Origin of the sequence: Phreatobacter sp. AB_2022a (assembly GCF_026847585.1) — a bacterium.
GTDB lineage: Bacteria > Pseudomonadota > Alphaproteobacteria > Rhizobiales > Phreatobacteraceae > Phreatobacter.
Genome location: NZ_JAPSET010000048.1, coordinates 1 through 44,932, shown reverse-complemented (window position 1 = coordinate 44,932; position 44,932 = coordinate 1). Strand labels below are relative to the sequence as shown.

Annotated in this window: 43 protein-coding genes and 4 pseudogenes; 24 read left to right on the top strand and 23 right to left on the bottom strand. The window is 63.7% G+C overall.

The window, feature by feature from the left end; all coding sequences use genetic code 11:
* Nucleotides 1–27: 27 nt before the first annotated feature.
* Nucleotides 28–570, bottom strand: a complete 543-nt coding sequence (locus OZ671_RS26230; RefSeq protein ID WP_328286401.1) for an AAA family ATPase — start codon at nucleotides 568–570, stop codon at nucleotides 28–30.
* Nucleotides 571–814: 244 nt separating this feature from the next.
* On the opposite strand from OZ671_RS26230, the gene OZ671_RS26225 reads away from it, so the two are divergent.
* From OZ671_RS26225 to OZ671_RS26210, 4 genes are all read left to right on the top strand, one after another.
* Nucleotides 815–1,351, top strand: a complete 537-nt coding sequence (locus tag OZ671_RS26225; RefSeq protein WP_268863443.1) for a MarR family winged helix-turn-helix transcriptional regulator — start codon at nucleotides 815–817, stop codon at nucleotides 1,349–1,351.
* A 15-nt stretch (nucleotides 1,352–1,366) separates the two neighbouring features.
* Nucleotides 1,367–2,344 carry a Bug family tripartite tricarboxylate transporter substrate binding protein gene (locus OZ671_RS26220; RefSeq protein ID WP_268863442.1) on the top strand — a complete coding sequence of 326 codons (978 nt, stop codon included), beginning with the start codon at nucleotides 1,367–1,369 and terminating at the stop codon, nucleotides 2,342–2,344.
* A gap of 67 nt (nucleotides 2,345–2,411) precedes the next feature.
* Nucleotides 2,412–2,705 carry a hypothetical protein gene (locus OZ671_RS26215; protein ID WP_268863441.1) on the top strand — a complete coding sequence of 98 codons (294 nt, stop codon included), beginning with the start codon at nucleotides 2,412–2,414 and terminating at the stop codon, nucleotides 2,703–2,705.
* Nucleotides 2,706–2,735: 30 nt separating this feature from the next.
* Entirely contained in the window at nucleotides 2,736–3,029 is a 294-nt protein-coding gene (locus OZ671_RS26210; protein ID WP_268863440.1) for a hypothetical protein, read from the top strand.
* A gap of 40 nt (nucleotides 3,030–3,069) precedes the next feature.
* On the opposite strand, the gene OZ671_RS26205 is transcribed toward OZ671_RS26210, so the two are convergent.
* Nucleotides 3,070–4,011, bottom strand: a complete 942-nt coding sequence (locus tag OZ671_RS26205) for a LysR family transcriptional regulator (RefSeq protein ID WP_268863439.1) — start codon at nucleotides 4,009–4,011, stop codon at nucleotides 3,070–3,072.
* A gap of 125 nt (nucleotides 4,012–4,136) precedes the next feature.
* On the opposite strand from OZ671_RS26205, the gene OZ671_RS26200 reads away from it, so the two are divergent.
* The 3 genes from OZ671_RS26200 to OZ671_RS26190 all read left to right on the top strand — a co-directional run bounded on the left by OZ671_RS26200 (nucleotide 4,137) and on the right by OZ671_RS26190 (nucleotide 6,171).
* Nucleotides 4,137–5,084, top strand: a complete 948-nt coding sequence (locus OZ671_RS26200; protein ID WP_268863438.1) for a Bug family tripartite tricarboxylate transporter substrate binding protein — start codon at nucleotides 4,137–4,139, stop codon at nucleotides 5,082–5,084.
* Nucleotides 5,085–5,157: 73 nt separating this feature from the next.
* Nucleotides 5,158–5,820, top strand: coding sequence for a class I SAM-dependent methyltransferase (locus OZ671_RS26195; protein ID WP_268863437.1), 663 nt, complete (start codon nucleotides 5,158–5,160; stop codon nucleotides 5,818–5,820).
* 57 nt (nucleotides 5,821–5,877) lie between these two features.
* Nucleotides 5,878–6,171, top strand: a complete 294-nt coding sequence (locus tag OZ671_RS26190) for a hypothetical protein (protein ID WP_268863436.1) — start codon at nucleotides 5,878–5,880, stop codon at nucleotides 6,169–6,171.
* Between the two features lie 214 nt (nucleotides 6,172–6,385).
* Here the strand turns inward: OZ671_RS26190 and OZ671_RS26185 are convergent.
* The 3 genes and pseudogenes from OZ671_RS26185 to OZ671_RS26175 form a co-directional block, all read right to left on the bottom strand.
* A pseudogene (locus OZ671_RS26185) lies at nucleotides 6,386–6,602 on the bottom strand (damage-inducible protein); the annotation flags it as partial.
* Between the two features lie 120 nt (nucleotides 6,603–6,722).
* Nucleotides 6,723–9,032 carry a relaxase/mobilization nuclease domain-containing protein gene (locus OZ671_RS26180; RefSeq protein ID WP_268863435.1) on the bottom strand — a complete coding sequence of 770 codons (2,310 nt, stop codon included), beginning with the start codon at nucleotides 9,030–9,032 and terminating at the stop codon, nucleotides 6,723–6,725.
* A complete protein-coding gene (locus tag OZ671_RS26175) occupies nucleotides 9,029–9,391 on the bottom strand; it encodes a hypothetical protein (protein ID WP_268863434.1) in 363 nt (120 codons plus the stop codon). The genes OZ671_RS26180 and OZ671_RS26175 overlap by 4 nt, the downstream gene beginning before the upstream one ends.
* Nucleotides 9,392–9,706: 315 nt before the next feature.
* Between OZ671_RS26175 and OZ671_RS26170 the strand changes: the two genes are divergently transcribed.
* The 3 genes from OZ671_RS26170 to OZ671_RS26160 all read left to right on the top strand — a co-directional run bounded on the left by OZ671_RS26170 (nucleotide 9,707) and on the right by OZ671_RS26160 (nucleotide 11,590).
* Nucleotides 9,707–10,435 carry a ParA family protein gene (locus tag OZ671_RS26170; protein ID WP_268863433.1) on the top strand — a complete coding sequence of 243 codons (729 nt, stop codon included), beginning with the start codon at nucleotides 9,707–9,709 and terminating at the stop codon, nucleotides 10,433–10,435.
* A complete protein-coding gene (locus tag OZ671_RS26165) occupies nucleotides 10,422–10,769 on the top strand; it encodes a hypothetical protein (RefSeq protein ID WP_268863432.1) in 348 nt (115 codons plus the stop codon). The genes OZ671_RS26170 and OZ671_RS26165 overlap by 14 nt, the downstream gene beginning before the upstream one ends.
* Before the next feature lie 536 nt (nucleotides 10,770–11,305).
* The gene (locus tag OZ671_RS26160) at nucleotides 11,306–11,590 is read left to right on the top strand and encodes a WGR domain-containing protein (protein ID WP_268863431.1); all 285 of its coding nucleotides are present in this window, start codon (nucleotides 11,306–11,308) and stop codon (nucleotides 11,588–11,590) included.
* Nucleotides 11,591–11,668: 78 nt separating this feature from the next.
* On the opposite strand, the gene OZ671_RS26155 is transcribed toward OZ671_RS26160, so the two are convergent.
* The 3 genes and pseudogenes from OZ671_RS26155 to OZ671_RS26145 form a co-directional block, all read right to left on the bottom strand.
* Nucleotides 11,669–11,980 (bottom strand): DUF736 domain-containing protein, encoded by a 312-nt coding sequence (locus OZ671_RS26155; RefSeq protein WP_268863430.1) that lies wholly within the window; start codon nucleotides 11,978–11,980, stop codon nucleotides 11,669–11,671.
* A 341-nt stretch (nucleotides 11,981–12,321) separates the two neighbouring features.
* Nucleotides 12,322–13,293: pseudogene (locus OZ671_RS26150) on the bottom strand (helicase-related protein); the annotation flags it as partial.
* Nucleotides 13,294–13,494: 201 nt separating this feature from the next.
* On the bottom strand, nucleotides 13,495–13,788 hold the full coding sequence (locus OZ671_RS26145; RefSeq protein WP_268863447.1) for a putative quinol monooxygenase: 294 nt from the start codon (nucleotides 13,786–13,788) through the stop codon (nucleotides 13,495–13,497).
* A gap of 234 nt (nucleotides 13,789–14,022) precedes the next feature.
* Here OZ671_RS26145 and OZ671_RS26140 point away from each other — a divergent pair, with 234 nt between their 5' ends.
* Together OZ671_RS26140 and OZ671_RS26135 are read left to right on the top strand one after the other, a co-directional pair.
* On the top strand, nucleotides 14,023–15,003 hold the full coding sequence (locus OZ671_RS26140; protein ID WP_268863429.1) for a GlxA family transcriptional regulator: 981 nt from the start codon (nucleotides 14,023–14,025) through the stop codon (nucleotides 15,001–15,003).
* A gap of 65 nt (nucleotides 15,004–15,068) precedes the next feature.
* A pseudogene (locus tag OZ671_RS26135) lies at nucleotides 15,069–15,517 on the top strand (helix-turn-helix domain-containing protein); the annotation flags it as partial.
* On the opposite strand, the pseudogene OZ671_RS26130 reads toward OZ671_RS26135, so the two are convergent.
* Nucleotides 15,514–15,872, bottom strand: a pseudogene (locus OZ671_RS26130) (DDE-type integrase/transposase/recombinase); the annotation flags it as partial. The pseudogenes OZ671_RS26135 and OZ671_RS26130 sit on opposite strands and share 4 nt — an antisense overlap.
* A gap of 427 nt (nucleotides 15,873–16,299) precedes the next feature.
* Here OZ671_RS26130 and OZ671_RS26125 point away from each other — a divergent pair.
* Together OZ671_RS26125 and OZ671_RS26120 are read left to right on the top strand one after the other, a co-directional pair.
* On the top strand, nucleotides 16,300–16,497 hold the full coding sequence (locus tag OZ671_RS26125) for a hypothetical protein (protein WP_268863428.1): 198 nt from the start codon (nucleotides 16,300–16,302) through the stop codon (nucleotides 16,495–16,497).
* Between the two features lie 419 nt (nucleotides 16,498–16,916).
* Nucleotides 16,917–17,303: a hypothetical protein gene (locus OZ671_RS26120; protein WP_268863427.1), complete on the top strand. Its 387-nt coding sequence runs from the start codon at nucleotides 16,917–16,919 to the stop codon at nucleotides 17,301–17,303.
* 455 nt (nucleotides 17,304–17,758) lie between these two features.
* Here OZ671_RS26120 and OZ671_RS26115 read toward each other — a convergent pair whose 3' ends face one another.
* Nucleotides 17,759–18,061: a PilZ domain-containing protein gene (locus tag OZ671_RS26115; RefSeq protein ID WP_268863426.1), complete on the bottom strand. Its 303-nt coding sequence runs from the start codon at nucleotides 18,059–18,061 to the stop codon at nucleotides 17,759–17,761.
* Nucleotides 18,062–18,493: 432 nt separating this feature from the next.
* On the opposite strand from OZ671_RS26115, the gene OZ671_RS26110 reads away from it, so the two are divergent.
* Nucleotides 18,494–18,769 (top strand): WGR domain-containing protein, encoded by a 276-nt coding sequence (locus OZ671_RS26110; protein WP_268863425.1) that lies wholly within the window; start codon nucleotides 18,494–18,496, stop codon nucleotides 18,767–18,769.
* Nucleotides 18,770–18,846: 77 nt separating this feature from the next.
* Here OZ671_RS26110 and OZ671_RS26105 read toward each other — a convergent pair whose 3' ends face one another.
* The 8 genes from OZ671_RS26105 to OZ671_RS26065 all read right to left on the bottom strand — a co-directional run bounded on the left by OZ671_RS26105 (nucleotide 18,847) and on the right by OZ671_RS26065 (nucleotide 27,133).
* A complete protein-coding gene (locus OZ671_RS26105) occupies nucleotides 18,847–19,158 on the bottom strand; it encodes a DUF736 domain-containing protein (RefSeq protein WP_268863424.1) in 312 nt (103 codons plus the stop codon).
* A 677-nt stretch (nucleotides 19,159–19,835) separates the two neighbouring features.
* The gene (locus OZ671_RS26100) at nucleotides 19,836–20,000 is read right to left on the bottom strand and encodes a hypothetical protein (protein ID WP_268863423.1); all 165 of its coding nucleotides are present in this window, start codon (nucleotides 19,998–20,000) and stop codon (nucleotides 19,836–19,838) included.
* A 234-nt stretch (nucleotides 20,001–20,234) separates the two neighbouring features.
* The gene (locus OZ671_RS26095) at nucleotides 20,235–21,176 is read right to left on the bottom strand and encodes a hypothetical protein (RefSeq protein WP_268863422.1); all 942 of its coding nucleotides are present in this window, start codon (nucleotides 21,174–21,176) and stop codon (nucleotides 20,235–20,237) included.
* Nucleotides 21,176–22,102 carry an ArdC family protein gene (locus OZ671_RS26090; RefSeq protein ID WP_268863421.1) on the bottom strand — a complete coding sequence of 309 codons (927 nt, stop codon included), beginning with the start codon at nucleotides 22,100–22,102 and terminating at the stop codon, nucleotides 21,176–21,178. Before OZ671_RS26090 ends, OZ671_RS26095 begins: the two co-directional genes overlap by 1 nt.
* Before the next feature lie 360 nt (nucleotides 22,103–22,462).
* Nucleotides 22,463–23,050 carry a hypothetical protein gene (locus OZ671_RS26085; RefSeq protein WP_268863420.1) on the bottom strand — a complete coding sequence of 196 codons (588 nt, stop codon included), beginning with the start codon at nucleotides 23,048–23,050 and terminating at the stop codon, nucleotides 22,463–22,465.
* 956 nt (nucleotides 23,051–24,006) lie between these two features.
* The gene (locus OZ671_RS26075) at nucleotides 24,007–24,906 is read right to left on the bottom strand and encodes a DUF7007 domain-containing protein (protein WP_268863419.1); all 900 of its coding nucleotides are present in this window, start codon (nucleotides 24,904–24,906) and stop codon (nucleotides 24,007–24,009) included.
* Nucleotides 24,903–25,376: a hypothetical protein gene (locus OZ671_RS26070; RefSeq protein WP_268863418.1), complete on the bottom strand. Its 474-nt coding sequence runs from the start codon at nucleotides 25,374–25,376 to the stop codon at nucleotides 24,903–24,905. Before OZ671_RS26070 ends, OZ671_RS26075 begins: the two co-directional genes overlap by 4 nt.
* A gap of 98 nt (nucleotides 25,377–25,474) precedes the next feature.
* Nucleotides 25,475–27,133, bottom strand: a complete 1,659-nt coding sequence (locus tag OZ671_RS26065) for a ParB N-terminal domain-containing protein (RefSeq protein WP_268863417.1) — start codon at nucleotides 27,131–27,133, stop codon at nucleotides 25,475–25,477.
* A 506-nt stretch (nucleotides 27,134–27,639) separates the two neighbouring features.
* On the opposite strand from OZ671_RS26065, the gene OZ671_RS26060 reads away from it, so the two are divergent.
* Nucleotides 27,640–28,731, top strand: a complete 1,092-nt coding sequence (locus OZ671_RS26060; protein WP_268863416.1) for a heme-binding protein — start codon at nucleotides 27,640–27,642, stop codon at nucleotides 28,729–28,731.
* Nucleotides 28,732–28,907: 176 nt separating this feature from the next.
* Here OZ671_RS26060 and OZ671_RS26055 read toward each other — a convergent pair whose 3' ends face one another.
* The 5 genes from OZ671_RS26055 to OZ671_RS26035 all read right to left on the bottom strand — a co-directional run bounded on the left by OZ671_RS26055 (nucleotide 28,908) and on the right by OZ671_RS26035 (nucleotide 36,643).
* Nucleotides 28,908–33,983, bottom strand: a complete 5,076-nt coding sequence (locus OZ671_RS26055; protein WP_268863446.1) for an Eco57I restriction-modification methylase domain-containing protein — start codon at nucleotides 33,981–33,983, stop codon at nucleotides 28,908–28,910.
* 108 nt (nucleotides 33,984–34,091) lie between these two features.
* A complete protein-coding gene (locus tag OZ671_RS26050; protein WP_268863415.1) occupies nucleotides 34,092–34,490 on the bottom strand; it encodes a DUF3085 domain-containing protein in 399 nt (132 codons plus the stop codon).
* 8 nt (nucleotides 34,491–34,498) lie between these two features.
* Nucleotides 34,499–35,101 (bottom strand): DUF1419 domain-containing protein, encoded by a 603-nt coding sequence (locus tag OZ671_RS26045; protein ID WP_268863445.1) that lies wholly within the window; start codon nucleotides 35,099–35,101, stop codon nucleotides 34,499–34,501.
* A 236-nt stretch (nucleotides 35,102–35,337) separates the two neighbouring features.
* On the bottom strand, nucleotides 35,338–36,243 hold the full coding sequence (locus tag OZ671_RS26040; RefSeq protein ID WP_268863414.1) for a DUF3991 and TOPRIM domain-containing protein: 906 nt from the start codon (nucleotides 36,241–36,243) through the stop codon (nucleotides 35,338–35,340).
* A 220-nt stretch (nucleotides 36,244–36,463) separates the two neighbouring features.
* A complete protein-coding gene (locus OZ671_RS26035; protein WP_268863413.1) occupies nucleotides 36,464–36,643 on the bottom strand; it encodes a hypothetical protein in 180 nt (59 codons plus the stop codon).
* A gap of 460 nt (nucleotides 36,644–37,103) precedes the next feature.
* Here OZ671_RS26035 and OZ671_RS26030 point away from each other — a divergent pair, with 460 nt between their 5' ends.
* From OZ671_RS26030 to OZ671_RS25995, 8 genes are all read left to right on the top strand, one after another.
* Complete coding sequence (locus OZ671_RS26030) at nucleotides 37,104–37,490, top strand: HEPN domain-containing protein (RefSeq protein ID WP_268863412.1); 387 nt, start codon at nucleotides 37,104–37,106, stop codon at nucleotides 37,488–37,490.
* Nucleotides 37,487–38,788: a ParA family protein gene (locus tag OZ671_RS26025; RefSeq protein WP_268863411.1), complete on the top strand. Its 1,302-nt coding sequence runs from the start codon at nucleotides 37,487–37,489 to the stop codon at nucleotides 38,786–38,788. Before OZ671_RS26030 ends, OZ671_RS26025 begins: the two co-directional genes overlap by 4 nt.
* A gap of 119 nt (nucleotides 38,789–38,907) precedes the next feature.
* The gene (locus OZ671_RS26020; RefSeq protein WP_268863410.1) at nucleotides 38,908–40,248 is read left to right on the top strand and encodes a hypothetical protein; all 1,341 of its coding nucleotides are present in this window, start codon (nucleotides 38,908–38,910) and stop codon (nucleotides 40,246–40,248) included.
* Nucleotides 40,249–40,765: 517 nt separating this feature from the next.
* Nucleotides 40,766–42,391, top strand: coding sequence for a PIN domain-containing protein (locus OZ671_RS26015; RefSeq protein WP_268863409.1), 1,626 nt, complete (start codon nucleotides 40,766–40,768; stop codon nucleotides 42,389–42,391).
* Between the two features lie 103 nt (nucleotides 42,392–42,494).
* Nucleotides 42,495–42,800: a DNA methyltransferase gene (locus OZ671_RS26010; protein ID WP_268863444.1), complete on the top strand. Its 306-nt coding sequence runs from the start codon at nucleotides 42,495–42,497 to the stop codon at nucleotides 42,798–42,800.
* A complete protein-coding gene (gene tnpB, locus OZ671_RS26005) occupies nucleotides 42,713–42,991 on the top strand; it encodes an IS66 family insertion sequence element accessory protein TnpB (protein ID WP_268863408.1) in 279 nt (92 codons plus the stop codon). The genes OZ671_RS26010 and tnpB overlap by 88 nt, the downstream gene beginning before the upstream one ends.
* 83 nt (nucleotides 42,992–43,074) lie before the next feature.
* Complete coding sequence (gene tnpC, locus OZ671_RS26000) at nucleotides 43,075–44,655, top strand: IS66 family transposase (RefSeq protein WP_268863407.1); 1,581 nt, start codon at nucleotides 43,075–43,077, stop codon at nucleotides 44,653–44,655.
* 2 nt (nucleotides 44,656–44,657) lie between these two features.
* Complete coding sequence (locus OZ671_RS25995; RefSeq protein WP_268863406.1) at nucleotides 44,658–44,909, top strand: hypothetical protein; 252 nt, start codon at nucleotides 44,658–44,660, stop codon at nucleotides 44,907–44,909.
* Nucleotides 44,910–44,932: the final 23 nt, after the last annotated feature.

Here is a 44,932-nt window from a genome sequence, read left to right as displayed (position 1 = left end):
ATGGGCCAGAACGAACTTCAATCCGGATTAAATCGCGGGGGCAACGTCAGAGATTACCGCGAGAATCTTTGCGACACTCTCTTCAACAGACAAACTGGCCGTGTCGAGACGAAGATGCGGACGATCCCATGTTTCGTATCTTCGTGTTGCAACCTGCTCCCAAGTAGGGAGCCTCAAGCCCTCGACCATGGAACGACGAGTTTCCACGCGATGCCGATGCTCCGTTTCATCGGAGCAGACGACTTCAACCTCAAGGAATCCGACGCCGGCCTGTTCCGCAACCTCCCTATATGCCGTGCGCGTTATCTCGATGGGATTGACCGAGTCGGCTATCACGAAATGGCCTAAGCGAAGATTGTCGGCGGCGACACGATAAATTGCCATGTAGCCAGCCGGTCCGATTTCGGCGTCGGGAGACAAGATGCCGGAAGAACGTATCGCTTGTTCAATGGAGTCTATCCGCAAATAGAAGGCATTGATTTTGTCGGCCAAACTTTGAGCAATGGCGCCTTTTTTCCAGAACCTGGCAGTCCCCCAAATATGATAAGCATGAGTTTTCCTTCTACGCACTGTCGCAAAAATCCCGAAACACGCGACAGTCGCACAATCAGAAATTATGCGACATTATCCGTATGGCGGCGGACGCAACGCTGATCATCTCTGCATCTGCTCCTGGCCTTGCCGAATACAGGGCGGCAAAGCGACCCGGTCATGTCACGCTACCGGCAGGGGCGCCGGCTGATTCCAGCCGGAGGCTCGATCATGATTGACAGCCCGCAATAGTCAGCTAAACTGATCGTCAGAAAGGTGAGTATTGGCCAAGAAAGCGCACACAGCTGATGGACTTGCATCTTCATCAGACGCTCCGGCGCAGGAGATTCCGCCGAAGCACCGGAAGGTCGGCCACCTCTCGCGTCGCTTGGCCCAAGTCTATCTGGGCCTCATTGAGGAGGTTCTGCGTGACCACGATCTCGATCCGGCCTTCTACAGCGTCCTCGCCGAGTTAGCCGAAGCGCCCGATATCGATCAGAAGCGCCTTGGTGAGGCACTGGGCATAGACCGGACGACCATCGGGGAGATCGTCGATGTGCTCGAGAGCGACCGGCTCATCGAACGGCGGGTGAGCCCCGAGGACCGGCGAGCTCGAAAACTGCGCCTCACCGAGGAAGGCGAGGCACTACGGCTGACGATCCGCCCCGCGATGCTCAGGGCGCAGGAGCAGCTCGTCCAACCACTGTCGTTCGAGGAGCGTCCGCTGTTCGTCGACATGCTGTACCGCGTCGTCTCCGCGAACCTTGCCCATGAGGCTAGGAGCGGTTGGGGGCGACGAAAGCGACGCAAACCACGATAGATTTTGGAGACCGACATGTTGATCACCAGGCGCCTTGCTCTTCCGCTCCTCATGTCGGTCGCTCATCCACCTCTCTCTTTCGCGTCGGAGACGGCATGGCCTCGTCATGCCGTGAAGCTCCTGACGCCATCCCAGCCCGGCGGTTCGCCGGATGTCATCGCCCGCGTTTTCGGCGAAGCGCTTGCGGGGCTTTGGGGGCAGAGCGTCATAACCGAAAACAGGCCGGGCGCCGATGGCAGTCTCGCCGTCAACGGTTTGCGAGAGGCCGCCTCGCTCGAAACCAGCCATGCGCTTCTCGTCGCGCCAACGACGGTTCTGACCGTCATTCCCGTCCTGCGCGAGCGCGTGCCGTATGATCCGGTCGGCGACGCCCAACCAGTCTCGACTGCCGCCGCCGATTTTCTTGCCATCGCAGTGCCAAGCACTCTGCCCGTGCATTCCCTCGACGAGCTGATGCGCAGCGTGCAAGCGAACCCCGGTCAGATGAATTGGTTCGCTGCTCCTGGCGGGCCGTTCATGGTGTTCACCGACTGGATGCGGCGCCGGAAAATCGATATGGCCTTCGTTTCCTATCGTGGCGCGCCGGACGCACTTCGCGACCTCGCGGAAAGCCGAATCCAGGTCATCATGGCGCCCCTGGCGCCGCTCCTTCCACTAGTCGCAGGCGGCAAGGTGCGGCTCATCGCCGTCAGCAATCCCGACCGGGCGCCGCGCGCGCCAGACATCCCGACCGTACAGGAGGCGGGGCATTCCGAACTGACATTGGAAGGAACGATAGCGTTTTTCGCCCCGCGCAACGTTTCCATAGAGCAACGCCGCAAGATCGCTTCGGACATCGCCTCCGTCGGAGCAAAGCCGGAGATCGCGAACCGCCTCGCCGGCGCCGGGCAGGTAGTCAAGACAAGCAGCCCGGAGGCCCTCAACGCCTACATGCAGGAGCAGGCCGAGCGGTGGCGGCGGCTCGCGCGAGACCTCGGCATCCGGCCGACCTGAACATTGTCCGCGCGTTCTGAGGGCGTCTCTCTCCGGGAGACCGCTTAATTTCTAAGGAATCCTCACCATGCGAAAGTTGCACCATTTCACAGTCGCGGCCGCCTGTTCGCTCATAGCCTCAATCTCGATCGTCCATGCTTCGGAAGGCAATGTGTCGGCTCAAGCCTGCGCCGCGCGGGACTTGAAGGTGGTGACGCTGATCGAACAGCGCGGCGAAGCGCACAGCCTGCCGGCAGAAGAACTGGCCGATGCCTTCTTCAAAACCATGGATGCACGGCGCGCCTGCAATGACGGACGCTTTGAGGAAGCTCTGGCGATCTATTCCCGCGTCATCGCCCGGTTGAACGCCGCCGCTCCCTGACTGATCGAGACAGGTCGGGAGTTCAGAACCATGACCGGTGCAGAAATCGCGATAGCCGCCTTCGCGGTATCGAATGTGGTTCGGGTCTTTGCCTATTTGCCACAGATCGTGCGGATCGCTCGAGATCTCGGTGATGCACGGGCGGTCTCATGCGCGACCTGGAGCCTTTTTGCGGTCTCACACCTAGCTACGGTGGCCTATGCGCTCGCGGTAGTTGGAGATTTGACTATGGCGGCCATCTTCACCCTCAATATGTTCGCATGTCTTGCGATCCTCGGATTGACGATCCTGAAACGATATCGAAGGCGCGAGCGATCGCATTGAGCCGCTGCTTGAACCGGCACCACGACGGGGCGGCCGGCCTTTATGTGTAGGGCGGCTTTTCCACCAGGATTTCGCGGACGGTAGCCGCGAATTGCTGAGCCATCGGGCTCAACGTCCGGTGCTTGAGGGAGATGAGCGCCGCCGGAACAGACCAGAGCGGCAAGGTGATCGGTAGAACTGCGAGTGACGGGCGAGGAGGTCCGTAGTGCAGCAACGAGCTGGGCATGACCGTGATGAAGCGGCCCTCGGGAAGCAGGCTTGTGCGAAGATTGATCGAATTGGTCACCATGCGCACCTTCGGCGGACTGCATCCGAGGGCAGCAAAGGCTTCATAGACAGGTACGCCGGGCTTCCATTCCTGGGTCGATAGAATCCATGGTTCGTCCACTAGATCGGCAAGCGAAGGGGGCGGCCGTGAAGCTAAAGGGTTGGATTGTCCCACCACCACCAGAAGCCTCTCGTGGAACAATGGTTCGACGTCCAGATCATCCACGATTTCGTCATCCCAAACCCGTCCAAGTACCAGTTCGCAGCGCCTTTCGCGCAGGGCTTGGACAAGCATGCCGGAATCCCCGAGCACGGTTTCCAGAGCCAGGTTGGGCCGGCGCAACGACAGGCGGTTAAGCACGGCGGCGCCGAAACCCGCCGCCATAACCTCCGCAAATCCGAGACGGAGTTTGCCCGCCGTCGGATCGGCAAGGGCGACAAGGTCCTCCATCCCCTGACGCAGTTCGTCGAAGATTGCGACGCTACGCTTCAGCAACGCCTCGCCATAGATCGTCGGCTCGACGCCCTGGGGGCTGCGGTCGAACAGCGGCACGCCGAGCATCGCTTCCATTTCAGTGATCGTCCGCGAGACGACCGGGCGGGAAATCGCCAGCACGTCGGCGGCCCGGCTCATATTGCCCTGGGCCGCGACGACGGCGAAGACATGCAGGTCGCGCGGCTTGAGACGACGTCCAGTTCGATCGTCCCAACGCATCGGCGCTCCGTATCGAAAAGGGTACATCGATGTTCGAAACGAGAACTTTATGGTGACACCTCGTTTCGTCAAGCTGTTCTCATGTTCCTCATGGGATCAAGGCGATGACTGCAAGAAGACGATTCATGGCATCTCTTGTTGTGATGGGGCTGGGATGTGCAGCGGCTGGTGTGGCGCATGGGCAGGCGGCGAATGTTCCTACAACCACCCTGATCACCCCGACGTCCGCCGGCGGAGCCGCCGATACGCTCTGCCGCATCGTCGCCGAAAAGCTTGGGCCGCTCCTCGGCCAGACCATCATCGTCGAAAGCCGCATGGGCGCTGGAGGGACGATCGCTACCGGCTCAATCAGTCGCGCGGCGCCGGATGGCCGGACGCTGTTCTGCGCGCCAGAATATATCTTCATCAGCCACCTTCTCAGTCCGGGAGCGGTCGATCCTCTGAGCCTGGAGCCGGTCAGCGTGCTTGCGACTTTTCCGACGGTCATCGTCAGTCGCGCGTCATTGCCGGTCGCGACTTTTCCCGAACTGATCGAATATGCCTACGCTAATCCCGGCCGCCTGAACTTCGCCTCGCAAGGCAACGGCTCAATGGCGCATCTCATCCTGGAGGCAATGAAGATGCGCGCCGGCGTCGAGATCACCCATGTGCCTTATCGCGGCGGGATGCAGGCGATCACCGACATGCTGGCCGGCAATATGGACCTTTACGCCGTCCCGCTGCCAGCTTCGCTGGAGCACATCCGGATGGGCAAGATCAAGCTGATCGCGCCAGTCGCCCGCGAACGACTCCCCGAATTCCCGGAAGTGGCCGCGACCGCCGAGTTGCTGCCCGGTTTCGAGGCCGCAACCTTCCTCTCCATTGCGGCTCCTCCCGCGACGCCGAAGCCCATCGTCGAGTCGATCGCAGCGGGGATTCGCACCGTCCTTCAGATGCCGGAAGTCCGAGAGCGCTTCGGAAGACTACAGGCCCGGCCGCACGCAACTTCGCCGGCAGAGATGCGCCGCCTCGTCGGAGACTATGTCAACGCCTGGCAGCCAGTGATCGCCAAGGCGCGGATCACCAGCAACTGAAGGCCTCTACGGGACTTCGCTCAGATCATACGGCGCTCTTCTGACGACGCCGATGGTGGGATTGGAGATCAGGATGGCTACCACATTCATGACGCTCAACGAGCGCTCCCAGAATTATCTGCTTGCACATCAGCCGTCCGAGCACGCGATGCTGAAGCGCCTGCGTGAAGTGACGGCTGCCCATCTCGAAGCGAGAATGCAGATTTCACCCGAGCAGGGGCATCTGCTTGCCCTGCTGGTCAGGCTCATCGGCGCGCGGCGCGTGCTGGAGGTCGGCACATTCACCGGGTATAGCGCCCTGGCGATGGCGCTCGCCCTGCCGGCAGATGGGCGCTTGGTCGCCTGCGATATCAGTGAGGACTGGACAGCGCTCGGGCAACCGTTCTGGCAGGCCGCTGGCGTCGCCGACAAGATCGAGCTCAAGCTCGGAGCCGCCGCCGACACGCTCGCCGCCATGGTGTGCTCTGGCATGAAAGACAGCTTCGAGCTTGCCTTCATCGACGCCGACAAGACGGGCTATACGGAGTATTACCGCCTCGCGCTGCGTCTCGTCCGGCCAGGTGGCCTGATCGTGCTCGACAATATGCTCCGGCGTGGTCGCGTGGCCGACCCTGGCAATAATGAGCCGGACACGGTTGCGCTGCGCGCGCTGAACAGCGCGATCCGGGATGACGAGCGCGTCGACCGGGTCCTCCTGCCGATCGCTCACGGCATGACCATTGTCCGCCGCCGCTGACGCGGGCTTCAAAGATTCTCCGCGCCACCTTGCCCCAATTCTGAAGGAATCTCGGTCATGGGAAAGCTGCACCGTTTTACGAGCACGGCCATCTGCGCGGTCATAATCGCAATACCAATCGAGCGCGTAGCGGCGAGCGGAGCGATCCCTCAAGCCTGCGCATCGAGCGATCTCGCAGCCTGGACCCTCATCGAGCGACACGGAGAGGCACAGAGCCTTCCGCCACAAGAGATCGCCGATGCCTTCTTCAGGGTGATGGATGCCCGACGTGCCTGCAAGGACGGACGGACCGAGGAGAGCCTGACGATCTACGCGCGCGTCATCGCACGGCTGAATGGCACCAATCCTTAAAGCCATAGATTACGGAGGCTAGCACCATGACCGGTGTAGAACTCGCGATAGCTGCCTTCACTGCTGCAAACGCCGTCAGGGCTCTTGCCTATCTGCCTCAGATCGCACGGATCGCCCAGGATAAGGGTGACGCAGGCGCAGTCTCATGCGCGACCTGGTCCCTCTTTGCAATCTCTCACCTTGCCACAATAGTCTATGCGCTGTGTTTGCTTAGCCAGCGCCGGATTGCGGTGCCGATCGTCCCATCCCCTCCGCCGCGAACTGAAGTCGGCTGGACGCAGTCATGGACAGCCACGCTGCTTCCGCGACGACGGCTCCTAGCCCACCGTGGTGCAGTCTTCTTCAAAGCAGGCCAGTAGCGACTGTTCGTCACCGGCCTCGACCTCGATCAGGCAATCGGGATGCAGCCCGGCCTGTGCCAGCGCAGGTGCGACAGATCTTGGCGGTTTGCCCGGCTCTCCAAGCCGCATTCCCGTTCATTCTGGGGCGTCCCGGGACGTCGCGCATCTTACCAAGGCTGCGCCACGCTTGGCTCGCACGGACCAGGCAGCCTATTGCCGCTGGCCACGCGGTTTCTGCGTCTCAGCCTTCTCTGCCGCCAAAGGCTTTGTGTTGATGCGATCGGCTTGATCGTGAGCCAGATCTTCCAGGCGCTCTCCCTTGACCAGGTTCGGGTCAATCCGCTCGGCGGGATGAGCCGCAATCGCCCGCGCCGCTTCGGCGGCAGCCTGTGCCTCCTGGCGTTCCTTCGCGGCAATCGTCTCGGTCTGCCGGACCAAAGCCCGGTCGGCGACCTGTTGAAGGGACGAAGGGGAAGTGCCGGCATCGCTGCGCGCCTCGCGCTCGATGGCACGGTCGCGGATCTGTTCGGCGCGCTGCGCTTCCCGGTCTTCCGCGGCCTGGATCTCGCGCGCGCGGGCGATCAGCTCGTTGGCACGCGGGCCAATCATGGCACGTGCCTCTTCCTCGCTGATTTGCGTCGCCCCAGTCTCCTGCCGGGCCTTCAGATCGGTCCGCACGGCCAGCATTTCCATCGCCTCGGCCGAGCGTCGCAGGAATTCCGCCCTGGTCGCACCGGTGAGCAGGCCGGCGGTCACCTGCACCGCGTCGTTGATGTCCTTGAGGTTCTCGCGCATCTCGGCGGCGCTGGCTTCAGTCATGGCGATGCCTTTCCGATAAGTATCCAGACGGGAAAGGACACTACCAGACGATGCGGCCATGGTCAGCCGTTCAACATACTGCACAGCGATCCGACTATCGGGTGCGGTGCCGGCAACCGCCCTCCAATCCTCCAGGGCGGCATTCACGGCCGCCAGCCTTCGGCCCGTCTCCGGGATGAGGATAGGATTCTGCCGGGCGCGCTGGATCCGCTCGCGGGCGTTCTCGACCACATGCGGGTTCATTTGGGCGTAGGCCCGGTCACGGGCCTCCCGGCCAGCACGCGGCCGCTCGGCGGCATCCACGATGGCCTTGTCGCGCGGCCCGTAGCTCTGGGACGACGCGCGATAGGTTGCGGCCGTCGCGACGATCTTCAGCCCCTCGGCCTCGGCATGCTCTGCATAGGTATGACGCCAGCACCGCAGCACCGCGGGCCCGGTCCGCAATCGCTCTCCGTCCTCGCCCTTGACCGCCACGATCGCGTGGACGTGCATGTGGCCGTCGGCTTCCTTGTCGTCATGCAGGGCGAAGGCGAATTTGTGATCGGCGAACTGTTCATGGAGGAACCCGCGCGCGGCCCGCACCAGAGCTTCCTTGTCCGCCCCGGCTTTGGCCGACAGGATCATGTGCATGGTGTCACGGGGACTGAAGGAGTTCAGGCTGCGGTGCCAAGCCTGGGCAGCCTGCCGGACCTGCTGCTCCGACCCGATCAGGCCACCGTCTCCATTCCTCGCCGGTCCGTCGTGCACCAGCCGCGAAAGCTGGAAGACCACGCCCGCCTTGCCGTGGCTGGGCTCGCCGACCAGAGTGACACTGACCGCATCCGCCTCGACGCCGAGCGCGCCGGCGATACGGTCGCCGATGATACTCTTCGTCGGTCTGCTGAACGTGAGGCGCCCGTCGGCGCCTCGGCGGGCCGCAACATGGAAGCGTTCCTTCACGGCCTCATCGCCGTTCTCGCCCTGAACAAGTGCGCGGCCGGCCATGGTTGCCACCACTCGGGCCGAGCACGAGCCGTCCCCGGACGTGTCGATCCGATAGGCATAGCGATGGCCCGAGAAGGCAACTTCGACCGCGGCGGCCAACTGTTCCTCGCCCTCCCCTTTCACCGAGAGGCTGAAGGTTGCGACGTCGTCGCTCTCCTTCCGCTTGTCGAAGCTTCTGGCCCATTCCTTCATCTCGGCGGCCACCGCCTCATGGGTGCAGAGAATCTTGCCCTCATGCGTTTCCAGCGCCGCCTCGTCGCGCTGGATATATTGGCCGATGGCGGTCGCCCGCGCTCCGCCGTGGCCATAAGAGATGACCTTGAGCACCGCCGGCTGGTAGCCGGCAGCAAGCTTCGTCGCTGAGCTGGCCGAGGCGCCTGCGCCCGGCACCAGTGGCCTCGACGTAGCCGGACCTCCGATCCGGGGAGCGCCTTTGCCGCGAGGGGCATCCTCCAGGGCATCCCTGACAGGGCTGGCATCCAGGGGCGACACCTGGGCTGTCCGGAACATCGCCGTAGCAACCTCGCGAGGCCCCTCCCCTGCCGGTCCCATGTTCCCGCTTCGCGTGCCGCGAACGCGCGGCGCGCTCGCAGACCAGCTGGCAATGTCGAACAGTTCCGCCGCGCGTCGCCGCCGTGCCCGATTGGCCTCTTCTACTTCGGCATGCGCCCGCAGACACGCCGCAAATATCTGGAGCGCGGCCTGGTCGATGCTCATGACCGCAGTTCGGGCAGATGGGCCGCCCGTCTCAGTTTCAGGCCGTGCGCCACCGTCATGGCGGTCAGCTCAGCGTCAAGCTCGCGGATACGTTGATCCAAGACCTCGAAAACGGGGAGTGCGCTCTCCAGCAAGACCGCCCGCCCTCCATGAATAGCATGCAGCAATTGGCTCAGATTCCGTCCGACCATCCGCACCTGGGAAGCCAGCGCCGCGACCACTTTGGTGTTCTCCGCCGACAGAGCTGGCCCCACGTCAAGACTTCCCCGGACGATGCGCCGCAAGGTCTCCGCGCGGCTCAAACCGAAACTGGCCGACGCCTGATCGAGCAGGGAGCTGACCTCGGGCGTGAGATCCACCCGCGCTCGTTGGCGGTGATCCGAGGCCGGCTTTTGACCTGACATGGGCTCCGCCTGGAGGTGAGGGGTTCATCGGCTCAGCCGACCCAGGTGGCCATCGGCCATCTGCTCAGCGATTTGGACCCAGATTGCGTATCTTGTCAATTCAACTGAACCACCATCCATCCCATTCTGCTCATTCCAACTCACTGCAATACATCTCCTTTCACCAATGTGAATTGGCGCCAAAGCGCATTGGTGCCAATGTGTTCATTATACTGTTCGCTTGTCGCATTCCCTCAAATGCGCCAAAACGCATTGGCACCAATGCACAAAGTGACAAAGAGCATCCGGGAGAAGGAAGTGAGCCACCGGCCCGCCCAGATCACGATCGCGTCTCCGAAGGGCGGCGTGGGCAAAACCATGGCGACGATCCTATTGGCAGGAGAATTCGCTGCCGCGGGTTATCGGGTCGCGGTGATCGACACCGATCCGCAGCTCTCGGCGGTCGAGTGGAGCAACAACAGCCGGCGCGCCGGCTTCGCCCTTCGGAATATCACCGTCACCGCGGTGGGCACCGCTGACATCCTGATCGAGGAACTCGGGCGCCCGCGCGAGGATGACATTCTCCTCGTGGATGTGCAGGGCACGGCCGCGGCGGCGCTCGGCCCCGCCGTCGCCAACGCCGATTTCGTGCTGGTCCCGACCAAGGCGCATGTGTTCGATGTGAAGCAGTGTCTCGGCCTCATCCGGCACATTCGCTCCCTCGGCGGCCGCCACCGCGAGATCGCCTATGGCGTCATGATCAACATGGTGGGGGGCATCGAGCACAACACCATGGCGTTCCGCACATCGATCGCGCTGTTGCAGCAGGCCGAGGCCCGGATCCTCGATGCGTTTCTCTCGCAGCGGCCGACCTTTGCGGCGATCGCGACGGCCGGCAGCCTCTATGAGATCGAAGCCAGCACCAAGGCGATCAACGACGCCCGTGATCAGACCAACGCGCTCGCGGCCGAGATCACCAGAATTCTGAACGGAGGCAATGAGCCCGATGGGCAAGGATGAGAGACCGGCCGGCGCGCTGGCGCTGCCGAAGCTGAAGCCGCGGTCCGCGGCCGTGGGCCAGTTCAGCCGCACCATGGCCGCGATCGTCCAGGCAGGCGTGGATGAAACACCGCAGCTCGTGCAGCAGGTTCAACACGCCCCACCGGAAAGGAAGAGGATTGCGGCTGCGTCGGCGAAAGATCAGCAAATGGCGCGGGTGCATACGCGCATTCCAACGCCGCTAATGGTCGAGCTCCAAGTCTATTGCGCCCGAAACCGAACGACGATGCAAAGCGTGGTCGAAACCTTGATCGCCGACTTTCTCGCAGCGCAAAAGGAAGAGCTGCACGGCTGATACGATGTTGTCATCGGAACACCGGAGTGCGGGGGGATCGTTCTTCGTTGACACCGCCATGGCGGGTGCCTGATGAACCGGCAGAGAGAGGAAACCACGGTGCCGATCGGCGCCGTGACCGCAGCCGGCCGGGTCCGAGGAAACCCCTCACGCGACGAGAAACCCGGTCAATCCGGGCGCCCTCGTCCCGCGAGAGGATCGTCACCCGAATAGGCGAAGCCCGCGTGCGGGCTTCGTGAGCGCAGTGAATAGAGCCGCCCGCCGCAGGCGGCTCGCCCGAATCATCGCCATTGGACAAGAAGCCAAATCCCTTTCGAAACAGCCATGATGTTCCCCCAAGCTCGCGACTGGCGATACCAGGCGCTGTCGCCGGGCCGTATCAACCGGAGGGAGATACGCGTCGGCATCGAAGCCCACCTCCTGCGAGATAAAATGGCCATGCTGATGGGCCTGCGCCAAACTTGCCGCGGCTGCCTATCGCGAGAATGAATCGGTCGTGGCTGATCGATTCACGAACTGCATTGGACGGCGCTTTCATGGCAAGCGACACTCCGGTCATGGCCAAAGAGGACGCAGACCCGCTCCACCTCCACCGCATCGATCCCAGCCGGAACATGCGTCGGTTCTATGCACTGTCGCTCCAGCGGACCCTGTTCGGCGGAGCCTCGGTTATTCGCCACTGGGGGCGCATTGGGACGTGCGGCCAATCGATGATGCAGACCTTCGATCATCATGATGATGCCGCGACCGCGCTCGGCCGCCTCGAGCGCAGCAAGAGGCGGCGCGGCTATCGCAACGCCGGCGGCGAGGCGGTGGGCTGAGCGCGTCCGCGGATCCCGGCCCCGTCATGGTCAAGGCGAAGGCCCCGCCTCGCGGCGGAGCCCTCTCGTCGGAGTGTGTCAGTCCCGCATCGGCCGGGACCAGATCAGCTGGAGACCGTCTTCGCCTTCGACCTCGACCAGCGTGGCGTAGATCGGGGCTGGGAAGGACGGGTCGTCGAGCTTCACTGAGAGGTAGTCGCGGCCCTCGTTGGAGACCTTTTGCCAGGCGGCGCCGAGCTCAACATTCGCCGCGGCGAAGATGCGAAAGTGGGGACCCTTGTCCGAGGGGTTCTCGATGCGGACCAGGCGGGCCTTGACGTTGAGGGTGAGGGTGCGGATCGAGCCCTGGAAGCCGGTTCCGGTGGAGATGAAGGTGCCGATGTTGGCCATTGTCTCATTCCTTGTTTTCCGGGTCTCGCCCATCGCGACCCGATGGCGGTCGTGAGGCCGGGGGCGATCGGCCCGCACCGGGAGGGCCGGAATGCGGTGGAGGGCGGCCGGCGGCGGCTTTTTTGTTTGGCGATGCAAAGCCGAAGGCGGCGGAAAAAAGTCGGCGCAGGACGTTGCGGGGACAAGATCGAGAGCGCGCACAGCGCGCTCGTCCATCGGCCAGACCAAGTCCAGCGGTTCGCGATGGGGGTGGCTTTCGCAAAACACGTCTGGGAATGACGACATGCGCGTGTGCATCGGCCTCACCGCCGACAAGGCAGCACAGGAGCGTGCATCCCCTTCGAGGTGTCGCCCGAGAGCGCCATCCCAATGAAGCGGGCCTTGCGCTCGTTATTCTGCCACATGGTTGCGTCTAGCGAGCCCTCCGTCGCATAGGCGAAGATATCGACCTCATCGTGCGCATTGCCCTGCCGAACAATGCGGCCCTCGCGCTGTTCGATCTGGGAAGGCAGCCAGGGCACGTCGAGATGATGCAGCGCCTTCAGGCGAAGCTGCGCGTTGACGCCGGTCCCCATGGTTTCCGAGGAGCCGATCAGGAAGCGGACCTTGCCGGCGCGAACATCGCCGAACAAGCGCTGCTTGGCCTCGCTCCGCTTGAAATCGTGCATGAAGGCGATTTCGGCGGCTGGCACGCCAAGGCGGATCAGGTCCAAGCGAATCCAGCGGTAGGCCGAAAACCCACGGCTCGCCTCGACGTTGATCGTGCCGAGATCGGAAAAGATCATCTGCGCCGCGCCGGGCTGATCGAACGGCTCGCCGTCCGGCCGGACATAGGTGTTGCTTGCCGTCGCCTGCCAGATACGGAAGGCGTTGCCGATCATTTTGTTGAGCTTGTTATCGCGCTCGTTGTCGTTCGCCGGGTCGACCAGGCGCAGCTCGATCGCGGCATGGCGCCAATCGGTGATGACGGAGAGCAGGATGTCGTCGCCCGGCTACGGCGGCCGGTCGCGCTCCTCGATGGCCTTGATGCGAGCGGCGAGCTGGAGCTGGTAGTTCTTGAAGGCCTGCGTCGGCTTCGAGGCGATGATCAGGCGTCTGCCGGTGGCGATCGCCGGCACCTTCACGTACTCGCGAAGGCCCCCGGGTATCACGACGTCTGCGAAGGAGCGGAACATCGCGATCAGCTCGGGCACGTTGACGAAGCCGGCGAAGCGAGAGACCGGTTTGTAGCTGCCGGATGGCTGAAGCTCCAGCTCCGTCGTGGTATCGCCGAAGGTCGAGGCCCAGGCGTCGAACTCGTGAAGGCCGCGCTCCGACACGACACGCTCGCGTAAATCGACGGACAAAGGTGAAGGCATCGCCATCCTCCTTCACCCCTCAACGTCCCGACCCTCCAGCCGTCCCAAACCGCTCGGGCACGGCTCTAGCGCGACATCGCTTACGTGGAAGAAAAAACTCACCACGACGATGGCGGCAGAGCGGTCGCAGCGATGCCACATACCGCTCTGTCTAGCTTACTTGACCGCGAGGACATCCCAGCGCTCGATGACCGGCGGCGTGGCCAGAAGCTCATCGGCGTTCTGCATGAGTGCTGCCGCGATCGGACCGTTGAGATGTGCGGTTCTGTCGCCATCATTCTGAAAGGCGTCAAAGATCGCGAAACTGCTTGGTCCGAACTTTACAGCATACCAGACCGGAGTACCGGTTTCGGCTTGTGCCAACGGCAGCGCGTCCTTCAGAAACTTTTCCAAAGCCGCTTCTTTGCCAGGCTTGGCGTTGAGCCGCACGAATAAGCCCATATGTGTCATCTTCATCGTCTCCATCTTTGGGTGTGGTTAGGTTGACTTCGAGCTGCCTGTGGTATCCGCCATTGCGCTTGTCGCGCCGGTGGCGACAACGAGGGCCGCCGTGAGTAGGAACACTTCAATGGTCCTCATTTTCTTCCCTATTTGATCGCGCCATCGTCGGCCGCGTCGCTAGACTATCATCGCAGCGGAGCGCTAGCGCTTGGCAGAATTGACAAACCTGATACCATTCTCGCCATGAGCACAGCTACGACAATTTTAGCGCTTGATGGGGTGTTCGATACTGGGCTTGCGGCGTTTCAGGACACCTTAGCGACGGCGCGAGACTTGGCGCCCCCCGCCTTGCGTGAAAGTTTGAACTCGTCGGTTTCCAGCATTCGTCGCGCAACACGTACAGCGCACGGCCTCGCAATCCCTACGGTTCGGGCCGACGCCCTCCCGACTCCCGGCTTTGTCTTCGTGCCGGCATTGGGAGCGAAGACGGAGGAAGGCATTGCCGACGCCCTTGCTCATCCCGATGTAAAGCGAGCTGTCGAACTATTGCGAACCTGGCAGGCAAATGGTGCGACTATCGCTGCTGCTTGTACGGGGACATTCGTCCTCGCCGAGACGGGATTGTTAGACAAACAAGAGGCCGCCACCAGTTGGTGGCTCGCACCTTTCTTTAGAGCCCGGTATCCCAGCGTTGCACTCGATGACAGCCGTGCGCTGGTGGGTAACGACAGGGTCGTTACCGCAGGCGCGGTGCTCGCACATTTCGATTTGGCGCTCTGGTTCGTTCGTCAGCGGAGCCCCGAACTGGCCGACACCGTCGCTCGCTACCTAATGCTCGATCCTCGCTCGCCTCAAGCCACCTATGCCATCCCGGATCATTTGCGCCACGCCGACCACCTGGTGATGCTCTTCGAGAAGTGGGCGCGTGAAAACCTCGATACGGGCTTTTCCTTGAAGCAGGCCGCGGCCTTTGTCGGGACAAGTGAACGAACTCTGTCCCGCAGAATCAATATGGTGCTGGGCCGCTCTCCATTGTCTTATTTCCAGAGCCTGCGCGTTGAACGAGCGGCTTATCTCCTGAGAACGACCAAATTGGGAATGGATGAGATCGCAGCCCGCACCGGCTATGATAATGCAGCCACTCTCCGCACTCTGCTACGTCGTAAGACTGGCCGCACCGCCTCAGAAATTCGCCGGACGAACCATTTAGGAGTGCAGGATTAGAGCCGTGCCCGAGCGGTTTGGGACGGCTGGAGGGTCGGGACTTTGAGGGGTGAAGGAGGATGGCGATGCCTTCACCTTTGTCGGTCGATTTACGCGAGCGTGTCGTGTCGGCCGTAGCCGCGGGCGCGTCGTGTCATCAGGCTGCAGCCCGGTTTGGGGTCAGCGTGTCCAGCGCCAGCCGCTGGTCGGATCGGTTTCGCCAGGGGGGACAGCTTGCGCCCAAGCCGTCGGGCGGCGATCATGCCTCGCACCGGATCGAGGCGCAGGCCGACCTGATCCTGACGATCTACGAGGCGCGGCTGGCGATCTTTCTGCGCGAACTGCGTGACGCTTTGGCCGAGCGCGGCCTGCAGACCAGCACGAGCAGCCTATCCCGCTTCTTCGCCCGGCGTGGCATCACCCGTAAAAAGGGGCAATCCACGCCGCCGAGCAGGCGCGCGAGGACGTAAGGGCATCCCGCGAGGCTTGGTTCGAGAACCAGGACGCCCTCGATCCCGACAGGCTGTTTTTCCTCTGATCGGCCCAGGTGAGGATGGCGTTCGAGGTGAACTCGCTGCCATTGTCGCTGACGATCATCCTCGGCCGGCCGCGATCGGTGACGAGCCTGTCCAACTCGCGTGCAACCTGCATGCCCGAAAGCGACGTGTCGACCACCAGCGCCAGCATTCGCGAGTGCAGTCGTCGACGATCGCCAGGATGCGGAAGCGACGGCCGTCGGTGAGCTGATCCGACACGAAGTCGAGCGACCAGCGCTCGTCGGGACGCAGCGGCACCAGCATCGGCGCCCTGGTCCCGATCGCCCGCTTGCGGCCATCACGCCGGCGAACGGGAAGCTTCTCCTCCCGGTAGAGCCGGAACAGCTTCTTGTACGGCTATGGTCAGGCGACAACCTACAAGTGGATGATTATGGAATTCCTGATCTTTTCGGAGTGCCCAGCTTCTTCTGGGGTGACTGAATGGACAAAATGACTGTTGGTCCACTCCGATCTGCTGAACAAGCCCCGCGGAGTGTCGCGCATCGATGATCCTCCTCGTCGTGAGTGGCCTGATCGATCCGGCCTGATTCATCGACTGGCGGGGTGGCCGATTTCACACACAACCCCAGCCATGCGAGGCGTAGCGGCGTCGGCCCGACCAGCCGCGTGTGGCTGCACCCTTCGGCCAATGGGACAATCGACCCTCTCGTCGCGTCGCATGCGTCGGGTGGGGTGTGGACTAAATCAGCCGATCGCCGATGCCATTTCGGTCAACACGTGCATTGGCCTTGCAGGATCAGCCTCGATGCACTCGCGTAGCTTGCTCGCCGATCAGCTCGGACAGTCCGTGGGCGACATATATCTCGGGGCCATCGGCCGGTCGCTGCTCTCGGTCGGCATCTTCATCATCTACATTGTAGGCCTGTCGACATTGCGGCCACAAGCTATGCCGCCGCTGCCGCCGGAAGCGCGCGGCGAGATCGGCCGGAAGCTTATCGCTCAGGTCCTGTGCAAATGACGAAGCGGCCGCGTGCGCCGGCCCGGATAGGTCTTGCGGTCCAGTTGCCGGCGACGAGGACCACGTTGCGCCGAGCAAGGAAGTTGCCGCCGACCACGTCCTGCAGGAGAGCTGGTTGACCGAGCTCGGCACTATATGCACCTTCAATGACCGAGGTTGAACGTCTCCGCGGGCTGGTCGTTTCCTCATTCGGCAGGAGATGGTTTGTCGTATCGACTGACAGAGGATCGTCGCTAAGGAGTTTCCGAACATGCGTAAATGAGCGTAGGCTGGGCCAAGATCCACCCAGCGGAGAGTTCACGATGCTCCTTTCAAGAACCCGATGCGTCGCGGCAACTTTCTCGATCGCCGTCCTCCTGCCGGCCGGCGCCAGGGCCGATCATTGGCGCCAGACCGCCGATCCGCAGGTGGTTCAGGCCTTGACCCATCTTGCCGCGATCTATGGGCAATATTGCCAGGCCGGCAATCCGCAAGCCTGCCAGGCCTACCAGGCCGTCCAGAGGGAAGGCGCGGCCATGCTGAATGCCGGATATGATTGTCGGGTCGCCGGCAATCATCAGGCCTGCGCCTATTATCAGAGCGCCTATCAGAGGCTAACCGGCACATATCTGCAGGTGCAGCAGATGGTGTCCATGGGCTCGATGCAGCGGCCCATGGCTCCGTCCGGGGTCAACCCGCTGGGCTCAACCCACCAGGAGCGCATGGGCACGATTCAGCGCTGGGGGCAGGAGAGGATGCAGTGGGGACAGCAACGGATGCAGCAGATGGACCAAAGCCATCAGCGGTTCATGCAGACGCTGCGGTAAAAAGGCGAGTATTGAGCGCACCGCGATCCACGTTATTCGGAATGCCAGGAAGGCCTTTCCCGTTAGTCGCACGCGGCGCCAATCCTGACAGCTTCACCCAAGCATCTAACCTTTCAGCGAGCGTGACGGTATGAAAGGCGGAGAGCTTGTCGGACGCGGCGTGGCTGTACGACGGCGGCACAGTATTGACGGTCGTCTGCCATCGCCGATCGAAACCGTCATGCGTGAGCGGCTGGGACGTTAGCGTTACCAGGAGACATCTGCTTGAGCGCTTTCCTGTTTGACGCCCTGTATAAAATTACGCCCTCCCTTCGGTATACAGATGTTCTCAAACCGGACAAAAGACAGAATCGGCACCGTCTGCTCCGGCACCAATTTCGAGCGCCGCGCCGTGTGAACAATGCAGGCGTTTTGCCTGTGCAGAGATTTTGATGAGGCTGCGCCTCACGCGCGAATCAAGTCGCTTCCACCTCGACGAAGCGCACGCCGATCGCCGTGGCGTCGCGCCAGACCACGCGGCACAGGCGCGTCGCGACGCGGTGGCCGGCCAGGCGCAGCAGGAACTCGTCAGGCGGCTCCATCGCCTTGAACAGCGAGAGGCGGGCGCCTGTTTCCGAAATGTCGAGGATCATGCAGGGGTGGTGGCCGCCGTCGTCTAGTGTCTCGATGGCCACGGGATAGGAGATGGCTCGTCGCTGAGCAGCGCGCTTGTCGCGTTCGCCAGGGGCGGGACGGGAGGATTTGCACGATCTAGGCATGGCACAGGCATCAGCAGTGGTCTGTCCGAACTATAGGTTCCGAACGTTACGTAAAGCTTTCCGCATTGCGTCAACCCTGCCGCGTGGATCAGCCGCCCGAGAGCCGCTCCACATAGGGCTTCGTGAGCGCAGCAAATAGAGCCGACCGCCGCAGGCGCCTGGCCCGGATCTCACCAAGGGACAAGATGCCAATTCGCTTCCGAAGCAGGCGTGATGTTCCTCCGCGCTCGCGACTGGCAATACCCGGCACTTGGCCGGGCCGCATCAACCGGAAGGAGACAATCGCGTCGGCATCGAAGTCTGCCTCCTGCGAGATGAAACGGACATTCGGATGGGCCAGCGCCAAACTTGTCGCTGGTGTCTATCGCGAGAATGAATCGATCGGGACTGATCGATTCAGGAAATATGTTTGACGACGCTTCCAGAGGAAGCATGACTCCGGTCATGGCCGGGAAGAAAGCAGACCCCCTCCACCTGCACCGTATCGATCCCGGCCGGAACATGCATCGGTTCTATGCGCTATCGCTCCAGCCGACCCTGTTCGGCGGAGCCTCGGTCATTCGCCATGGGAGACGCATAGGGACGTGCGGCCAGTCGATGATGCAGACCTTCGATCATCATGATGATGCCACAACTGCACTCGGCCGCCTCGGGCGCGGCAAGAGGCGGCGCGGCTATCGTGACGCCGGCGGCGAGGCGGGCGGCTGAGCGCGTCCGCCGATCTAAGCTCCGTCATAGGCAAGGCGAAGGCTCCGCGTCGCGGCGGAGCCCCCTCGTCAGGCGGGTCAGTCCCGGTTCGGCCGGGACCAGATCAGCTGGAGGCCGTCCTCGCCCTCGACCTCGACCAGGGTGGCGTAGATCGGAGCGGGGAAGGACGGGTCGTCGAGCTTCACCGAGAGGTAGTCGCGCCCCTCATTGGAGACCTTCTGCCAGGCCGCGCCGAGCTCGACATTCGCCGCGGCGAAGATGCGGAAGTGGGGACCCTTGTCCGAGGGGTTCTCGATGCGGACCAGGCGGGCCTTGACGTTGAGGGTGAGGGTGCGGATCGAGCCTTGGAAGCCGGTGCCCGTGGAGGTGAAGGTGCCGATGTTGGCCATTGTCTCATTCCTTGTTTTCCGGGCCGCGCCCATCGCGACCCGATGGCGGTCGTGAGGTCGGGGGCGATCGACCCGCACCCGGAGGGCCGGAACGCAGTGGAGGGCGGCCGGAGACGGCTTTTTTGTTTGGCGATGCAAAGCCGAAGGCGGCGGAAAAAAGTCGGCGCAGGACGTTGCGGGGACAAGATCGAGTGCGTGCGCAGCGCGCTCGTCCCTCGGCCAGACCAAGTCCATCGGTTCGCGATGGGGGTGGCTTTCGCAAAACACGTCTGGGAATGACGACATGCGCATCCCCGCATCGGCCTCACCGCCGACAAGGCAGCACAGGAGCGTGCATCCCCTTCCCCCATGTCTTCGGCACAGGATTCGCGGTCCGCGAACATCCATGGAGATCGGTCCTGCGGCAGTGCCTCTCCTCGGCGGCTCATCGGGCCGAGCAAGCTGTCGTCCAAAGGCGCAAACGCCCACGCGAAGCTGCCGGGCAAACCGCGCTTCCCGACCTCGATGCCGAACCCCCTCCCAGTTGAGGATCTTATGGGCGAGGCCTTCGTCAGCTTCCGCGCCCGGCTCCACCAAGACCTACGACGAGGGTCCGCCGCGGGCGGCGCCGGATGAGAGGTCCCGGCGCCAGGTTCTCCAAGCCGCGACAGCTGCGTCGCCGACAAGAAAAAGGGGCCTCACGGCCCCTCGTCCTGGTACTCGCGCAGTCGGCGCTCGGCTTCCGCAAGCGCCGCCTCCAGGCGCCGCTGCGCCTCCTTGCGTTCCTTGCGGGTCATGGGGCAGTGCATCAGCTCGGCCCGCTGCTCGGCGATTTCCTGGTAGATGTCGCGAACGTCTCTCATGTGAACCTCCTGCGTCTAGATGACGGAGGCAGACGACCGGGCGTTGGAGGGACGGGTCAGGGATCACAAAGCGACCGGCAGCGCCGGCGCGTGGGGGAGCCGATTTTGTCGGCGCGCAGCGGCGAGAAAATTGGGGGCACTGCGCGTCCTTGACGCGGCCCGACTGCCGGTATGATATAGGGTCATTGGGAGAAAGTCGGTCTGGCTCGACCGTCGGGCCGGGCTCGCTTGACGCTAAAGCCCGTACATCCCTTCGCATTCGTTCGCGAAAAGATCGAGCTGGCCGCGGTCGGCGGCATTCGACAGGTCGGCCTGGTCGAGCGGCACGCACGAGCGATGGAGGAAGACCTCGCCACGGATGCCGCGCAATCCAGAGCGCAGCGCCCGGTCGGCGGCAACGGCGTCGCTCCAGGCCTCCTCGTCGCGATCGCGCATGGCCCGCCGGCGGCGGTCATCGTGGAAGGGGCATCCGATGCAGGCGCTCTTCGGCGGATTGGGATAGCCATGCCGGCGCAGCCAGGCGAGGCAATCGTCCCGGCTCATCCGCTTCTCGATCAAGGGAAATCGCTTGACCTGCCAGGCTTCGAAGCTCGGCTTTGCCCTCACCACCTCATCGGTCGAGATGCCGATCCACTGCTCGACGACGGGAACGGGCGGCGAACGCCTTCGCGTGAGGCCAGCGAGTTCTCGCACCTTCCTGCGGATTGGGACAATCTTGAACTCGGTCGTGCATTGCCGACGGATCATGCCGATCGATACGATCTCCGTCGCTGTCCTGCGCCGGCCGATCTCGACCAGCTCCCCTTCATCGTCCTCGTCGAGCACGGGAAGGTCCGAGCCAGTCGGCGTCACCGTCTTGGTGAAGGCGGGGATCGAGGCCCAGCGCTCGCCGCTGCTGGCCGCCATCAGGTCGTCGCGGATGTTGCCAGCCGAGACGATGTGAACAGGGAAGGGCAACAGATTGCCTCTCATCAGCCAGGCGAGATGCTCATAGACCGCCCGCGGCTCCCAGCCCGTGTCGGCGAAGATCGCGCAGTCGCGCATCGGCCCGACCTCGCCATGAGCGGCGAGGAGAGCCATCGTGGTCGACTGGACGCCCGCACCGAGCGAGAGTGCGCGCAGGCGGATCGGAGAGGGCGATGAACCCTCCATTGAAACTGGCGGGGCGCAAAACATCAGGCCGCCTCCCGCCCGGTCTCTGCGCCGGGCTGGAGCCCATGCAGGAAGGCGACGGCGCGCTGTGCGTGGGCCGCGGCCTGGAAGATGGCGCGCCGGTCGTCGGCCAGCACCCTGAGCCAGCTCGCGACATAGGCCGCATGGTCGGGCCGTGGCTCCAGCTCGGGCACGATGCCGAGATCCGCGCAGAGCAGCGCCGAGCCGATTTCGGCGACAAGCTCCTCGCGCGCGCGTTCAGTGCGGTCCTTCCCGTAGCGGCTGAGATCGCGCCCGACGCGACGGGAATCTGCCGTCCAATGAATATGCTCATGACTCAGCACGGCGACGTAGGAGGCGGCATGGCGAAACGCCTCGAACGGCGGCATCTGAATGTGGTCGCTCGAGGGCGAATAGAACGCCCGCACGCCGCCATGGCGGATCACCGCGCCTGCGTGTGCGAAGAAGAGATCGGCCTGCGCAATGCGCTCCATGGGATCGAGCACGGGCAGCGGCGGCGCATAGTAGTGCTCCGGCAGGCCTTCGATTTGGCCGACGTTGAAGACGCCATAGGCTTTGCGGAACGGGATGGCGCGCTCGACCTCATCGCCGCGGGCATCGGTCTCGGTCTTGGTGAAGCGGCTCGCATAGATGACGGTCGTGCTGGTTTCGCCCTTGCGGACATGCGCTCCGAGCTCGCGCGCCTGCCGGAATGTCATCCAGGTCGGCGCGGTGAAGCCGCGCGCGATCGCCTCCGACCAGAGCAACAAGACGTTGAGCTCACTATAGGGCTCGCCGTTGTGGCGCAGCGGCCGCGTGATCCGGCCGGCCGTATTGCCGACATTCCACGGCTGGACCCAGGGGCGCACGCCCTTCTCCAGCTCCGCCGCGATCCGAGCCGTGATCCGCGCATAGATGTCGGTGCGCGATCCGGTTTCCTTCTCTCTCATGATTCAGACCTCCATTTCGGAGGCCGCGCCTATCGCGGCCCCGTCACGGAGGTCCTCGGCCGGGACGATCTGGGGGCCGTGCACCCGACCGCGCGCCGCGCCTGCGCGGTGGGCGGGAAGGGCCGCAACGCCAGTGAAGGACGGCGCAGCCGTTGCCCGGACCGCAGGTCCCGGCAGGACCGCCATCCGGGACGGGCCGCGTGGCGTGGTCGGCATTCCGCCTTCCCGAGGCGCGTCCATCCGACGGTTTGTCGGATATCGCAGGCAACCCGACACGACGATAGGCCGGCCTCCCGAAGGGCCGGCCTGTCGCCGTATCGAGGTGGAGAACGGGCGGGGACGACGCCCCGCCCGAGCGGCTCAGCCGAAAGCCGCCATCTGCGCCGCGGCCGCCCTGCGGTCGACGCTCTGACCGGGATTGTCGAGCGGGCGTTCGAACGGCTTCCACTTCTCGCCGACCACGTGCTCGTAGGCAGCCACCGCGCCTTCGGCGGCCATGAGGAGGACGTGCGATTGAAGGGCCATGTCAGCCGCGAACTCGCGCTTGCGCTGTGCGCCGCTGTCGAACCCGACCGGGCCATCGACATCCTCGTCACGGGCGTCGCAGGCCGCCTTGGCCGTCGCATCGCGGGCTTCGGAAACCGCGCGGCTGTAGAATTGGCCAGCCCCGTGGGCGGAGCCGACATAGGCGCCGACGATACGCTGGAGGTGGATCTGCATCGCCCGCTCGCCGAGCCCTTCGTTGAGAGCCTCGGCACTCGCGACGATTAACATCCGGTGGCTATCGCGGATGCCCTCGCCATCGAGAACCGGAAGGCCGAAGCTCTCGGAGATGAGGGTCGCCTGGGCGGTGTCGGGGCAGCAGAGCCTGATCATCTCGAGGGTGGTGCCCTTGCGGAGCTGGACGACCTTGCTGGGCCGGGGGGCGACGTGCGTGGTCTTGGTCATGGGGTAAGTCCTTTCCTTCGGTTCGCCCGGAGGGTCCGGACCGGCGCCTGCCGGCCTTCCCTCGGGTGCGATCGGAAGAAACCGGCGGCACGACCGGCCCTTCACAGGGTCCGGGGCTGCCAGATCGAGCGGAGCGGGTTTGCGCACAAGCAGGGCCGACCGGCCCTCGCGCTTGACGCGGGCCCGCTGTGCCGAGATCGGCGGCTCCGGCCGCAACGCGGCGCGTAGCGGCCTTGGAAAGGGCCGGCCGCCGGTTTACGAGCGCGCCAAACCCGAAGGAAGACCGGCAGGCGCCCGTGCGACGGCACCGAAGCCGATGGACAGGAAGGCCCATGACCCGGGCGAGCCGCCCCCAAGGCCGGCCCGGCTCCGGGAAACTCACCCTCCGATAAGTGGTCTCCCGAAGGGCCGACACGTCTGCAGAACGCCTATGGCGAGTGCGGCGTGCTCGCGATCGACATGAAGCTCCGCCGCGCGATACCCGGATGGACGGCGGCACCAGGCGCCCGGCACAGCACGACACGTTGGGCAGGCGACCCGGGTCACAGGATGGTCCGGCCAGCTCAGGCCGCATCTGCGACAGCGGAACCTCATGGTGCAGGCTCCGCAGCGGTAACGCCGAGGGGAATGGGTGGGCGTCGTCGCCCTTCCCCCATGATTGCGAGCCGTCCGCTCAGCTCGGCAATGGCGCGATCCTGCCGGGCGAGCTTCCGCGAGAGCGCGTCGATCTCCGGCTGGCGCTCGGACCGAAGCGCCGCCAGCGACGCACGGTAGCGCTCCAGAAATCGGCTCGGGTCCGGCGCCGCGCCGGTATCCGGAGCGCTTCCGGCCAAGCTGCGGGATCAGCGCGGTCATGCGCCGCGTGATCTGCCGGTCGATCATGTCGAGCTGACGCTGCGTCTGCCGACGGGCCTCCTCCATCCGGTGAAGGAGCGACCGGCGCTGCGTAGAGGCGATCATGTCCGCCTCCCCAACTGCCAGCCGACAACGTCGGATGGTCCATCATAGACCCGGTGCCGATCCGGATCGATGACAAAGCCGAAGCGCCCGACCACGTATTCGCCGGACGGCACGAGAAAGCGCAGCTCCTCCGTCCCCGCGCCGCGTCGGCCACCGATCTTCGCCACGCATTCGACGAAGCCCGCGTGATGGCTGGAGTTGATGCCCGCGACGACGATCCAGTCGGCGGCGTGCCGCTTCTCGAAGGCAATGCGGTCCTTCTCGTAGGATTCGCCGGGGCCGAGAACTGTGCCGAAGATCGTCTCCCAGGCATCCGGCCACCCGTCTTTCATCGTGCGCTCGGCGCAGCGCCGCTCATAGCCTGTGAAGAGGTCCGGGAAGGTGATCGCAACGATGGCCCAGGCGGAATCCTCTTCGTACCAGCCGCCGTCGCTGCGCAGCATGGGATGAACCTGCGCGTTCCGATCCACCGAGAGATGGAAGCCGCCATGTGCGGCGGTGGAATGCTCGACGATGCCGTCGGCGTGAATCGTGCCGGTCTGGGATAGCCCCCATGGCGTGCTGCAGGATGTGCGCGTCACCTCCCGCGAGAGCGACTTCAGCTCGCGGCTATGCTCGGCCTGCTCGCAAATGCACGCCCGAAACGCTGCCTCGTCGGCGACGTCACCGTGATGCGAATAGAAATCATCCCGCTTCAACTGCTCAAGCGGCCGCTGGACTCGCCATGCGCTGACGAGGAAGTGGCCAACCCGGCCTCGCGCCATGGCGAAGACGAGATCCCCGACACGGGCGACGAGCAGCCCGTCAGCGGTTCGGCCGAACGTCGCCCCCGGAATATCCGGGGGGTCGTCGTGCTGCGAGATAGCGACCGAGCGGTTGGGGACGGAGGCGCTCATGCCGCCCTCCCCTCGACGATATCGGCTCCGACCTCGTCCGCCGATACCTCCACGAGCACGGCGCGAGGATAGCCGTGCCGGCTCAACCATTCCTCGGCCGCCTGGCGGTCGGGCGCAAGGTGGACGAGCTCGGCGCCCTCGCCGGGACCGTCGAAGACCCGCACAGACCAGAGGGCCGGGCGCTCGAGGATCGCGAAGCGCAACGTCGAGGCCAGCGAGAACGTCCGGTACACGCGGACTGCGATGACGCCGCCGTCGCCGTGATCCGCCTCGTGCAAGGTGAAGCTCGCCGACAGCGTGACATTGCCCATGCCGCGCTCGCCCTCCTTCCGGACAAGGCGGCCTCGGCTGTTGTTGGTCTGCCAGGCCGAGAGCTTCCGCATGAAACGGGCCGGCGGCTGCGGGGTCCCGGCGGACCAGGCCACCAAGGCGCCGATGGGTGCTGTGTCGTAGATCAGGTGCGCGGACATCATGTCCTCCGTGTTTGCGCATGGCTGGAAACAGGACCGCCGCCGGCATGGCCGGCGGCGGGAAGATCGTTCGGAAGAAGAAGGGGGGGGGGGCGCGGCTATTCGGCCGCCTCCCGGAACGTGCCCTCGTCGGGCTCCGAGGGATCGCCGTCGCCGGCATCCGGGCTCTCATCCACTTCTTGGTCGTCATCGGGCTCGTTCGACGACAGCCAGGCCGCCAGCTCGGCGGCATCGGGCGCGAACAGCGCGGACGGATGAACGAAACGCTCTTCCGCGAAATGGGCTACCAGGGCCGCCCGCGTATCTTTCACCCGCGGCCTCGGCAGCACCGGCGTGTCCTTGCAGGACGCCTCCAGCGCCTGCCGCGACAGGCACGAGAGGAAGTCCTCCGTACCCATGTTCGGCAGGAAGTTGTCGGCGCCGATGGCGTCGCCGGCGATCCGAGCGACGATGCCGCTCGCACTGCGGTTCTGACGCGCCGAGAGGACGTCGATCAGCGCGGATCGGGCCGCGACACGCAGCGTCTCCATGTCGTAGAGGAGCTTGCCATCGTCACCGACAAGGCGGGCGGCATGACGATCCATCCGGGCAAAGCCGTAGATATCGTCCGAAGCCCCCGACTGGATGGTGATGTTGCGGCCGGCAAGCCCGAGGACGAGCAGCGCCATCAGCGTGTCATCCCCGATCGGCGCGCGGGCGAGAGCCTCGTGCAGCGCGTCGGTGCGCAGATCGCCGATCATCTCGATCCCCTTGCGCGTCACCGGGGGCCGTGGCTTGGCGACTATGGCGTCGTCGCCATCATCCACCATCTTGTCCTTGGCCTTCTTGGCCTCCGGCATCCGGAAATGGACCGTCTGCACCTTGCCGTCGCGGTCGAGATACATGGCGGTGCGGTCGGACTTGCCCGGCTTGCCGTGAACGCGCTCGGCCTTCGGCGGCAGCGTCGGCTGGCCCCAGGTGTTCGCCTCGGTGACGATGCCCCTCTTCGGCAGGTTCGCGGTCATCCATTCCTGCTGCGCACCGAGGAAGGCGTCGACATCCGTGGTGTAGCGGCTGTCCTGATCGGCCGGGGCGAACAGATCCTCGACCCACTGGATGCCATAAGCCTGGACCAGGTCGTCGCCGAAGCTGGCGTCGCGCGCGTACATCCGCTTCTTGGAGAGACCATTGGCGACGCTCCACCAGGAGACCTGCGGATCGCCTTTCTTCGGCTTGTGCGCCTTCCAGATCTCGCGCTGCTCGTCGAGCGATGCCGCGGCGATCGTGCGCAGTTGCTGCTCGTTGGGCATGTCGCCCTTCGCCATATGGTCGAGCATGGCCGGCAGCACATTGGCCAGGAGCCGCAGCTTCTTGATCTGGCGCACCGGCAGCGCCAGCGCGACGGCGATCGCCTCCTCGGTCCAGCCGAGCGCGACGAGGCGCTCGATCGCCCGCCACTGGTCGACGGGATTCAGCGGCTCGAAGGCGATGTTCGTCACCATGGAGCGCATGGCCCCATTGTCGTTCGCCGCTTCGTCGACGAGCACGTCGATCTCGTCGAGACCGGCGGCGATGGCCTGCTTCACGCGGCGATGGCCGGCATTGATCACATAGCCGTTGCCGCCATCGGTTTCCGGGGTGATGACCGGTGGTTGCACGATGCCGACGGCCTTGATGGTCGCCAGCAGCAGCGCGTCGGCCTGCGGCGTGGACTTCGTCTGACGCAGGCGGTCGGGATTGTCCTTCAGCGCGCGCGGATCAACCTTCATGAGACGCATGGGAATGCTCCTTCGGGGGTTGCGGACCGGCCCCTGCCAGTCCTCTCTCGTCTCCTTTCCGAGACCCCTCCCGGCCCGCGGAGCGGTCAGGCCGGCACAATTGCGGCCGAGCAGCCCTGTCCGGCTGGACCAGCAGGGCCTTAAGGCCCTGCGCAGGACGACGGGCCGGGCTCGCGCAGGCAGCGATTGAGTAACGCACTGCCGGCCTGGCCAGTCTGCGAGGAGGTTTTTTCCACCTACAACTCTCTCCTTACTTTTATTCCCCTTGCGTCATGCTACCCTGGGTAGGATAGTGCCTCTGCGGGAGGAACAGGGAGACCCACGTCGGCCGCCATGACCAGCAAGGTCGACTTTGCATGGGAGGTGGACGCCCAACATGGCCCCCGTCAAGCTTTCAGCGACCACCCCGTGTTTCGTGAGGCCGGATTCGTAGAATCCGGTTGCAGTTCTAAAATCGCGAAAGTAGCATCTGGAGCAGATTACACGCCTATATTTGGGGGAAAATCATGGCGGTCGGCAGGAAACCCGCGTCTAACGGGCGAAGCTTTACTGAAGTTGCCTCGCCACGCACAACAACATTTCTTGAAACGGCGCCGATGCCGGCGAAACCCATTCCGGATATAGGACCCCTTCAAGAGCTACTTGGGTTCTGGGAGGCAAAGGGCACCGGCTGGAACATGATCGCCCTGCCGTTCGCAGGATCCGCGGCGCCTCCGGCGGGTTTCAAATTCCGCGTCATGATGAACCAATATGACGAGAAGCTCCGGTTCGATTTCGTCGACAATAATGTGCCCAATCGCGGTCTGCTGAGGCCAGGAAAGACCAATACCGATCAGCGCACGGCCACCGTCGACTACCAGCAGGTCATCACTCAGGTTGCGTCTGAAGATCGCCCAGACAGCGGCTTGGCCGGAGCTCCCGGTGATGGCATTCATCACGAGCCAGGGTTGTGGCTCTTCGATAAGGACAACAGCCTGCTATCGAAGACCGACCAATTCGATGGTGAAATTGCCACTGAAGTCGATATCAATATTGCTCGTCTGGCCTCAATCCCTCACGGAAATTCGGTCCTAGCATTGGGAAACTGGGCAGTTCAGGAGGGGATGCCTGCGATCCCGCGCCTGACCGGGTTGCCGATGGGACGGTTCCCCGACCCGACGGGGGCCGATCCATATCTGGACCCGTATAGGCACTACATCGCCAATCCCTTCATGGGCAATGTGACGGTCTCCGGCTTTCCGGGATTTAGCCCGATCGACATGAATGAAATTCTTCGCTTCGCCAATAAGGGCGTCAACATTACGAAGACGACGACCCTGACGGTCGATTCCACCATACGGAGCGGTGGGATATCGAGCGTCCCCTTCTCGAAGCGGGAGGCGGACCCCGTCAGCATGAAGTCAACATTCTGGATTCAGGAACTTGCCGAGAAGGATGAGCACGGACGACCGCGCCTCCGGCTGCAATACTCCCAGGTCGTCATGATGAACTTCTTTTCGCCTCGAGGCGATGGGTTGCCTGAGCGAGCCGCCTGGCCGCACATCAGCATCGCGACGCTGGAAAAGACGGGCGATCCAGTGGGACTTGTTGCGGTCTAGAATTGTCACGTGCAATTCGGCATGGCCAACCAGCTTCGCGTGGGTCGATTGAAGCGCAACCGCGAAACTCATTCCACGACATAAAGAATGCCCGCCTCCGGAGGCGGGCATTCCCCTTGAATGAAGGCAGCCTGCCCATCGAAGATGTCGAGCGCGGGCCCGACATGGCCGAGGACTCACGCCGCGTGCCCGAGGTCCATCGCCAAATCCTGCTCAATCGCCGCCAATTGTCGCCTCCTGTCCGCAACCTCGTTCGCGAAAGCGAAATCGCCGCCGTCCCGCGCCTGATAGGAAGCGAGCCGGCGGCGCGCATCCGCCAGACGCTGATGATAACGCTCGCGGTCCGCCTCGAAATCACCGAGCGCGTGTTCGAGGCGAGCGACCGCGCCGAGCGGCGTCACCGTCACGGGCAGCTCGATCTCATGGTCCGCTCCGGTCCGCATCAGCGTGGTGGCATATCGATAGCCGTCCCGGCCGAAGCGCTCGCCGGCATATTCGAGCTGGAAGCCGCCGATTTCGGCGATAACGGTCTCGCCCTCCTGCTGAAGCTGCACGAGGGTGAGGATCTCCTTCATCAGGGCACGGCCCGCCTCCTTACGCTCGACATATCGCTTGCCCGCGGCGCTCATGGCGAAAGCGTCGCCGGCGGTCGGGACAAGACGCTCGATGTCCTGGCCGATCTCCGCGATGCGGCGCGTCGAGAGCTCAATGTCGTGCTCGGCATCGCGGACCTGGCGGCGAACAGCGAACAGGTCGTCCCGATGCGCAGCGCGAAGCCGTTCGAGCCGGGCGATATCGGCCTCGAGGCCAGCTTTCTGCATAAGTCGCTGATCGCCGCTGGCGATCGCCTTGGCCATGGCGAACTGGTTGGCCTGGCCCTCGCCGAGATCCTCCAGCCTGCGGATCGATGTATCGCCGGAGAGCGCTGCGGAGATGAAGCGGGCCTTGCGCTCGTTGTTCTGCCACATGGTCGCATCGAGCGAACCTTCGGTCGCATAGGCGTAGATATCCACTTCGTCGTGCTGATTGCCCTGACGGACGATACGGCCTTCGCGCTGCTCGATTTGTGAGGGCAGCCAGGGCACGTCCAGGTGATGCAGCGCCTTCAGCCTGAGCTGCGCATTGACGCCGGTGCCCATCGTCTCTGAAGAGCCGATCAGAACGCGGACCCGGCCGGCGCGCACATCGGCGAACAGCCGCTGCTTCGCCTCGGACTTTTTATAGTCCTGCATGAAGGCGATTTCCGCCGCCGGCACGCCACGCCGAACGAGCTCGTCCTTGATCCAGCGATAGGCGGAGAAGCCCCTGGTCGCCTCGACGCTGATCGTGCCGAGGTCTGAGAAGATCATCTGCGCGGCGCCGGGGATGTCATAGGGCTTGCCGTCCGGCTGAAGGTAGGTGCGGCTCGCGGTCTCGCGCCAGATGCGCAGGACGTTCGAGATGAGGTTGTTGAGCTTGTTGTCGGGCTCATTGTCGTTGTCGGCATCGACGAGGCGAAGATCGATCGCCGCGTGACGTCCATCGGTGATGACGGAGAGCAGGATGTCGTCGCCCGGCTGCGGCGGACGCTCGCGTTCCTCGATCGCCTCGATGCGGGCGTCGAGCACGAGCTGATATCGCTTGAAGGCTGCGGTCGGCTTCGCCGTGACGATCTGCCGGCGCCCGGTTGAGATGAGTGGCACCTTGACGAACTGGCGCAGGTCCTCCGGCAGCACGACATCGGCGAAGGCGCGGAACATTGCGATAAGTTCCGGCACGTTGACGAAGCTGGCGAAGCGCGAGACCGGCTTGTACTTGCCCGATGGCTGAAGCTCGAGCTCCGTCGTCGTATCGCCGAAGGTCGAGGCCCAGGCATCGAATTCGTGCAGGCCACGCTGCATCAGGGCGGCATGGTCCATCAGCCGCTGCACCGAGAACATCTCGCCGAGCGTGTTCGTGATCGGCGTTCCCGAGGCCAGGACAAGCGACCTGCCGGGGTTCCTTGTCTCTACGAACCGGGATTTGACATAGAGGTCCCAGGCGCGCTGCGATCCGTTCGGATCGACACCCTTCAGCGTCGACATGTTGGTCGCGAAGGAGAGTTTGCGGAATTCCTGAGCCTCGTCGACGATGATCTGGTCGATACCGAGTTCGGCGATCGTCAGCAGATCATCCTTGCGCGTCGCGAGAGCCTCCAGCCTTTCCTGCAAGCCCTCCTTCAGGCGCTCGAGGCGTTTGCGGGAGACGCGATCGTCGCTCTCGACCTTGGTCAGCAGGGTCTCGAACAACGCGAGCTCGTCCTGGATCATCTGCTGTTCGAAGGCTGACGGGACGCCGATGAAGCGAAACGCGCTATGCGTGATGATGATCGCGTCCCAGGTCGCCGTCGCGGCACGCGACAGGAACCGGGCGCGCTTGTCCTTGGTGAAGTTGGTCTCATCCGCGACGAGGATGCGGGCCGAGGGATAGAGCGCGAGAAACTCCCGTGCGGCCTGGGCAAGGCAATGGCCGGGAACGACGAGCATCGCCTTGGCGATCAGCCCGAGCCGCCGCTGCTCCATGATCGCGGCGGCCATCGTCATGGTCTTGCCGGCGCCGACCGCGTAGGCAAGATAAGTCGAGCCTGCCGCGATGATGCGCCAGATACCCCGCTTCTGGTGCCCATAAAGAACAAAGGCGCCAGAGGCGCCCGGTAGTTTCAGATGATCGCCGTTGAAGCTTCGAGGCGCGACGTTGTTGAAGCGGTCGTTATAGACCCGCGCCAGGCGGTCGGTGCGGTCCGGATCGGACCAGACCCAGTTCTGAAACGCGGTCTTGATCTTGAACAGCTTCTCCTTCGCGGCTTCGGTGTCTACAACATTGAGAACCCGCCGCTCGCTGTCGCCGTCCCTTACGGTATCGAAAATCTGCGGGACGCGGCTGTTGAGTGCATCGGAAAGCAGTTCACCGGCATGGCGACGATCGGTGCCCCACTCAGACGTGCCGGCGGCTGACCAGCCGAGCTGGCGCGCATCCACCGTCCAGGAGGCGAGCTCCGGCATATGATGGATCTTGATGTCGGCCGCCATCACCTCTTTGACGAAGGCGGCCACATCGGTCGCCGGAATCCACGGCGCACCAAGGCGAGCGGTGATCTCCGACGGACCGAGGTCCGCGGGCTGGACGGCAACGAGTGCGCGGACGTTGCGTTCGAAGGTAGGGTCGAGGCTCGCCGCGGCCTCTGCCGCCACCAGTTTGTCGCGCACGGGACCCGACAGATAGGCATCGGCCATCTCCCATGATCCGTCGGCGGGGTTCCGGAAGATCGCGTCACCGAGTTCGGCGACGACGCGATCGATGTCTACGTGGAGAAGTTCGGCGATGTGCTCGAGATCGACGCGGCCGCGTTCGTTGAGCACGACAGCAAGAGCATCCGCCGCCGATGTGATGACCGGCGGCGCGGGCGGCGCGATCACGCGCTCGGTGAAGATGGGTCCGGGCTTCGCCGTGTCCGTGTCGAGATCATAGTTCTCGATCGAAGCGACCAGCCAGCAATCCGGATCGTCGAGGAAAGGCTGGAGATTCGGACGGCGATGGGTCTCGCGGACCTCGCCGGTCTCGTCGTCTTCGCTGATCGAGACGGTCGTGTGGTTGATCGGGCCAAAGTCGCGCACGAAGCTCGACCAGGCGATCCTGAGCCGAACCTGCGCATCCTTCCATAGCCGGTCCTGCTCCTGGCATTTGAGGACCTCGCGCACCGCGTCGCGGATCGGGATCAGCTTGCTGATGATGCGGACGTGCTTTTCCGGAATGCCGTCAGCGCTGCGCCCTTTCCGGACCTTCACCAGGACGGGTTCTCCGTCGATCAGTTGCTTCAGCCCCTGCGCCCTGTCGAAGAAGTAGCTGCCTTCGCGGACATGGCGACCGGACGGAAAATCGATGACGACGCTATCGTCGGCATTGGCGAGCTCGAAGCCGATCTCGGTCGGCTCGCCGTGGTAAATGTCTTCCGGAAGGAGAAGGATGGCGGCGGCGAGAGCCTTTTCGAGATCCTCGTCCGGTTGTGGCAGGCAGGTATAGGTTTCGCCGAAGGGTCCGGAAGTCAGGGCGTGCGTGCCGAGCACGAAATCCGGGTGCCGGACGAACCAGCGATTGACCCGGATCGCCCCCTCGTCGGCCGTCGCCGCGCGTACGTCGTCAATGTCGAGCCAGGTCTGGTCGCCTTTCGCCTCTCCGGGCTTCCGCTTTCTGAAGAACAGGACGTCGACCACGACGTCCGTGCCAGCCTCGGCGCGGAAGCTGCCTTTGGGCAGCCGGATCGCGGCGATCAGATCGGCGGATTTGGCGATGTGCTCGCGCGCGGTAACGTCTACCTTGTCCATCGTGCCGGAGCTGGTCACGAAGGCAGCAAAGGCGCCGGGTTTCAGAAGGTCGACCGAGCGTGCGATGAAGTAGTCGTGCAGCCGAAGGCCGAGGGAGCGGTAGGCGTGGTCCGAACGGACCGTCCGGTCCGAGAACGGCGGGTTTCCCACGACCAGGTCGAAGGCCGCCGGCAGCTCGGTCCGCGCGAAATCGCCAGTGACGATGCGGGCCCGCGGCTGCAACAGCCGGGCGATGCGGGCCGTGACGGGATCGAGCTCGACCCCGGTGACATGGGAGACGGCCCGCAGTGCTTCCGGCATCAATGCTGGAAAGAGGCCCGTGCCGATCCCCGGCTCGAGGATCCGCCCGCCGCGCCAGCCGAGGCGCTGGAGCCCGGACCAGATCGCCCGAATAATGAATTCCGGCGTGAAATGGGCGTATTGGGTGCAGCGCGCGAGCGAGGCATAGTCGGCCTCGGTGACAGCTCCCTCCAGCGCCGAGCCGATCTCGTCCCAGCCATCGCGGAAATCGATTTCGCCGGGCCGGCGGAAGACGCCGTTGGCGAGATCGCCGGCGCCGAAGCCGGTGAAGCGGATCAGCCGCTCCTGCTCGTCCCGTGTCGCCGGGCGCTCGGCCGCCTCGATTTCGGCGGCGAGCAGGATGGCGGCGATGTTGTCGCGCGCCCGGGCCTTCCAGCCCTTCGCCAGGGCGCGATTGCCGGTCAGCTCGAAATCCGCTCCGCGCTCGCGGCGCGCCGGCGCCGAAGAGCGCCCTGCCCCCGCGATCGGTATCGCGGGGGCAGGCGTCGAGGGATCGGGATCGTCGTCGTCCGGCGCGAAATCGCGGCCGAAAGCTGTCACGCCGAGGCCGAGGCCAGATGATAGGGCAGTGTTGCCGAAGAGGTCGAAGGTGAAGGGATCGTCTTGCGCCATCGTGATGTCTCCTGGGATGAGGGCGCGCGGCATCGGCCCGCCGGCGGATGTTCGGCAGGACCGATGGTCGCGAATGGTTGGGAAATCGGGCCGCGCCGGCCCGCGCTGTCAGCGACGGATCGCCGTGATCGACAGGCTGTCGTCGGTCATCGCGATCATGAGGTCCGTTGCCGCCGGGGAGGCTGCGATCAGCGTCACGAGCCTGAAGGCATCGAGAAACTCGATGCCGTCATCGCCCCCGAAATGCTGGCGCTTGTAGTGCCAAGAGTCGGGGTTGGTCTTGGGGTCGCATTCCTCGGCATAGACGACGAGCGGTCGCTGCCCCTCGGCGAGGATGCCATTGGACATGATGTAGACGCCCTCGTCGCCCACCAGCCAGAGGCCCGGCTTCTCGTCCTTGCCGGGAGAGAGGCCATAGTGCGGATTGCGGAAGCCGCCGTTCATGAACGCGTCGATGCGGCCGCGCAGGAGGACCGTGCGCACCGCCATCACGGAGAAGGTGAACATGGCGGCACCTACGCGGCGATCGCGTCGGGCAGGTAGCGCAGATGCACCGGCAGCTTCGCCGAGATCTCCACGTCGGTCAGCTGGTCGAGCAATCGGAAGTGCCGTTTGTCCCACGACGCACACATCATGACGATGCGCTGGCCGCGCTGTTCCGGCGGGAAGCGCCAGTCGGCATAGCCACGATAATCGTCATGGGTGCTCGACCAGATATGCTCGAGCCGCTCCGCGCGCGTCATCGCCTTGATCGGCCGCGACTCGCGTTCGACGATCGCGTCCCGCATCCGCTCCGGCTCGCCGCGCAGGGCCAGGTCGCAATAGCCGTGGAAGCACCGTAGATCGTCGTCGATCTTCAAGGAGAAGAAGACGCTCGTGATGCTGTCGGTGAGGAATTCGCGCATCGCGAACATGCCCGGACGCATCCAGAGCGGCGGCAGGACGTCGAACATATAGTCGTGCTCGACATGGCCGATCTCAAACCACTCGCCTCTGAACAGGGCGCTGTCGTCGGCCTGCCAGGGGTTCGGGCGCTGGGCATGCCGGTCGAACATGCGGAACATGGTCCTGCGGTCGGCGACACCCTGGTAGATCTTGCGAATCGGAGAGGAGGGGATCATGGCGGGCTCCTTTCAGCCTCGTCGGGCTGGAGCGCGGCTCACCCCTCAAGGTCGCCATCACCTTCAGCCCTTCTGACCCCTCCCCCGCGGCCGCCTCTCCGTCCGGCCGGGTCAAGGGCCGGCGCAGCCGGGCGAAGCTTCACCCTTGAGGCGGCTGGCGGGCATGCGGCAACCGGTTCCTGTCCTCTCCTTTTCCTCTCTCCCTCTCTTTCACCTCAGCCTCAGCCGCTGCCTCAGCGCGCGCGCTGGAGAACGGCCCTCAACTCGTCGTTCCAATCCTCGCTGTTCGGGCGCAGCCGGTCATAGGCGGCGCCGGTCTCCACTGCGATCGCGCGGATCCGATCACCGAAGACGTCGCCCTGCAGGTTGCTGTCGGTTGCTGCGACGAGCTGCATGCCCGGCCGGGCCGCGCGAGCGCGGATCGCCGCCTCGGTCGCCGGCGACCAGCCGCCGCCCGTGCTGACATAGGCGGTGCCATGGCGCAGGCCTTCGATCGCAGCAAGGCTCATCGCGTCGATCGCCGCTTCCATGACGCAGACGCGGCCGGGCCGCGGCGCGCCGAAGCGGAAGAGCAGCTTGGTACCACCGCTCGAGAAGCCGCGCCATTCCGGGCCGCGCTCCTCCCAGCCGACGACAATGCCCGCCTCGTCCGTGTGCGCGGCCCACATGCTGCTATAGGGTCCTTCCCGCAGCCGGTCCTGGTCGACCGTCTCCTGGATGATGTGGTCGGGAATGGCGCGGGCATCGGCGAGATAGCGCCAGGCAGGCGAGCCGGGCCGTAGCTTCAGACGCCGGTCCCAACGGCCCGCGAATGTTCCTGCCGGCCGATCGCGCGCAGGGCGTTTCCAGACCGGGAGCGTCGGCCTGAATCCGACAAGCTCGGCCACGCGCTTGAGCGCGTCCGCGAACCCGTCGGCGCCGAGATGCTCGGCGAGCGAGAACACGTCGCCCTTGGCCTCCGACAGGGGATCGAACCACCCGCGCCCGTCATGGATCACGATGACGATTTCCCCGTCCCCGCGACGGTACTTCACCGCCTTGCGGGTGCTCTCCTTCAGGTCGACCTTGAATCCGGCCCGTTCCAGGACGGCCGCGCAGGGCACCTTCCCCCGCAGCTCGTCGACATCCTTCTTCTCCATGACGCTCTATGCCGAACCCGCCGCACCGGCGTTGTCCAGCCCTTTCTTCGGTTTGGCTTCGCTTATCCCCGCACTCCGGGGATAGGGCCTCCCGGCCGCGAAGCCGGCCGGGCGCAAAGGGCGTGCCGGCAAACTGTCGGATTTGTGGGGTCAGGAGCGCGGCGAAGCCTCCCTTGCGCCCGGCTGGGCGCAAGCGGCAGGCCGGCCACCCCTACCCGGCTCAACGAGCCGGGCTCCAGGGATCGAACTCGTGGATGAGTTCGAGGTCGTCGGAGTCGTCGGTGTCCGCCGTCGGCATGACGCCGTATTCGCCGCTCGTCCGGAAGAGCGTGACCGGCACCATGAGGGTGCGCGCCAGGTTCCAGGCGTGGTTCTGGGCGAGGTCGAGGTTGTGCGACATTTTCGGCTCCTGTCTTCGGGAGCGGGACCGTCCCGCTCGACAGGCGACCGGAGTGTCCGGGAACGGCCGCGATCACCGCGCAGGGCAGGGCCCAAGCGGCCGCAGCTTGCTAGCGGACCCCCTGTGGGTTGATCGTGTCAGGCCTGGGCCTGGACCAAAGGTGAGCCCCATTCGAGAGCGGGCAGTTCCCCTTCCGCCGATATGAGCCGCAGCCACATTCCGACTTCGCCGGGTCACACCTATGCCTCCACACCCGCCTTGCCGCTCCCTCCTCCGGTCGAGACCTCCAGCACCATCGCGACGGCGAGCGCTGACGAAGGCGACCTGAGGCAACTCGTCGGTATCGCGCAAACGAACGGGCCGGTACTTGGTGCATGGGTCGCAGGGTGTACCTTTTGAGCCAAAGGCAGATTGTGGCAGAAGCTGTGCTATAGGATCGGCAGGGAGAGCGAGAAACTTGGTGCCCGAGTCCTACCGCGAGGCCGCTTTGCGGCATTACGACGATGCCCACCGGTTGGCTGAAAGCGGGCACCTTGACGGTGCAGGCTACCTTGTCGGCTACGCTGTGGAGTGCGCAATTAAATCAGCGATCGAGGCAACGCGGCCTGCTGCTGAAGCTCCTCATTTGCATCTGCCCCACTTACTGGAGCGTGCGAAGAAAGCGCTACAGGGCCGACGTAAGCATCCCCTGTTTACGGTCATCGAGAAACAGGGCTTCATGGCCGGGTGGGCGGTTGAGGCGCGCTACGCAGCGAACGGGGAAACCGACACGGATAGCTACGAGCGATGGCGGACTGATGCCACGCGAACGCTTGGTGCAGCCGATTTGAGACGCAGACCAAAATGACCCACTATGACGAAGCTCTTCCAAAATTCGCAGCTCTCGTCCAAGAACTACTTGGTCCAGAGGAGATGCTCGAGCACGTCTTTCTTCGCGATGCGTACGGGAAGCTCACTTTCATCATACTAAAGTCCCTTGACGCTACTATCATCTCTCGACTGCGTGAGCAGGCGGCTGAACTGTCGCCATGGGTGGACGCTGAAAATCCAGTCGCCGATCCTGGCGATCTATTCGACGCAACTTTGAGCGATCCTGAAGCTGGATATCTTGAGTGGGTGGACAGCCCGGGCACCTACTATGGCTTCGTACGGGTAATTGAGCGTCGAATTGTCGGACAGGACTGGCTAAGGCCGCCTCAAGAACCTATAGTCGAAGCCCCCCCTGTTGTCGTCTTCGCCAGCCATAAAGGAGGCGTTGGACGCTCGACAGCTCTCGCAGTCTCAGCTGCCGCTCTTTCGCGGGCTGGATTCAACATCCTTGTTATCGACCTGGACCTTGAGGCTCCTGGCTTAGGCGAGATGCTACTGAAAGAACCTCCTCGTTTTGGAACGCTGGACTTCTTCATTGAGTCTGGTGTCTCAGAGATAGAGGATAGCTTCTTCGATGACCTTGTCGTGCCAAGCCAGCTCGCAGATCTCGGACTGGTGCATGTCGCGCCAGCCGTTGGGAGTGAGGGCAATGCCAGCCCTCAGAACATCCTTGGCAAGATTGCACGCGCCTACGTGGAGAAGAGCGATGTTAACGGCACCGTTATCTCCTTCCTCGATAGAACTCGTGAGCTTGTCAGGCGCCTATGCGAACGCAATCGCTATGATGCCGTCTTTATAGACGCGAGGGCAGGTCTTAACGAAGCAACAGCCGGAGCTATCCTGGGCCTTGGCGCCGAGATTTTATTGTTTGGCGTAGATACTCCTCAGACATTCGCGGGGTACCGATATTTCCTCGCTCACCTTCAGCGCTTCCGGCCAGAAGCTTCAGGTGACAATGATTGGCGATACCGCCTACGCATGGTTCAAGCCAAGGCCCAGGCCGATCCGAAGACGCAGGCGAACTTCCGAACAAACACCTACGAAATGTTTTCAGACACGATCTATGACGCCGAAGAAGGTATCGAGGAGGAGGCGTTCAATTTCGATTACGAAGACGTATCAGCGCCGCACTACGCATGGCCGATACTCGGAGACTCGAATTACGCAGAGTTCGACCCGATTGCCAAGGTCGATCAGTTTTCATCCCATATGTATGATAGGACGTTTGGGCCTTTCATCGAGGCGCTACGCACAAAGATCGGATTGAAAGCGTGAGACGTTCGAAGGCCACCCCAGGCGACCTCCAAGTCCTGCGCGACGCCCTGCGGAGTCTAGAGCCTGGCGCAGCCCACCAAGCTCAAAACCCGCCAAACCCCGCGACAATCTTCGCTCCGATGCTGCATGCGAACGCGCTGGATCCACAGCGATCTTTGGTCATCGGCAACCGGGGAGTAGGGAAAAGCTTCTGGTCCTCCGTGCTAACACACCATGAAACGCGCGAAGCTGTTGCCCCCAGTTACCCGCGCCTTCCTTTAATGCGGATCCAGGCTGTTTTAGGCTTCCATGAGGATGCCGGAAAGGACGATGGGCCGGCGCCTTCTCCCGCTGTTTTGTCAGCCTTGCACAAAGACGGTCACGACCCGGAGGCTATCTGGCGCGCCGTTCTGCTCAAGGGGCTTGGAGGCACAATCGGTGACGCTTTGCCAACGAGCTTGAAGGATATCATCGCATGGAGCAATGCGGACGTGGAGCGCTGCGAGCATGCACTTCGGCGTGCTGACAAATATTATCTTGATAGAAGGGAGACCTTCCTCATTGTATTTGATGCGCTAGACCGACTCGGTCGCAATTGGGACATTATAACTCCGCTTACTCAAGGCGTTCTTCGACTCGCTCTCGACATGCGTGGGTTTAAGGCGATGAAAGCGAAAGTTTTCATGCGCACAGATCAGTCTAAAGACGATACTCTTTTTCGCTTCGCAGACGCCTCGAAACTCCGATCCGATGCGGTTGCTCTCGTATGGCGCAGGGAGGAACTATTTGGTCTCCTATACAAGTATCTCTCCAGCAACCAGTCGTCCAAGGAGTCGTTGCTGCGCCTCATGGGTGAGGACGAAAGCGCTGAGGAGACGCTCGAAGGCCTCCTTAGCAATGAAGCCCTGCAAGAGGAACTCTTCCACAGACTTGCTGGGGATTACATGGGAGCGGGACCCAAGCGAGGTCGTCCTTATAACTGGCTTTACAGCCATTTGGCCGACACTTTTGGGGAGACCAGTCCTCGCAGCTTTATTACGGCGATACAACGGTCCGCCGAGTATCGGCCACCGCCGCGGAGTTCGGTAATCGACCATGTTGGCATTCGCACCGGGGTGCAGAACGCCTCGTCCGTCAGGGTTCAGCAGCTGAAAGAAGACTATGAGTGGATTGAGGAAGTTTTGAATGCTCTGGATGGCCTTGAAGTTCCATGCGAACCAACCACGTTCATTAAACGCTGGAGGGATCGCAAGACTGTTCAAGGCATTACAGCCGATGCACAAGCTCAATCGCGACTTCTGCCGCTTGAAATACTTGATAGTCGTGGAAATCCCGAGGAAGCCCTTTTGCAGGCCATGACAAATATCGGGGTCGTCGAATTTAGGACAGAGAACCGCATCAACGTCCCCGACATATTCCGGGTTGCTGCAGGCATCAAACGGCGTGGTGGTGTTCGTCCGCCCTCAGCGCGCCGGCGCTAAGGTCATGGAGGGCGGTCTCTCTTCCGGCCACCTTCGGTAGCGATATTCAGAAAGCTGCTGCCGCTCTCGCGGCCTGGTCGCTTACCTGATCCAGGGACGACCGCGTGGCGCGGGTTCCATGATCCAGCTTACTCGGTTCGGCGGTTTGAGGTCTTCACGGGGGCGGGGCGCCGTCCGGACTGGTCTGCCGACGACAAGGTGTGAGAAAGCACCGAAGCGAGACCCCACCTCAGATCGGCGCAATGCGTTGATTTGGTGTAAGTATCGCATTTCGATGGAGGTCCCGATCGGCGCCGGCCGGGACCCCAGAAATCAGGAAATTTGATAAATTGAATCAGTAGGTTGACATTCATTGTCCCTGGATCTCGTTTCGGCGCTTATTTACAGATCCCCTCCCCACCGGCGAGCATTACCCAGGATTACGTCCCCTCCGGTTGCACGGTAAGGGCCTGGCAGGCTGGATTTCGCTCGCCTGCTTCTTAAATTAGCGCCGGCGACGCGGTGGCTGGAGAACCCGATGGGACGAGCAGTGAATGTGTTTGCTGACACCAACTACTTCATGCACTTCAAAGACCCAGCCGAGTGCGACTGGAAAACGCTGTTGGGGACCGACGTCAAGGAAGTCCGAATCATCGTAGGCAAGCAGGTTCAAAAGGAACTCGAGCTCAAAAAGTATGAGTCCAAAGGACGACGGCAGGAGCGTGCGAAAAAGTTCTCCGCGCTGCTCGCAGACGCCGCACTGAACGGCGCTCCCTTTGAACACCGAGCCGCCGGACCACGTGTGGTTCTCCAATATGTACAGCGGGCCCCGGGTTTCGTAGCGCCGTCTGACCTGGAGGACCGAAGCCAGGACGACCAAGTCATCGCGGACATGCTTTCCTTCAACAGCCAGAACGTCGGCAACGAAGCGATCCTGCTGACCAATGACCCGGGATCTATCGCACGGGCCATCCATTTCGGTGTGAAGGTCGCGCGCGTTCCCGAAGACTGGATGCTGAAGCCCGAAGCCGATGAGCGCCAGAAGGAGCTGCAACAACTGAAGGCTGAGCTCGCCGAAGCGCGGCGCAAAGGACCGAAGCTTGGTCTCAAGCTATTTCAAGCCGACGCAGAAGTGCCTGCGATCCGCGCCAGAACGTGGTGGATGCCGCATCTGACGAGCGCGCAAAAAACGGTCGTTCTCACCGAAGTGGATCAGCGGTGGCCGCTTGAGGAGAACCTGCTGGCATTGCCGTCCCAACCACCCAATGGAGGCGGACAGTGGGTCGCGCCAAGCGTCGAGGATATATCTCGCTACCGTAAGCAGCACAGCGCCTGGCGCGCATCCGTGAATGAGCTTCTGGATCAGGCCGTGGACGCCGCCCGAAAGCGCGCTGTGTTTTTCCAGTTCGAGGTCGACCTGGTCAATACGGGCGTCGAGCCCGCCGACCACGTGCGCGTGATTTTTGAGCTTTCCGGCCCCTTCAAGTTTGCCGTCCGGCCGCCGAAGAAGCCCGGTCAGGATCAACCGATTGAGCTTCCTGGTCCGGACATGCCACCGCCGACTTTGAAGAAACTTTCGACACCGCCCTCTCCGCCGCAACCGACCATAGTTGCGCCCGCGCAGCCCGAACGAGTGAGCATTCGTAGCTTGTCGGCCGCGGCGGCCGCAGGCAATCGGACCACATTCGACAAGATGACCGAATCTTTGATGCGGCAACCTCGCGGTGTGACCGAATTCCACAGCGTGATGGATAGGCTGGCCGGACGGGATGCGCTGCTTTCGCCAAGGCCTGGATCCGCGGCGGCCTTGGTGCAAGCCACCAGTGCCCGATTGCTAAATCAGATCGAGATGCCGAAGCTTCTCGACCCCCTCGATTTTCAACGCGATCCTCAGGGTTTCTACTGGATGACCCCGCTCGACAAGCGCCACGGCGCAACCCGCTGGGAGCGAGATTGCGATCGCTTCATGCACGGTGGCGAGCCGCGGACTTTCGAGCTGATCATTTTTGCGACCGTCTCATCAGCGGAGCCCCTCGCTGGCCAGCTTCACGTCACGGTGACGGCGAAAAATCAACGGGAAACCCTGCGGCAGGCCTTCGACATCCACGTGGAGGTCGACGAAGTCGATCGGGCGGATCACGTTCGGTCCGCTCTGCCGAAGTGATCGAGGCACCTACCGCACGACATGCAAAAGGGCCCCGAAGGGCCCCTCCGCTTACCGCTGACTTTCCTTCTTGGGCACCAGCACCAGATTGCCCGAGACCGCGATGCCGGGCGGGATCTGGACGTTGAAGCCGTCCCCGCGCGCCGTGGGCCAGGCGCCACTGGTCGAGGCGTTCTGCCCGCGGAGTAGCCTGATCCTCGACCCTTTCTGCGGCTCGGGATCGAGCTTGGTCGCTGCCCGCCAGCTGGACCGGCCTGCGCTCGGCATCGAGCTCGACCGACGATACGTCGAAACTGCCACCCGACGGCTGATATCGGCAGGATGGCCGCGCAGGTCCAGACCGTGCTGGCCGCCGATCCGTTCTCGGGCGCGCTGTTCGTGTTCCGGGGCAAGCGCGGCGATATGGTGAAGATTCTGGCCTGGGACGGCAGTGGGCTGTGCCTGTTCGCCAAGCGCCTGGAGCAGGGAAAGTTCGTCTGGCCGCCGATCGTGGCGGGCCGGCTTCAGCTGACGCCGGCTCAGTTGGCCTTGCTCATCGAGGGCATCGATTGGCGCCGGACGGTTGCGCCGACGCCGGCCACGCCCCCGGAGACTGTCTAATAAACTCCTGATTCCAATGATCTATTCTCGCTTTTGAGCCATGATCCTGCTACTTTTGAGCCATGATCCTGCTATAAGCTGGCATGTCTGTCGCCACTGTGGAACTGCCGTCGGATCCGGACGCGCTGCGTGCGTTCGCGGCGGCTTTGCAGGCCGAGCTTTACGCCAAGACGCTGCATATCGAGAAGCTGAAAGCCCAGTTGGCGGCCCTGCGGCGCGCGCGCTTCGGCCAGTCGTCGGAGAAGCTCGATCGCCAGATCGATCTGCTCGAACTGATCATCGGCGACCTGGAGGAGGCCGAGGCCGCCGGCGAAGCCCGCCGGGCTGCGACCGCGGCGGCGCCGGGAGCGATGCCGGTGCCGGCCAGTTCCCAGCGGGTGGGCAACCGCCGGCCGCTGCCCGATCACCTGCTGCGCGAGATCGTCACCCATGCCGGGGCCTGTGCCTGTCCGGCCTGCGGTTCGCAGCGGCTGCGCAAGATCGGCGACGATGAACGCGAGGTGCTGGAATACGTGCCGTCGCACTTCAAGGTCATCGTGCATGTGCGGCCGAAGCTGAGCTGCCGGGACTGCGAGACCATCACCCAGCCGGCGATGGCCAGCCTGCCGATTGAGCGCGGCCGGCCCGGCCAGGGGCTGCTCGCCCATGTGCTGGTCGCCAAATATTGCGACCACCTGCCTTTGAACCGGCAATCCGGCATCTATGCCCGCGAGGGCGTCGATCTGGATCGCTCGACCCTGGCCGATTGGGTCGGACGGGCGGCCTGGCTGGTGGCGCCGGTGGCCGAGCGCATCGGCGACTATGTGCGCGCCAGCCCGGCCGTCCATGCCGACGACACGCCGATCCCGGTTCAGGATCCCGGCCGCGGGCGCACCAGAAGCGGCCGGCTATGGGTCGTCGTGCGCGACGAAGGCCCCTGGGGCTCGCCCAATCCGCCGGCGGCCTTCTATCGCTACGCGCCCGACCGCAAGGGCGAGTACGCCCAAGTCCTGCTGGCGCCGGTCCGCGGCTTCCTGCACGCCGACGCTTATGCCGGCTTCGACAAGCTCTACGAACCGGACCCCGTCACCGGCCGCCCGCGCCTGGAGCCGGCCGCTTGCTGGGCCCATGCCAGGCGTGAACTGTTCGACGAGCACGCCAGGACCAAATCGCCGATCGTGCGCCGGGCACTGGACAAGATCGGCGCGATCTTCGCCATCGAGCGCCAGATCAACGGCCACAGCGCCGAAGCGCGCCTGGCTGCGCGCCAGGCTCAAAGTATGCCGCTGCTGGCCGACCTCAAGGAGGACCTGGAAACCAGCCTGGGCAGGATCAGCCGCAAGGGTGATCTCGCCAAGGCCATCCGCTACAGCCTCAATCGCTGGCAGGCGCTCTGCCGCTTCACCGAAGACGGCCGTCTGGAAATGACCAACAATGCCGCCGAGCGGGCGATCCGTCCGCTGACCCTCGGCCGGCGCAACTGGACCTTCCTCGGTTCGGACGCCGGCGGCGAGCGTGCCGCGGTCTTCTATACCCTGATCCAGACCTGCAAGCTGAACCGCATCAACCCGGAGGCCTATCTCGCCGACCTGATCGGCCGCGTCGCAGGCCATCCGGCCAGCCGCATCGATGAACTCCTCCCCTGGAACTGGCGCGGCCGATCCGATCCCATCGTGGCGGCCTGACCGTGGCCGCGGTCACCCGGGTCTATACCCTGTCGCTTGCAGCCGAAATGCTCAGTGAGGACGCCGAGCTGCTGTGGGAAGTGTACATCGACATGGAACCAGAGGATGGTTGTCTCTGGGTCCATGGGCCCAACGAGCAGCAGGTTCCTGCCTTCACAGACTTCGGCCTCGAAAGCTTGGCCGACTTCATCCGCGCGCACAAAGCCTATCGGACCACAAGCCAAAATGATCCCCGGCAAGAACCAGGGTCATAACCGGGCGCTTACTATGGATGGTG

Bases quoted from the DNA above. Each gene is read 5' to 3' on its own strand.
- OZ671_RS26085 (WP_268863420.1), bottom strand. From the start codon at position 23,050: ATGACCAAGACCACGCACGTCGCCCCCCGGCCCAGCAAGGTCGTCCAG.
- OZ671_RS26110 (WP_268863425.1), top strand. From the start codon at position 18,494: ATGACTCCGGTCATGGCCGGGAAGAAAGCAGACCCCCTCCACCTGCAC.
- OZ671_RS26070 (WP_268863418.1), bottom strand. From the start codon at position 25,376: ATGTCCGCGCACCTGATCTACGACACAGCACCCATCGGCGCCTTGGTG.
- OZ671_RS26180 (WP_268863435.1), bottom strand. From the start codon at position 9,032: ATGAGCATCGACCAGGCCGCGCTCCAGATATTTGCGGCGTGTCTGCGG.
- OZ671_RS26100 (WP_268863423.1), bottom strand. From the start codon at position 20,000: ATGAGAGACGTTCGCGACATCTACCAGGAAATCGCCGAGCAGCGGGCC.
- OZ671_RS26220 (WP_268863442.1), top strand. From the start codon at position 1,367: ATGTTGATCACCAGGCGCCTTGCTCTTCCGCTCCTCATGTCGGTCGCT.
- OZ671_RS26190 (WP_268863436.1), top strand. From the start codon at position 5,878: ATGGGAAAGCTGCACCGTTTTACGAGCACGGCCATCTGCGCGGTCATA.
- tnpC (WP_268863407.1), top strand. From the start codon at position 43,075: ATGTCTGTCGCCACTGTGGAACTGCCGTCGGATCCGGACGCGCTGCGT.
- OZ671_RS26215 (WP_268863441.1), top strand. From the start codon at position 2,412: ATGCGAAAGTTGCACCATTTCACAGTCGCGGCCGCCTGTTCGCTCATA.
- OZ671_RS26195 (WP_268863437.1), top strand. From the start codon at position 5,158: ATGGCTACCACATTCATGACGCTCAACGAGCGCTCCCAGAATTATCTG.
- OZ671_RS26060 (WP_268863416.1), top strand. From the start codon at position 27,640: ATGGCGGTCGGCAGGAAACCCGCGTCTAACGGGCGAAGCTTTACTGAA.
- OZ671_RS26095 (WP_268863422.1), bottom strand. From the start codon at position 21,176: ATGTTTTGCGCCCCGCCAGTTTCAATGGAGGGTTCATCGCCCTCTCCG.
- OZ671_RS26210 (WP_268863440.1), top strand. From the start codon at position 2,736: ATGACCGGTGCAGAAATCGCGATAGCCGCCTTCGCGGTATCGAATGTG.
- tnpB (WP_268863408.1), top strand. From the start codon at position 42,713: ATGGCCGCGCAGGTCCAGACCGTGCTGGCCGCCGATCCGTTCTCGGGC.
- OZ671_RS26160 (WP_268863431.1), top strand. From the start codon at position 11,306: ATGGCAAGCGACACTCCGGTCATGGCCAAAGAGGACGCAGACCCGCTC.
- OZ671_RS26010 (WP_268863444.1), top strand. From the start codon at position 42,495: ATGCCGGGCGGGATCTGGACGTTGAAGCCGTCCCCGCGCGCCGTGGGC.
- OZ671_RS26115 (WP_268863426.1), bottom strand. From the start codon at position 18,061: ATGCCTAGATCGTGCAAATCCTCCCGTCCCGCCCCTGGCGAACGCGAC.
- OZ671_RS26065 (WP_268863417.1), bottom strand. From the start codon at position 27,133: ATGCGTCTCATGAAGGTTGATCCGCGCGCGCTGAAGGACAATCCCGAC.
- OZ671_RS26105 (WP_268863424.1), bottom strand. From the start codon at position 19,158: ATGGCCAACATCGGCACCTTCACCTCCACGGGCACCGGCTTCCAAGGC.
- OZ671_RS26020 (WP_268863410.1), top strand. From the start codon at position 38,908: ATGCTGCATGCGAACGCGCTGGATCCACAGCGATCTTTGGTCATCGGC.
- OZ671_RS26200 (WP_268863438.1), top strand. From the start codon at position 4,137: ATGGCATCTCTTGTTGTGATGGGGCTGGGATGTGCAGCGGCTGGTGTG.
- OZ671_RS26025 (WP_268863411.1), top strand. From the start codon at position 37,487: ATGACCCACTATGACGAAGCTCTTCCAAAATTCGCAGCTCTCGTCCAA.
- OZ671_RS26155 (WP_268863430.1), bottom strand. From the start codon at position 11,980: ATGGCCAACATCGGCACCTTCATCTCCACCGGAACCGGCTTCCAGGGC.
- OZ671_RS26050 (WP_268863415.1), bottom strand. From the start codon at position 34,490: ATGTTCACCTTCTCCGTGATGGCGGTGCGCACGGTCCTCCTGCGCGGC.
- OZ671_RS26205 (WP_268863439.1), bottom strand. From the start codon at position 4,011: ATGCGTTGGGACGATCGAACTGGACGTCGTCTCAAGCCGCGCGACCTG.
- OZ671_RS26090 (WP_268863421.1), bottom strand. From the start codon at position 22,102: ATGAGAGAGAAGGAAACCGGATCGCGCACCGACATCTATGCGCGGATC.
- OZ671_RS26015 (WP_268863409.1), top strand. From the start codon at position 40,766: ATGGGACGAGCAGTGAATGTGTTTGCTGACACCAACTACTTCATGCAC.
- OZ671_RS26145 (WP_268863447.1), bottom strand. From the start codon at position 13,788: ATGACACATATGGGCTTATTCGTGCGGCTCAACGCCAAGCCTGGCAAA.
- OZ671_RS26035 (WP_268863413.1), bottom strand. From the start codon at position 36,643: ATGTCGCACAACCTCGACCTCGCCCAGAACCACGCCTGGAACCTGGCG.
- OZ671_RS26165 (WP_268863432.1), top strand. From the start codon at position 10,422: ATGGGCAAGGATGAGAGACCGGCCGGCGCGCTGGCGCTGCCGAAGCTG.
- OZ671_RS26075 (WP_268863419.1), bottom strand. From the start codon at position 24,906: ATGAGCGCCTCCGTCCCCAACCGCTCGGTCGCTATCTCGCAGCACGAC.
- OZ671_RS26140 (WP_268863429.1), top strand. From the start codon at position 14,023: ATGAGCACAGCTACGACAATTTTAGCGCTTGATGGGGTGTTCGATACT.
- OZ671_RS26055 (WP_268863446.1), bottom strand. From the start codon at position 33,983: ATGGCGCAAGACGATCCCTTCACCTTCGACCTCTTCGGCAACACTGCC.
- OZ671_RS26040 (WP_268863414.1), bottom strand. From the start codon at position 36,243: ATGGAGAAGAAGGATGTCGACGAGCTGCGGGGGAAGGTGCCCTGCGCG.